The organism is Devosia sp. LC5, assembly GCF_000735585.1.
GTDB lineage: Bacteria > Pseudomonadota > Alphaproteobacteria > Rhizobiales > Devosiaceae > Devosia.
Genome location: NZ_JNNO01000017.1, coordinates 1 through 57,404, shown reverse-complemented (window position 1 = coordinate 57,404; position 57,404 = coordinate 1). Strand labels below are relative to the sequence as shown.

Annotated in this window: 53 protein-coding genes and 1 tRNA gene (1 of these 54 running past the window's edge); 34 read left to right on the top strand and 20 right to left on the bottom strand. The window is 62.7% G+C overall.

What is annotated here, in order from left to right; genetic code table 11:
- Together FF80_RS10890 and FF80_RS10885 are read right to left on the bottom strand one after the other, a co-directional pair.
- Positions 1-700: the 5' portion of a sugar ABC transporter permease gene (locus FF80_RS10890; protein WP_244445758.1), read on the bottom strand. The gene continues 260 nt to the left of window position 1, outside the view; the window shows 700 of its 960 coding nt (coding positions 1-700); it begins with the start codon at positions 698-700; the stop codon falls past the left edge of the window.
- 75 nt (positions 701-775) lie between these two features.
- Entirely contained in the window at positions 776-2,206 is a 1,431-nt protein-coding gene (locus tag FF80_RS10885) for an extracellular solute-binding protein (RefSeq protein WP_200877190.1), read from the bottom strand.
- Positions 2,207-2,555: 349 nt separating this feature from the next.
- On the opposite strand from FF80_RS10885, the gene FF80_RS10880 reads away from it, so the two are divergent.
- From FF80_RS10880 to FF80_RS10845, 8 genes are all read left to right on the top strand, one after another.
- Positions 2,556-3,251: a GntR family transcriptional regulator gene (locus FF80_RS10880; RefSeq protein ID WP_035100194.1), complete on the top strand. Its 696-nt coding sequence runs from the start codon at positions 2,556-2,558 to the stop codon at positions 3,249-3,251.
- 29 nt (positions 3,252-3,280) lie between these two features.
- Complete coding sequence (locus FF80_RS10875) at positions 3,281-4,642, top strand: mandelate racemase/muconate lactonizing enzyme family protein (protein WP_035100193.1); 1,362 nt, start codon at positions 3,281-3,283, stop codon at positions 4,640-4,642.
- Between the two features lie 273 nt (positions 4,643-4,915).
- On the top strand, positions 4,916-6,115 hold the full coding sequence (locus tag FF80_RS10870) for a mandelate racemase/muconate lactonizing enzyme family protein (RefSeq protein ID WP_035100191.1): 1,200 nt from the start codon (positions 4,916-4,918) through the stop codon (positions 6,113-6,115).
- Positions 6,116-6,468: 353 nt separating this feature from the next.
- Positions 6,469-7,806 carry an extracellular solute-binding protein gene (locus FF80_RS10865; RefSeq protein ID WP_035100189.1) on the top strand — a complete coding sequence of 446 codons (1,338 nt, stop codon included), beginning with the start codon at positions 6,469-6,471 and terminating at the stop codon, positions 7,804-7,806.
- A 68-nt stretch (positions 7,807-7,874) separates the two neighbouring features.
- Positions 7,875-8,759: an ABC transporter permease subunit gene (locus tag FF80_RS10860; RefSeq protein ID WP_035100188.1), complete on the top strand. Its 885-nt coding sequence runs from the start codon at positions 7,875-7,877 to the stop codon at positions 8,757-8,759.
- 10 nt (positions 8,760-8,769) lie between these two features.
- A complete protein-coding gene (locus FF80_RS10855) occupies positions 8,770-9,687 on the top strand; it encodes an ABC transporter permease subunit (RefSeq protein ID WP_035100187.1) in 918 nt (305 codons plus the stop codon).
- Positions 9,688-9,698: 11 nt separating this feature from the next.
- On the top strand, positions 9,699-10,814 hold the full coding sequence (gene ugpC, locus FF80_RS10850; RefSeq protein WP_035100186.1) for a sn-glycerol-3-phosphate ABC transporter ATP-binding protein UgpC: 1,116 nt from the start codon (positions 9,699-9,701) through the stop codon (positions 10,812-10,814).
- 16 nt (positions 10,815-10,830) lie between these two features.
- On the top strand, positions 10,831-11,742 hold the full coding sequence (locus tag FF80_RS10845) for a TIM barrel protein (protein ID WP_035100185.1): 912 nt from the start codon (positions 10,831-10,833) through the stop codon (positions 11,740-11,742).
- 307 nt (positions 11,743-12,049) lie between these two features.
- On the opposite strand, the gene FF80_RS10840 is transcribed toward FF80_RS10845, so the two are convergent.
- From FF80_RS10840 to phnG, 7 genes are all read right to left on the bottom strand, one after another.
- Positions 12,050-12,667, bottom strand: coding sequence for a DapH/DapD/GlmU-related protein (locus FF80_RS10840; protein WP_035100184.1), 618 nt, complete (start codon positions 12,665-12,667; stop codon positions 12,050-12,052).
- A complete protein-coding gene (phnL, locus tag FF80_RS10835) occupies positions 12,664-13,368 on the bottom strand; it encodes a phosphonate C-P lyase system protein PhnL (RefSeq protein ID WP_035100183.1) in 705 nt (234 codons plus the stop codon). The genes FF80_RS10840 and phnL overlap by 4 nt, the downstream gene beginning before the upstream one ends.
- Before the next feature lie 184 nt (positions 13,369-13,552).
- Complete coding sequence (phnK, locus tag FF80_RS10830) at positions 13,553-14,329, bottom strand: phosphonate C-P lyase system protein PhnK (protein WP_035100181.1); 777 nt, start codon at positions 14,327-14,329, stop codon at positions 13,553-13,555.
- Positions 14,326-15,207 (bottom strand): alpha-D-ribose 1-methylphosphonate 5-phosphate C-P-lyase PhnJ, encoded by an 882-nt coding sequence (locus FF80_RS10825; protein ID WP_035100180.1) that lies wholly within the window; start codon positions 15,205-15,207, stop codon positions 14,326-14,328. The genes phnK and FF80_RS10825 overlap by 4 nt, the downstream gene beginning before the upstream one ends.
- A complete protein-coding gene (locus FF80_RS10820) occupies positions 15,204-16,289 on the bottom strand; it encodes a carbon-phosphorus lyase complex subunit PhnI (protein ID WP_035100179.1) in 1,086 nt (361 codons plus the stop codon). The genes FF80_RS10825 and FF80_RS10820 overlap by 4 nt, the downstream gene beginning before the upstream one ends.
- Entirely contained in the window at positions 16,290-16,889 is a 600-nt protein-coding gene (gene phnH / locus FF80_RS10815) for a phosphonate C-P lyase system protein PhnH (protein ID WP_035100177.1), read from the bottom strand.
- The gene (gene phnG / locus FF80_RS10810) at positions 16,889-17,305 is read right to left on the bottom strand and encodes a phosphonate C-P lyase system protein PhnG (protein ID WP_244445756.1); all 417 of its coding nucleotides are present in this window, start codon (positions 17,303-17,305) and stop codon (positions 16,889-16,891) included. Before phnG ends, phnH begins: the two co-directional genes overlap by 1 nt.
- Positions 17,306-17,405: 100 nt before the next feature.
- On the opposite strand from phnG, the gene phnF reads away from it, so the two are divergent.
- On the top strand, positions 17,406-18,143 hold the full coding sequence (gene phnF, locus FF80_RS10805; RefSeq protein WP_035100174.1) for a phosphonate metabolism transcriptional regulator PhnF: 738 nt from the start codon (positions 17,406-17,408) through the stop codon (positions 18,141-18,143).
- Here phnF and phnN read toward each other — a convergent pair.
- The 6 genes from phnN to FF80_RS10775 form a co-directional block, all read right to left on the bottom strand.
- The gene (gene phnN / locus FF80_RS10800; protein ID WP_035100172.1) at positions 18,140-18,718 is read right to left on the bottom strand and encodes a phosphonate metabolism protein/1,5-bisphosphokinase (PRPP-forming) PhnN; all 579 of its coding nucleotides are present in this window, start codon (positions 18,716-18,718) and stop codon (positions 18,140-18,142) included. The two genes, phnF and phnN, sit on opposite strands and share 4 nt — an antisense overlap.
- Positions 18,715-19,863 carry an alpha-D-ribose 1-methylphosphonate 5-triphosphate diphosphatase gene (locus FF80_RS10795; RefSeq protein WP_035100170.1) on the bottom strand — a complete coding sequence of 383 codons (1,149 nt, stop codon included), beginning with the start codon at positions 19,861-19,863 and terminating at the stop codon, positions 18,715-18,717. The genes phnN and FF80_RS10795 overlap by 4 nt, the downstream gene beginning before the upstream one ends.
- Positions 19,864-19,866: 3 nt before the next feature.
- Positions 19,867-20,571: a DUF1045 domain-containing protein gene (locus FF80_RS10790; protein WP_052153416.1), complete on the bottom strand. Its 705-nt coding sequence runs from the start codon at positions 20,569-20,571 to the stop codon at positions 19,867-19,869.
- A 119-nt stretch (positions 20,572-20,690) separates the two neighbouring features.
- Positions 20,691-21,323, bottom strand: a complete 633-nt coding sequence (locus tag FF80_RS10785; RefSeq protein ID WP_035100169.1) for a nuclear transport factor 2 family protein — start codon at positions 21,321-21,323, stop codon at positions 20,691-20,693.
- Positions 21,324-21,574: 251 nt separating this feature from the next.
- On the bottom strand, positions 21,575-22,414 hold the full coding sequence (locus tag FF80_RS10780) for a bifunctional 5,10-methylenetetrahydrofolate dehydrogenase/5,10-methenyltetrahydrofolate cyclohydrolase (RefSeq protein WP_052153415.1): 840 nt from the start codon (positions 22,412-22,414) through the stop codon (positions 21,575-21,577).
- An 8-nt stretch (positions 22,415-22,422) separates the two neighbouring features.
- Entirely contained in the window at positions 22,423-23,199 is a 777-nt protein-coding gene (locus tag FF80_RS10775; protein ID WP_035100167.1) for an IclR family transcriptional regulator C-terminal domain-containing protein, read from the bottom strand.
- A gap of 278 nt (positions 23,200-23,477) precedes the next feature.
- On the opposite strand from FF80_RS10775, the gene FF80_RS10770 reads away from it, so the two are divergent.
- From FF80_RS10770 to FF80_RS10720, 11 genes are all read left to right on the top strand, one after another.
- Positions 23,478-24,059 (top strand): NAD(P)H-dependent oxidoreductase, encoded by a 582-nt coding sequence (locus FF80_RS10770; RefSeq protein ID WP_035100166.1) that lies wholly within the window; start codon positions 23,478-23,480, stop codon positions 24,057-24,059.
- A 2-nt stretch (positions 24,060-24,061) separates the two neighbouring features.
- Complete coding sequence (locus FF80_RS10765; protein ID WP_244445755.1) at positions 24,062-24,859, top strand: ABC transporter ATP-binding protein; 798 nt, start codon at positions 24,062-24,064, stop codon at positions 24,857-24,859.
- A gap of 4 nt (positions 24,860-24,863) precedes the next feature.
- Complete coding sequence (locus FF80_RS10760) at positions 24,864-25,718, top strand: ABC transporter permease subunit (RefSeq protein ID WP_035100165.1); 855 nt, start codon at positions 24,864-24,866, stop codon at positions 25,716-25,718.
- A 53-nt stretch (positions 25,719-25,771) separates the two neighbouring features.
- On the top strand, positions 25,772-26,932 hold the full coding sequence (locus FF80_RS10755; RefSeq protein WP_152558342.1) for a hypothetical protein: 1,161 nt from the start codon (positions 25,772-25,774) through the stop codon (positions 26,930-26,932).
- Positions 26,932-27,786, top strand: coding sequence for a bifunctional 5,10-methylenetetrahydrofolate dehydrogenase/5,10-methenyltetrahydrofolate cyclohydrolase (locus FF80_RS10750; protein ID WP_035100161.1), 855 nt, complete (start codon positions 26,932-26,934; stop codon positions 27,784-27,786). Before FF80_RS10755 ends, FF80_RS10750 begins: the two co-directional genes overlap by 1 nt.
- Before the next feature lie 113 nt (positions 27,787-27,899).
- Positions 27,900-29,189 carry an ABC transporter substrate-binding protein gene (locus tag FF80_RS10745; RefSeq protein WP_035100159.1) on the top strand — a complete coding sequence of 430 codons (1,290 nt, stop codon included), beginning with the start codon at positions 27,900-27,902 and terminating at the stop codon, positions 29,187-29,189.
- Positions 29,189-30,157, top strand: a complete 969-nt coding sequence (locus FF80_RS10740; RefSeq protein WP_035100157.1) for a sugar ABC transporter permease — start codon at positions 29,189-29,191, stop codon at positions 30,155-30,157. Before FF80_RS10745 ends, FF80_RS10740 begins: the two co-directional genes overlap by 1 nt.
- Positions 30,154-30,975, top strand: a complete 822-nt coding sequence (locus FF80_RS10735; protein ID WP_035100155.1) for a carbohydrate ABC transporter permease — start codon at positions 30,154-30,156, stop codon at positions 30,973-30,975. The genes FF80_RS10740 and FF80_RS10735 overlap by 4 nt, the downstream gene beginning before the upstream one ends.
- A gap of 2 nt (positions 30,976-30,977) precedes the next feature.
- A complete protein-coding gene (locus FF80_RS10730; RefSeq protein ID WP_035100153.1) occupies positions 30,978-32,996 on the top strand; it encodes an alpha-amylase family protein in 2,019 nt (672 codons plus the stop codon).
- A gap of 11 nt (positions 32,997-33,007) precedes the next feature.
- A complete protein-coding gene (locus FF80_RS10725; RefSeq protein ID WP_035100151.1) occupies positions 33,008-34,069 on the top strand; it encodes an ABC transporter ATP-binding protein in 1,062 nt (353 codons plus the stop codon).
- Between the two features lie 5 nt (positions 34,070-34,074).
- Complete coding sequence (locus FF80_RS10720; RefSeq protein ID WP_035100148.1) at positions 34,075-36,309, top strand: glycoside hydrolase family 95 protein; 2,235 nt, start codon at positions 34,075-34,077, stop codon at positions 36,307-36,309.
- A gap of 19 nt (positions 36,310-36,328) precedes the next feature.
- On the opposite strand, the gene FF80_RS10715 is transcribed toward FF80_RS10720, so the two are convergent.
- Entirely contained in the window at positions 36,329-37,369 is a 1,041-nt protein-coding gene (locus FF80_RS10715) for a LacI family DNA-binding transcriptional regulator (protein WP_052153414.1), read from the bottom strand.
- Positions 37,370-37,604: 235 nt separating this feature from the next.
- Here FF80_RS10715 and FF80_RS10710 point away from each other — a divergent pair, with 235 nt between their 5' ends.
- From FF80_RS10710 to FF80_RS10655, 11 genes are read left to right on the top strand one after another with little or no spacing between them, the layout of a single operon-like run.
- The gene (locus FF80_RS10710) at positions 37,605-38,555 is read left to right on the top strand and encodes an NAD-dependent epimerase/dehydratase family protein (protein WP_035100232.1); all 951 of its coding nucleotides are present in this window, start codon (positions 37,605-37,607) and stop codon (positions 38,553-38,555) included.
- A gap of 41 nt (positions 38,556-38,596) precedes the next feature.
- Complete coding sequence (locus tag FF80_RS10705; RefSeq protein WP_035100145.1) at positions 38,597-39,433, top strand: ABC transporter permease; 837 nt, start codon at positions 38,597-38,599, stop codon at positions 39,431-39,433.
- Positions 39,434-39,442: 9 nt separating this feature from the next.
- Positions 39,443-40,693, top strand: a complete 1,251-nt coding sequence (locus FF80_RS10700) for an ABC transporter ATP-binding protein (protein WP_035100144.1) — start codon at positions 39,443-39,445, stop codon at positions 40,691-40,693.
- Positions 40,690-42,249, top strand: coding sequence for a glycosyltransferase (locus FF80_RS20985; RefSeq protein WP_052153413.1), 1,560 nt, complete (start codon positions 40,690-40,692; stop codon positions 42,247-42,249). The genes FF80_RS10700 and FF80_RS20985 overlap by 4 nt, the downstream gene beginning before the upstream one ends.
- The gene (locus FF80_RS10685; protein WP_035100140.1) at positions 42,246-43,205 is read left to right on the top strand and encodes a polysaccharide deacetylase family protein; all 960 of its coding nucleotides are present in this window, start codon (positions 42,246-42,248) and stop codon (positions 43,203-43,205) included. Before FF80_RS20985 ends, FF80_RS10685 begins: the two co-directional genes overlap by 4 nt.
- Positions 43,198-44,067 (top strand): glycosyltransferase family A protein, encoded by an 870-nt coding sequence (locus FF80_RS10680; protein ID WP_052153412.1) that lies wholly within the window; start codon positions 43,198-43,200, stop codon positions 44,065-44,067. The genes FF80_RS10685 and FF80_RS10680 overlap by 8 nt, the downstream gene beginning before the upstream one ends.
- A complete protein-coding gene (locus FF80_RS10675) occupies positions 44,068-44,970 on the top strand; it encodes a glycosyltransferase (protein ID WP_052153411.1) in 903 nt (300 codons plus the stop codon). It begins immediately after the preceding gene.
- Positions 44,967-45,884, top strand: coding sequence for a glycosyltransferase (locus tag FF80_RS20980; RefSeq protein WP_052153410.1), 918 nt, complete (start codon positions 44,967-44,969; stop codon positions 45,882-45,884). Before FF80_RS10675 ends, FF80_RS20980 begins: the two co-directional genes overlap by 4 nt.
- A complete protein-coding gene (locus tag FF80_RS10665) occupies positions 45,881-46,879 on the top strand; it encodes a glycosyltransferase (RefSeq protein WP_052153409.1) in 999 nt (332 codons plus the stop codon). The genes FF80_RS20980 and FF80_RS10665 overlap by 4 nt, the downstream gene beginning before the upstream one ends.
- The gene (locus FF80_RS20975) at positions 46,876-47,910 is read left to right on the top strand and encodes a Gfo/Idh/MocA family oxidoreductase (protein ID WP_052153408.1); all 1,035 of its coding nucleotides are present in this window, start codon (positions 46,876-46,878) and stop codon (positions 47,908-47,910) included. Before FF80_RS10665 ends, FF80_RS20975 begins: the two co-directional genes overlap by 4 nt.
- Positions 47,907-48,977, top strand: a complete 1,071-nt coding sequence (locus FF80_RS10655; RefSeq protein WP_035100139.1) for an NAD(P)-dependent oxidoreductase — start codon at positions 47,907-47,909, stop codon at positions 48,975-48,977. Before FF80_RS20975 ends, FF80_RS10655 begins: the two co-directional genes overlap by 4 nt.
- Here the strand turns inward: FF80_RS10655 and FF80_RS20970 are convergent.
- Complete coding sequence (locus FF80_RS20970) at positions 48,959-50,026, bottom strand: glycosyltransferase family A protein (RefSeq protein ID WP_052153407.1); 1,068 nt, start codon at positions 50,024-50,026, stop codon at positions 48,959-48,961. The genes FF80_RS10655 and FF80_RS20970 overlap by 19 nt on opposite strands.
- 314 nt (positions 50,027-50,340) lie before the next feature.
- Positions 50,341-50,414, bottom strand: a tRNA-Gln gene (locus FF80_RS10645).
- A gap of 235 nt (positions 50,415-50,649) precedes the next feature.
- On the opposite strand from FF80_RS10645, the gene FF80_RS10640 reads away from it, so the two are divergent.
- Both FF80_RS10640 and FF80_RS10635 read left to right on the top strand, forming a co-directional pair.
- Complete coding sequence (locus FF80_RS10640; RefSeq protein ID WP_244445754.1) at positions 50,650-51,843, top strand: Ppx/GppA phosphatase family protein; 1,194 nt, start codon at positions 50,650-50,652, stop codon at positions 51,841-51,843.
- Positions 51,836-52,576 carry an RlmE family RNA methyltransferase gene (locus FF80_RS10635; RefSeq protein ID WP_035100138.1) on the top strand — a complete coding sequence of 247 codons (741 nt, stop codon included), beginning with the start codon at positions 51,836-51,838 and terminating at the stop codon, positions 52,574-52,576. Before FF80_RS10640 ends, FF80_RS10635 begins: the two co-directional genes overlap by 8 nt.
- 32 nt (positions 52,577-52,608) lie before the next feature.
- On the opposite strand, the gene FF80_RS10630 is transcribed toward FF80_RS10635, so the two are convergent.
- Together FF80_RS10630 and FF80_RS10625 are read right to left on the bottom strand one after the other, a co-directional pair.
- Positions 52,609-53,994: an MDR family MFS transporter gene (locus tag FF80_RS10630; RefSeq protein ID WP_052153405.1), complete on the bottom strand. Its 1,386-nt coding sequence runs from the start codon at positions 53,992-53,994 to the stop codon at positions 52,609-52,611.
- A gap of 27 nt (positions 53,995-54,021) precedes the next feature.
- Positions 54,022-55,422 (bottom strand): MFS transporter, encoded by a 1,401-nt coding sequence (locus FF80_RS10625; protein WP_035100137.1) that lies wholly within the window; start codon positions 55,420-55,422, stop codon positions 54,022-54,024.
- A gap of 274 nt (positions 55,423-55,696) precedes the next feature.
- Here FF80_RS10625 and guaB point away from each other — a divergent pair, with 274 nt between their 5' ends.
- Entirely contained in the window at positions 55,697-57,199 is a 1,503-nt protein-coding gene (gene guaB / locus FF80_RS10620) for an IMP dehydrogenase (protein WP_035100136.1), read from the top strand.
- Positions 57,200-57,404: the final 205 nt, after the last annotated feature.

The window sequence follows — 57,404 nt, the reverse complement described above, 5'->3', positions numbered from 1 at the left end:
TGAGATGCGGGACGGTCACATGCCAGAAGCGGTCCCAGGTATTGGCGCCATCGACCTGCGCGGCGCGGTGCAACTGATCCGGCACGGTCTGCAGGCCTGCCATCAACATGACCATGGCGAAGGAGAATTCCTTCCAGATATTGACCACGATCAGCGACGCCAGCACGGTCTGACGGTTATCGAGGAAATTGATCGGCTCGTCGGTAATGCCCAGCGCCACCGAGATCGCGCCGATAACCCCGAAATCGGAATGATAGAGCCATTTCCACACATAGGATGCGGCCACCGCGCTGATTACATAGGGGATCAGCAGCAGGGCGCGCAGCAGGCCGCGGCCGGCAAATTCGCGATGCAGCGCCAGCGCCGCCCCCAGCCCCAGCAGGAAAGCGAAGACGGTCGAAGCGATGGTCCAGATGATGGTCTGGATCGTTACCTCGTGGAATACCGAGGAATTGAGAACCGTCGAATAATTGCTGAGCCCGGTCCAGATCTTGTCCCGCATCTGCAGATTGGGCGGGGTGCGGAAGAAACTGAGTTCGATCGTGTAGTAGATGGGGAAGGCGATCACCACCAGCATGACGATCAGTGCCGGCAGGACATAGAGATAATCGGTCCGATGGGCGATGATACGGCTGAGGATTCCGGCGCGCTTGCGCGTGGTGCCGGCGGCCAATGGGGCCGTGGCCCGTCCCGTCGCGATGCTCACAGGGCTCGTCCTTTCGTGTGAAGGCAAGGTACCGGCGGCAGCGGGTGCCGCCGGCTTGAGCTTGAAGGGCTAGAGACCACCGCCGAGCAGGGATTCTACCTTGGCCGCCGCGTCGGCCGCCGCCTCCTCGACCGTCATGCGTTCGGTCAGTGCGTTTTGCAGCATGTCGGGAACGATGATGTTCATGATCTCGGTCGCTTCAGGAATGACCGGGAAGGGGATGCCGCTGGGCAGCATGGAGGTCGTCACGTCAAGGAACTTGATGCTGTCCAGGCGTTCCTTCATCCACTCGGTCTTGAAACCGGCCAGGTTGCCGGGATTGGAACCGGTCCAGGCCAGCTTGGTCGACCATTCCGGGCTGTTCCAGAAGCAGGCAAAGGCCTTGGCCGCCATCTCATCGAAGCCGCCCTCGACATATTCGGGGTTGATGAAATGCATGTTCGAGCCGCCGAACACCACGGCACGCCGTGCCGGGCCCTCGGGGATCAGCCCATAGCGCATGTTCTCGACCACCGTGTCGGCAATCTCCTTGTCCGCGCCGGTCGCCAGCCCCGCCAGATCCACCATCTTGGCGTATTCGGAGGGGTGGGCGATCATCATGGCCAATTGGCCGGCGATGAACGGAGCCTGGTTCTCGTTCTGCGTATTGGTCAGGGCTGATGTCGGCACAGATTTGTCGCGGACATACATGTCATAGGCCGCCTGCAACGCGGCTACCGCCCCCTCATTGTCGAGATAGGATTCGGCATAGGCAGGGGTGGCTTCGGCTTCGTCCAGTGCGCCGCCGCCAAAAGCCCAGAGCTGGGGCATGAAGCGGAATGGCGTGTTGCCGGCATTCTGGCGAGCCACCAGGCCATAGCCGGAAATGCCGAGTTCGTCGTGGATTTTCTTGGAATAGGTGACAACGTCATCCCAGGTTGCGGGCGGGGATTCCGGATCGAGACCTGCCCGCTCGAAGATATCGGCGTTCCAGATCAGGGCCATGGTTTCGTTGTTGGTGGGCACGCCATAGACAGCGCCGTCCCAGGTCACCGATTTCATGGCGCCCGGCCAGAAATCTGCGGTGGGGTAGCCGATATCCTCGGGCTTGAGCTCCTGGAAATAGCCCTTGGAGGCGAATTCCACCCCGCCCAGAATCTGCAGCCGGATCGCCATCGGCCCGGCATTGCCGAGCAGGGTAGTGCGCAGCCGGTCCAGCAATTGGTTATAGTCGATATTCTGCGCGTCAGTCTCGATATTGGGATAGGTCTCGGCCCAGGCCGCCCAGAATGCGTCGTTGATCTCGTGTTCGATCCGGGGCGAAGCCTCGGTCGGGCCGGTCCACCAATAGGTCAGGCGGCCGGTGTAATCGAGCGGTACGACGCTGGCGCAATGGCCGGCAGTGTCGAAGGTTTCCGTGCCCGCGATGGAGCGGATATATTCGGGTGACCATTGGCTGAGATCGACGCTCTGCGCATAAACGGTGCTCGACATCAGCGACGCGGTGGTCAGCGCCGCCATGGCATAGCCAAGCAGAAGCCGACGACCGGGCGAGCCAGACCGCATGGTGCGGCCTTGCGAATTCGTCATCAAAAAGTCCTCCTCATCGTCGGAAGACCGTCCAGCCCCCTCGGCCGAACCTGGGCTTCCTCGCAGCGTCAGCTGCGCCTCCTCGTAGTCAGAACTGGTGCGAAGGGCCTGCTTGCTCCGGCCTTCAGCGCCATGGGGCCGGCTTTTGCCATGTCTCCCAGGCTGGACAGTTCCAGACTGCAACTTGTCTGTCAATAATGTTTGGATCATACATTATTTTTGGGTTTTAATGTGCAAAACCCCTTGGCTTGTATGCTGACTGCCCATAAACAAGGCAATCATGGATAAGCAGCCCGCCGCCACGATTGACGTCGAACCCGTGCCAGCTTCGATCTACGAGCTGATCCGGGAAGATATCATTTCGGGCAAGATCGGGCCCAATGAGCGCCTCAAGATCGCCGATCTGGCCAAGCGCTATGGCACCTCGACCAACCCCATTCGCGAGGCGCTGCAGCAATTGCGCGGCGAGGATTTCGTCATCATGGAGCCCCATCGCGGGGCGAGGGTCCGCCCGATCGACGAGAATTTCGTGCGCGACATCATCGAAATCGCCGCGCTGATCGAGCCGGCGCTGACCCGCTGGTTCGTCGGCATCGCCACCGAGGCCGATATCGCCCAGCTGCTGGAGATCCAGGCCGAGATCGAGGCACTCAATTTTTCCGACCCCAATCGGCATGGCCAGCTCGATACCCGGTTCCACGAGGTCATCTATGACCGGCACTATAATCGCCATGCTGCGGACCTTTGGTGGCGCCATCGCGAAGTGCTGCGTGCCATCAGCCGGCGCTTTCCCACCTCGCTCAGCCGCCGCGCCGCTGTGCTGCGCGAGCATCACGAACTGATCGAGGCCATCCGCGCCCAGGATGCCGATCGGGCCGCCGCCGTCATTGCCGCCCATGTCGAGGGGTCGGGCCGGCACATTATCGAGCATATGCGCCTTGCCCGCGCCACAGGAGCCCGCAAGCCGCTGACATAAAAATCAAATTTTTCTGAGGAGGGGAATTGATGACGACCACTTTGGAGGCCGCCGATAGTATTGAGAACAATGTCCGCACCAGTTCGCGGCCAAGCGATTTACGCATTACCGATCTGCGCGTCGCCGAAATTGTCGGCGCGCCATTCACCTCGGCGCTGATCAAGATCTATACCAACCAGGGCATTGTCGGCCTGGGCGAAGTGCGCGACGGCGCCAGCGCCACCTATGCGCTGATGCTCAAAAGCCGGCTGCTGGGCGAAAATCCCTGCGATGTCGACCGCCTGTTCCGCCGCATCAAGCAATTTGGCGGCCATGGACGGCAGGGCGGGGGCGTCTCGGCGGTGGAAATTGCGCTCTGGGACCTCGCCGGCAAGGCCTATGGCGTGCCGGTCTACCAGATGCTGGGCGGCAAGTTCCGCGACAAGGTGCGGGTCTATTGCGATACGGACGCGGACAAGCCCAGCGGCACCGAAACCGGAAAACGGCTCAAGCAGCGCATGGATCTGGGGTTCACTTTCCTCAAGATGGATCTGGGCCTGATGCAGATCGCTGACGTGCCAGGCGCCGTCGTTTCGCCGGCCGGCACGCTTGAGGGCTACCGGATTCGTCCCAGCCGTGGCCGGGCCAAGACCATGGAAGACCGGCGCGCCCGCAACGCCGTCTATGACACGCACAATGTCCGCCATCCCTTCACGGGTCTGCATTTCACCGACAAGGGGATCGACCTGCTCGAGCAATATATTGCCGAGGTCCGCCAAGTCATCGGCTACGATATTCCGCTGGCTATCGACCATGTCGGCCACATCTCGCTGCAGAACGGCATCCGCCTGGCGCGGCGGATCGAGAAATATGTGCCGGCATGGCTGGAGGACGTGATCCCCTGGCAATATGCCGACCAATACCGCCAGCTCCAGGAGGCCACCACCGTGCCGATCTGCACGGGCGAAGACATCTACCTCAAGGAAGGCTTCGAGCCGCTGCTCAAATCGGGCATCTCGGTTATTCACCCGGACCTGCTGACGTCGGGCGGTATTCTCGAAACCAAGAAAATCGGCGATGCCGCCCAGGATCATGGCATCGCCATGGCCATCCATATGGCGGAAAGCCCGATCGCGGCGATGGCCGCCGCCCATGTCGCCATCGCGACTGAAAACTTCATGGCGCTCGAATATCACAGCGTGGAGGTGGACTGGTGGGACGATATCGTCACGGGCCTCCCCAAGCCGCTGGTCAAGAACGGCTTCATCACCGTGCCCGACAAACCGGGCCTGGGGATCGATGATGTCGTCGACGAGGTTATCGCCGGCCACCTGCAGGAGGGTGTCAAAGGCATCTGGCAGCCGACGGATCACTGGGATCACGAATATTCCTGGGACCGCACCTGGAGCTGAAGAGCTTTCAAAGACCTCATGGTGAGCTTGTCGAACCACGAGGTCGGGCGAGTGGAGGCTTGGTTGCCACGACCTCGTCCTTCGACGGGCTCAGGATGAGGTCTGCTGGGGCCGGAAATTCCAATACATCGCCACCACCCGGCTTATCCGGGTGGTCCAGCGCCGAATGGCGGTACCTCTTGGATTGCCCGGACAAGCCGGGCAATGACGGCGTGGCGGAATGAGGGACTGATCTGCGCATGAGCGCGAGGCCGTAAGGAGGGATGACCAAAAATGAAAATCACCGATCTGCGCTGCGCGGTAATTGGCCGCCACCCCATCGTCCGCATCGTCACCGATGAAGGGCTCTACGGCCTGGGAGAGGTGGAATATACCAAGCCCTACCTCAAGCCCTGGGTGCTGCATTTCCGCGAGGCGCTGATTGGCGAGGACCCGACCGATGTCGAGCGGGTCATGCTCAAAATCCGCCAGCGCGGCAGCTTCAAGCCCTATGGCGCCGCGGTCAGCGCCATCGAACATGCGCTGTGGGATATTGCCGGCAAGGCGGCCAACGTGCCCGCCTACAAGCTGCTCGGCGGCAAGGTGCGCGACAAGGTGCGCGTCTATAACGGCTCGATCCGCCAGAAGCGCACGGGTGACCGGCCACAGGACTATGCCGCCGACGTCAAATGGATGAAGGAGCGGCCCGAGAATTTCTTCATGGTCAAGCAGGGCATCGGCTTTCATTCCAATATGAAGCGCAATGTGGAGGACTTCCACTATGGCGTCACCCAGCCGCCCGGCTACCACGGCGCCATGGACCAGGGGCAGATCAGCGAACACGCCTTCCACCACATGCTCGATTGCGTCATCGCCATGAAGGAAGTGCTGGGCGATAAGGTGAGCCTGGCGCTCGATTGCGGCCCCGGCTGGTTCCTGCCCGACGCCATCCGCTTCGCCCAGGCGGTGGAGAAATACAATCTCATGTGGCTCGAGGATATGCTGACCGGCGACTACGTCCCCTGGGTCAACCCGCAGGCCTATCGCGAGCTGACGACGTCCACCTCAACGCCCATCCATACCGGCGAGCAGATTTATCTCAGGCACAATTTCAAGGAACTGATCGAGACGCAGGCGGTACGGGTTGTCGGGCCAGATCCGGCGGACATTGGGGGCATTGCCGAGCTCAAATGGGTGGCCGAGCACGCCTATATGCACTCGATCATGATGGCCCCGCACGGCACGGCCAATGGGCTGCTGGGGCTAGGTGCGCTGATCAATGTGTGTGCTACGCTGCCGGCCAATTATATCGCGTTTGAATATCCCAGTGCGTCCGATCCGTGGTGGGAGGATATCGTGACGGGGTTGCCGGCCGGCCGCATCGTCAACGATTCCATGGTCGATCTGCTGCCGGGGCCGGGGTTGGGGCTCGATATCGATGCCAAGGAGGCCAGGCGGTATCTGATGGACGAGGATATGGGATTTTTTGATTAGCCCATCTTCCTTCTCCCCTCGTGGGAGAAGGTGCCCGAAGGGCGGATGAGGGGGATTCTTAGCGGATACCCCCTCCTACCTCCCCCTGATAAGGGAGGGATCTCTCCACTCTTGGGACTGGATCGAGTCGCAACCACCGGACGGTCCCTCCCCCTGTCAGGGGGAGGCCAGGAGGGGGTACTCCGATCTATCCCACGCATGGGGCAGGGGCGTAACCCCACAATCTCCCCCGATCCATCGCACAGCTGTGCAATGTCATCGTCCCGTCACCGCAACGCAGTCATTCCGTCAACCGCCGGGTCTAGGAGTCGCGCCGCTTTCAACAGCGCAACCCCTTCCCGGAGACTTCCCAAATGACAAGCAAATGGCTGTTCGGTGCAGCTCTGGCTGCCAGCGCGCTGAGCGTTGCGGCGCCGGCTTCTGCCGCCACCAAGTTCGAATTCTGGTACGGCCTGTCCGGCGACCTCAGCGAACGCATCCAGGACATGTGCAAGACCTTCAACGAGTCGCAGGCCGATTACGAAATCGTCTGCGTCAGCCAGAATGACTACGAAGCCAATCTGCAGAACACGATTGCCGCTTTCCGCGCCAATAGGCAGCCCACCATCACCCAGATCAGCGACGGCGGCACGCTCGACCTGATGCTTTCGGGCGCCTATGTCCCCGTGCGCCAGCTGATGGAAGAGAATGGCTACCAGATCAACTGGGACGACTATTTCTCCGGCATTGCCTCGTATTATTCGACCTCGAAGGGCGAACTGCTCTCCATGCCGTTCAACTCCTCGACGGCCATGTTCTATTACAATACCGACGCGCTCGAGGCGGTCGGCTTTGAAGGCGCGCCCCAGACCTGGGAACAGGTCGAGCAGATCGCCCGTGATCTGAAGGCTGCCGGCTATGACTGCCCCGTCGCGTTCGATCCAACCGGCATCTGGCAGTGGTGGGAGCAGTTCTCGGCTGCCCATAATCAGCCCATCGCCTCCAAGGGCAATGGCTATGAAGGGCTCGATGCCACCGTGGAATTCAACCACGGCAAGTTTGTCGACCAGCTGACCTGGATCAAGAAGATGTACGACGAGGGTCTGTTCGTCGCCAAGTCCAAGGCCATCGGCGAAACCTCCAACGACGCCTTCGTCAATGCCAAGTGCCAGATGTCGTCGTCCTCGATTGCCGACCACGGCACCTTCGCCAAGCAAGCCGTTGAAGGCATGCATTGGGATGTCGCCATGCTTCCCGTCTGGGAAGGCACCGAACGCACCAATACGCTGGTGGGCGGTGCTTCGCTGTGGACCCTCAAGGGTTCCACCGAAGAGCAGTACAAGGGCGCGGCCGCGTTCTACGCTTTCCTCGCCACCCCCAAGCAGGCCGAATGGTGGTCGACGGTTACCGGTTACATCCCGGTTACCAATTCGGGCTTCAAGGCCATGACCGACAAGGGCTTTTACGCCGAAGCTCCCTACAAGGGCCGCGAACGGGCCGTCGAAAGCCTGACCTTCACGCCGCCCACCGAATATACCCGCGGCGTTCGCCTGGGCAATTTCGGCGCCGTGCGCCTCGAAGTGGCCAATGCCATACAGGAAGTGCTGTTCAACAACGTTCCGGTGCAGCAGGCCCTTGACGGTGCCGCCGAGCGCAGCAACGAAGTTCTGCGCCGCTTCGAGCAGACCTATGCCGGCGCTCAGCTCCCCTGATCTCATGACTTTCGCACGGGCGGTAAAAACCGCCCGTGCATTGCTATTTTCTGCGAGGCGGATGGTTCATGGAACGACGCGCATTCTATCGTAATGGCACCTTGCCCTGGTTGCTGCTGGCTCCCCAACTCCTGCTGGTGCTGGTATTTTTCTACTGGCCCACTTCACAGGCGCTGTATTGGGCATTCACGCTCGAACAGGCCTGGGGCGGCGGCAATACCTGGGTTGGCTTCGCCAATTTTCTCGCCATCTTCCGCGACGGCCAATATTGGGCCACTGTCGGCCGCAGCGCCTTCTACGCCATTTGCGCTACGGGCCTGTCCATGGCCATCGCCCTCACGCTCGCCATGTTCGTGGACCGCGCGCTCAAGGGCACCCGCATTTTCCAGTCGGTCTTCGTCTGGCCCTATGCCATTGCGGCGCCCGCTGCCGGCGTGGCCTTCCGCTTCATCTTCTCGCCCGAAGCGGGGCTGATCGGCTCGATCAACGATATCTGGCCCGGCATCTGGAGCCCCGCCACCAATGGCTGGCACGCTCTGGGCATGGTCATTGTCTGCCACGCCTGGCTGGGCATCGGCTACAATTTCATCTTCTTCCTCGCCGCCCTGCAGATGATCCCCAAATCCATCACCGAGGCCGGCGCCATGGACGGTGCGCGCCCGTTCCAGCGCATGCTCGACCTGCAATTGCCGCTGATCGCGCCCACCGTCTTCTTCCTGATGATCATGAACCTGATTTCCAGCTTCACCGATAGCTTCGGGCTCATCGACACCATGACCGAGGGCGGGCCGATCGGGGCCACCGAAGTGATGGTCTACAACATCTATATCGACGGCTTCAAAGGCCTCGATTATTCGGGCGCCGCCGCTCAGTCGATCGTGCTCATGGTCCTCGTCATTGCGCTGACTTTCGTCCAGTTCCGCTGGGTCGAAAAGCGCGTCCACTATAGCTAGGGAGAAGACCGTGATCGAACGTTCCCCCATTTTCGACTTCATCACCTATGCGGCCATGGTCCTCGGCATGTTCCTCGTGCTGGTGCCGTTCTGGATCACGCTGGTCGCCGGCAGCCAGTCGCTGCAGGAAGTCAGCCAGGTGCCGCTCAACCTGTGGCCATCCACCCACCTGCTCGAGAACATCCAGGCGGCCTGGACCCGTGCCGATCTCGGGCCCAAAATGGTCAACAGCTTCATCGTCGCCGTCGGCGTGACATTAGGCAAGATCGTGCTGGCAGCGCTAAGCGCCTTTGCCATCGTGTTCTTCAACTTCCGCGCCCGCATGCTCTGCTTCTGGGTGATTTTCATCACCCTGATGCTGCCGCTCGAAGTGCGCATCGTGCCCACCTATTCCATCGCCGCCAATGCGCTGCTGCCCTTCCAGGTCATCCTCGACACGTTCGGGATTACCGGTCTGGTCGAAACGCTTTCGGGCATTCGCATCGGGCTCGAATGGAACCTGCTCAATTCCTATACCGGCCTCATCCTGCCGCTTGTCGCCACTGCCACCGGCACGTTCCTCTATCGCCAGTTCTTCATGACCATCCCCGATGAGCTGGTCGAAGCCTCCAAAATGGATGGTTCCGGCCCGATGCGGTTCTTCTTCGAGGTGCTGCTTCCGTTGAGCCGCACCAATATGCTGGCGCTGGCCACCATCATGTTCGTGTCGAGCTGGAACCAGTATCTCTGGCCGCTGCTGATCACCACCGACCGGGCCAATTTCGGCACCGTGGTCATGCAGCTCAAGGCTCTCATCCCCGCCCAGAACGGCACCCCCGACTGGAACGTCACCATGGCGGGCGCCCTCATCATCATGCTGCCGCCGCTGCTGGTGGTTGCCCTCATGCAGCGCTGGTTCGTGCGCGGCCTCATTTCTCGCGACAAGTGATTGGATCGATCATGTCTGCCATCACCCTTAAATCCGTCAAGAAACGCTACCAGAAATCGCTCGTCGTCCACGGCGTCGATGCCGAGATCGAACAGGGCGAATTCGTCGTCATCCTGGGGCCATCGGGCTGCGGCAAGTCCACCCTGCTGCGCATGATCGCGGGGCTTGAAGACATCACCGAAGGCGAAATCCTGATTGGCGGCACCGTCGTCAACAAGCTCGAACCGCGCGAGCGCGGTTGTGCCATGGTGTTCCAGAATTACGCGCTCTATCCGCATATGAGTGTCGCCCAGAATATCGGCTATGCCCTCAAGGTCGCCGGCATGCCCCGCGCCGAGCGCGACGGCAAGGTCGCCAAGGTCGCCAAATCGGTGAGCCTTGAGGCCTATCTCGACCGCAAGCCGGGCGAACTCTCCGGCGGCCAGCGCCAGCGCGTCGCCATGGCCCGCGCCATGGTGCGCGAGCCAAAGGTGTTCCTGTTCGACGAACCCTTTTCCAACCTCGATGCCAAGCTGCGCGTGGCCATGCGGGCTGAGGTTCGCAATCTGCACCGCAGTCTGGGCGTCACCTCGGTTTTCGTGACGCACGACCAGACCGAAGCCATGACGCTGGCCGATCGGTTGATCATCATGAATTCGGGCATTGTCGAGCAGATCGGCAAGCCGTCCGAAGTCTATCACCGCCCGGCCAGCCTCTTCGTTGCCGATTTCATCGGCTCGCCCGCCATGAACCTGGTGCGGGGCCACTTCGCACAGGATGGCTATTTCCGCCACGGCAAGGGCGGCATGATCCATTTGCCCACCATCGCCCCGGCGCTGATCAGCCAGGAAGTTTCCATCGGCGTGCGCCCCGAACTCGTGCGCCGCGTCAGCGCGACGGCAAAAGGCGCGATCGCCGCCGTCGTCGACTACACCGAAGAACTCGGCGCCGCCCGCCTCATCTATGCCGACGCCGATGGCAGCCGCATCATCTCGGTCGACACCGCCACCGATGCGCTCGGCACCGGCATGCCGATCCACTTTGCAATCGACCCCGCCGATCTGCACGTCTTCAGCCACGATACCGGCCGCCGCATCGAGCTGGGCGAGGCCCAGCGTGCGGCCACCCAAACCCGCATCAACGCCTGACCCCCAGGAGACTGACATGAGCAACATCACCGCAACCGGCTTTAATTCCGGCTCCACCGACGGCGAACTCGATAGCCTCGAGGCCGATCTGCGCCGCCTGGCCGATATCGGCGTCGACACGGTCGAACTGGCCCTGACCAGCATCGACCTGATCAGCGGCGGCCGCATCATCGAAGAGCGCGCCGAACGCCTGCTGGCCCTCACCGACCAGTTCGATTTCCGCTACACCGTGCATGGCCTGGTCTCGTCCAATTTCATGGACCCCGACACCCAGCGCTACCAGCTCGATGCCGCCAAGGCGCTGGTCCAGCTCTGCGACCGCGTCGGCTCGGGAATTCTCGTGCAGCACGGCGGTGCGCTGCGCGCCGACCAGCTTGCCGAACGCGCCGGTGCCGACCAGCGTGAACGCGAGGCCCTGACCGAACTGGCCGAATTCGCCCGCCCTTATGGCGTGCGCATCGCGCTGGAAAACATCTTCACCACCGAACTGGGTCAGTACCGCCAGACCCCGGCCGAGGTCGCCGAAACGGTCAAGGCCGTCAACCACCCCAACCTGGTCGCGCTGATCGATTTCAGCCATGCCTATATCGAGAGCACCTATAAGGGCCTCAATTTCCGCGAACAGATCGCCGCCATGGCCCCGGTCACCGGACACCTGCATGTTCATGATAGCTTTGGCCGCCCCCAGGGCTTCTACAAACCCTTCTTCCCGCAGGAAAACACGGCCATGGGCATTGGCGACCTGCACATGCCGCTGGGCTGGGGCGATATCGAGTGGGACAGTATTTTTGCCGAACTCGATTTCCTGCCCGACACGGTGCTGATGATGGAAATTGGCCACCGTCACCGCAACGAGCAGGCGGCTTGCCTGGAGCGGGCGCGGAAATTGGCTGGGTTGACGGGCGCTGAGGCCATCGCCGCGCAGTAAGGGCAGGGGTTCCCATCCCCCTCCCAGCCTCCCCCATCAAGGGGAGGTGCTGGCGCGGTCGGTGTGGCAGCACCTCGCCAAAAACTCGATGTCACCCTCCCCTTGATGGGGAGGGCCAGGGAGGGGTGGAGGGAAGCCGCGATGGATCGGCTCTCACGGTCTCAGAGGCACAATCTTCCCACATCCACCGGCTCTCCCTCGGGCCTGACCCGAGGGCCTGTTGCAGCACTCACCAATGCTGTTGCATGTGGCTAGCGGCCCTCGGGTCAGGCCCGAGGGAGAGCCGGTGGGGGGAAGGCATTCGGGCCTAAGCCCCCTCATACTTCTCCAAAAAGCCTTCCACCCCCAGCGCGCGGAAATCCGGCAGGGCCTGGTGCAACCGTTCGTGGCTCCAATCCCACCACGCCAATTTATCCAGCCGTCCTGCCACATCATCGCTGAACCGCTGCTTGATGGTGCGCGCCGGCACGCCCACGGCGATGGCGAAATCTGCCACGTCCTTGGTCACCACCGCATTGGAGCCGATGATCGCGCCATTGCCTATTCTGGTGCCCGGCATGATCACTGCGCCGTGGCCGATCCAGGTGTCGTGACCGATGCTGATGCGGCTGGCTGCGCGCCAGTCGAAAAAGTCCTGGTCGTCAGCTTCGCCCTCGAAATACCAGGCCGAGCGATAGGTAAAGTGGTGCAGGGATGCCCGCTCCATCGGGTGCATGCTGGCATAGATACGCACGTGGCTGGCGATATTGGCGAATTTGCCGATATCGGCATAGGCGATCTGGGTGTTCTCGACGCAATAGGAATAGTCGCCCATGCTCGAGCGCGCGACGTGGCTGCCCGCGCCCACCTCGGTATAGCGGCCGAGCGTGGACTCGGTGACATGGGCGGTTGCGTGGATATACGGCTCGATGCCGAGTTTGGTCATGCGGCAATCCTCGGGGCAAAAGCGGTCACGTCGACAATCCGGTCGGCCACCTGATGCCGCACGTCCTCATCATGGAAAATGCCGAGCAGGGCCGTGCCCGCCGCTTTTTTCTGCGCGATCATCTCGACCACGACGGCGCGATTGGTCGCGTCCAGCGACGCTGTCGGCTCATCCAGCAGCAGCACTTTGTGATCGGTGATAAAACCGCGCGCAATATTGACGCGCTGCTGCTCGCCGCCCGAAAAGGTCGCCGGTGGCAGGGACCAGAGCCGCTCCGGCAGATTGAGCCGCGCCAGCAGCGCCTTGGCCCGTTCCTGCGCCTCACTTTTATCGACCCCACGGATCACCAGCGGCTCGGCCACCACATCGAGCGCCGAAACACGCGGTACGGTGCGCAGGAATTGGCTGACATAGGCAATGGTATCGCGCCGTAGCGTCAGCACTAGCCGCGGATCGGCCGTCGCCAGATCGATCTCGGCGCCGTCATGGACTAGCAGGATCGCACCGCCGTCGACGCCATAATTGCCATAGACCATTTTGAGAATGGAGCTTTTGCCGGCACCCGATGGTCCGCCAAGGACGACGCATTCCCCGGCATGCACGTCAAAATCGACATTCTCCACGACGGGGAGCACCACGCCATCGCGCAGGTGCATGGTGAAGGTCTTGGAGAGGTTGCGGATGGAGAGGGCGGCGGTCACAGCGTGGCTCCGTAAGTTTGGACAGTGCGTTGACCCCTCATCCGCCCCTTTGGGGCACCTTCTCCCTCAAGAGGAGAAGGGGGGCTCAGAGTTTGAACGGCCACCGGGCCTCCCCTCTCCCCTTGAGGGAGAGGGTGGATCGGCCAGAGGTCGAGACGGGTGAGGGGTTTCTTTCGCATCGCCCTCACACCTGCAAAATCGAAGACACAAGCAGCTGCGTATAAGGCTCGCGCGGATCGTCGAGCACGCGGTCGGTTAGGCCCGCTTCGATTACCCGCCCATCCTTCATCACCATCATGCGGTGGCTCAGCAGCCGGGCTACGGCCAGATCGTGGGTGACGATGATTGCCGCCAGCCCGAGCTCGCCCACCAGCCCGCGCAACAGATCGAGCAGGCGCGCCTGCACCGATACGTCTAGCCCGCCAGTCGGCTCGTCCATGAACACCAGCCTTGGCCCCGTCACGAGATTACGGGCAATCTGCAGGCGCTGGCGCATGCCGCCCGAGAAGGAGCGCGGTTGATCGTCGATCCGGTCGGCGGCGATTTCCACGCGGCCGAGCCAATCGATGGCCGTTTCCCGGATATGGCCATAATGCCGGTCGCCCACCGCCATCAGCCGCTCGCCCACATTGGCGCCGGCCGATACCGTCATGCGCAGCCCATCGGCCGGGTTCTGGTGCACAAAGCCCCAATCGGTGCGCATCAGAAAGCGCCGTTCGGCCTCGCTCAGCTCATAAAGATTGCGCCAGACCTCGTCGCGCATCCGATATTCCGTGCGGCCCGCACTGGGTTCGAGATGGGTGGAGAGGCAATTGAGCAGCGTCGTCTTGCCCGATCCGCTTTCGCCCACAATGGCCAGCACTTCGCCGGGCCATAGCTCGAACGACACATCTTTGCAGCCCAGGCGGTTGCCGTAATATTTGCTCAGGCCTTCGACCCGCAGCAGGGGTTGCTCGCTCATTCCGCCGCCTCCAGTTCTTCCCCGCTCAGGTGGCCACGATGGCCTTGGGCGCGGCGCTCTTCGCAATTGTCGGTGTCCGAGCACACGAACATGTGCCCGCCGTGATCATCCAGGATCACCTCGTCGAGATAGACGCCGGTAGCAGCGCATAGCGCGCAGGGCTGGGTAAAGTGCTGGATTTCGAAGGGGTGATCTTCAAAATCGAGGCTCACCACTTCGGTGAAGGGCGGCACGGCATAGATGCGCATTTCGCGCCCGGCGCCGAACAATTGCAGGGCCGGCGACATGTGCATTTTTGGATTGTCGAATTTGGGCGTGGGCGAGGGATCCATCACGTAGCGGCCCTCGACCTTGACCGGATAGGCATAGGTCGTGGCGATCTGGCCATGCTTGGCAATGTCCTCATAGAGTTTGACATGCATCAGCCCATATTCCTCGAGCGCATGCATTTTGCGTGTCTCGGTTTCGCGTGGCTCGAGGAAGCGCAGCGGCTCGGGGATCGGCACCTGATAGACCAGCACCTGGCCGGCCTGTAGCGGCCTTTCGGGAATGCGGTGGCGGGTCTGGATGATGGTTGCATCGGCCGTATGGGTGGTGGTCGCGACGTTGGCCACCTTGGCGAAGAAGGCGCGGATCGACACCGCATTGGTCGTGTCATCGGCGCCCTGGTCGATCACCTTGAGCACGTCGCTCGGCCCGATGATCGCCGCTGTCACCTGCACGCCCCCCGTGCCCCAGCCATAGGGCATGGGCATTTCGCGGCTGGCAAACGGCACCTGATAGCCGGGAATGGCAATGGCCTTGAGGATTGACCGTCGGATCATCCTTTTGGTCTGCTCATCGAGATAGGCAAAATTGTAGCTCGGGATCAGGCTCATTCCGCCGCTTCCTTCTGGGTTTCCTGCTCGGCCCGCATGCGCCGCACCACGTCGAGTTCGGCCTGGAAATCGACGTAATGGGGCAGCTTGAGGTGCTCGACGAAGCCGGTGGACTGCACATTGTCGAGGTGGCTGATGACGAATTCCTCGTCCTGCGCCGGGGCCACCACGTCCTCGCCGAATTCGCGGGCCCGCAGCGCCCGGTCGCATAGCGACATCGACATGGCCTTGCGTTCGGACTGGCCGAATACCAGCCCATAGCCGCGGGTGAATTGCGGGGGCACCTTGGCCGAGCCCTTGAACTGGTTGACCATCTGGCATTCGGTGACCCGCACACGGCCCAGGCTGACGGCAAAGCCCAGCTCGGCAATGTCGAGTTCCACCTCGACTTCCCCGATGCGGATTTCACCGACAAAGGGGTGCGTTCTGGCGTAACCGCGCTGTGTCGAATAGCCGAGCGCGAGCAGGAACCCTTCATCGCCCCGCGCCAATGCCTGCAGCCGCAAATCGCGGTCCAGCGGGTATTGCAAGGGCTCGCGCGTCAGATCGCCGATGTCCGGCTTGTCGTCGTGGGTGGTATCCGGCTCGATCAGCCCTTCATGAGCCAGCAGATCCGTTACGCGAGGCGCCTGTTCCGGATCGGCCGGCCGCCGGACTGGCGCCGCAACATCGCCGCCCTCGGCCACCACCGGGTCGAGCAGTCGGTGGGTATAGTCAAAGGTCGGTCCCAACATTTGCCCGCCCGGCAGGTCCTTGAACGTCGCCGAAACCCGGCGCTCGATCAGCATATTGGCGGTGTCGATCGGCACCGAATAGCCGAACCGGGGCAGGGTGGTGCGATAGGCGCGCACCAGGAAAATCGCCTCGATCAGATCGCCCCGAGACTGGATAATGGCGAGCGCCGCCAGTTCCCGGTCATAGAGCGAGCCTTCGGCCATGCAGCGATCGACGGCGAGGCCGAGCTGCTGGATGATCTGCTCGATGCCGAGCGCTGGCACCTGCCGATCACCCCGCCGCCGGTCGGCCAGCAGAGCATGGGCATTGGCAATGGCGGCTTCCCCGCCTTTTACGGCCACATACATTTAAGCGTCCTTCCCTGAAATTCGCGTGGTCCGCGGTAGCCCGATCACCGCTCCATCGGCCACCAGCAGCAGGTCGACCCCACGCGGGAACTGCGCACGGTTTTCCGCCCATTGCTCGAGGAAATCACCGGGCAGGCCGAGCGGGGATATCTCGACGCTATGTTCGATCCCCGGCCCCTTCAGCACGAGGGCATCGCCGCCGCTCAGCGCGGGAACGGCCACGATCACCGTGGTCGAGCGGTCGGGATAAATATCCGTGCCGAGCGAAAAGCCGTTCAACTGCAGGGTATTGCTGTCGCGTAACACCGCGAATTGCGCCTGGTCCCGTGCCACATTGAGGGGCGACCCGATATGGAACCGCAACCAGCCGGTTACCGCTTCTGTCGCCAGATCAGGCTCCAGCCATACGCCCGTATCGTGATCGCATAGTGTCAGCAGCACCGCTGCCAGTTCCGGCGTCAGCGGCGCTGGCGGGGTGAGGCCGAGCGCCAGTTGCTGAATTGTCCCCGGATTGGCCAGCGCATCCATCAGGGCGCGGAACCCCTGCTGGGCCTGCATGACCGGGTCGGCAAAGCCGCCATCGAGCATCAGATTGTCCATCAAACGTCCCCTCGCACCATGGTGAAGAAATCGACCTTGGTGGCGGCCGATTCCTCGCGCCGCTGCTGGTCGCCCTGGCTCACAACGGCCCGCAGCGGAGCCAGCACCTCGGCCTCCACCCGCTCCGGATCGCGCTGGAACAGCGCATCGAACACCGCAATCAGCCGCGCCTTTTCGAGGTCTCGGCCCAGGCAATAACCGTGCCCCACTTCGCCGCTGGCGAGCCGGACGCTTGCCCGGCTCACACTGGCCTCGCCCAGATTGAACGGCGCGCCACCACCGCCAGCGCGGCCGCGCACCATGACCAGCCCCGTTTCGGGACCACGCAGCGCGCGGAATTCGGGCTTTTCGGTCCAGTCGGTCCAATGCTGGGCGAGGGCCGCGCTCTCGGCCGCTGCCAGGGCATTTAGTGCCAACCGCCTCGGTTCTATCGTCATATCGCTTGCCTCTACTTGTCTAATAAACTAGACAACATAAATCCTGATTCTGGTCTTAGGCGCGCTGTGTGAATTTGCAATGACAAAAACCGAGTCCTCGTCCGAATCCCATCTCAGCGGCGTCGCGCTGTGGCGGCGCATTGCCGATGCCATCCGGCTCGACATCGTTGGCGGCAAGCGCCAGCCGGGCGATCGGCTGCCCGGGGAAACCGAGCTGGCGGAACGCTTTTCTGCCAATCGGCACACGGTGCGCCGGGCGCTGGCAGCGCTGCAGGCGGAGGGCGTCATCCGCACCGAGCAGGGCCGGGGTAGCTTTGTCGACCAGGCCCGCCGCGTCAGCTATCGCATTGGCAAGCGGACCCGGTTTTCGGAGAACCTGGCCGGGCAGGCTGCAACGATCTCGCGCGACATGCTGTCTTCGCGGCTGGAAAATGCGACGGGCAGCGTGGCCGCGGCGCTGGGACTGCGGGCGGGGACCAAGGTGACGCGGCTGGAAACCCTGTCATCGGCCGACAACCGCCCGATGTCGCGCGCCAGCATCTGGCTGAGCTATGCGGCCTTTCCAGATTTTGCGGTGCGCTTTGCGGAAAATCCGTCCATCACGGCAACGCTGGCGAGTTACGGCATTGCCGACTATGCCCGCGCCAGCACGCGTATATCCGCCCGCCACGCGGATGCCGACGAGACGGCAACGCTGAAACTCGCCCCCGGCGCCATTCTGCTGGTGTCGGAGGCGGTCGATACGGACCTCGGCGGCAAGCCCTTGCTCTATGCGTTGAGCCGCTTTCCGGCAGACCTCATGGAACTGGTGGTCTAGACTCGTTCCGCCTGGGCCTGTTGCAACAGGCCAAGAAAATGCTCGCCCGCTTCCTGTAAGGGACCGGAATTGTCGATCTCTACGCTTTCGCCGCCCGGCACGGCGACATCGAGCTGACGTGCCAGACGCTGGCGGATGGCCTCGGCGTCCTCGCGGCCCCGTGCCGCCAGGCGCTGGGCGATGATTTCGGGACGGGCCGAAATATTGGCCACGATGACCCGCCGGTAGCGGGCAGCGGCCTCCCCGATCACCTGCCGCGATACATTGGCGATGACCACGCGGCCAGCCTCGATATCGCTGTCAATGGAGCGCGGCAGGCCATAGCGCAGGCCATGCGCCTGCCAATGCAGTGCCAGCCCGTTGGATTGCGCCAGCGCCTCGAAATGGGCTTCGCTCAGGCTGTCATGATCTTCCGCCGCACGATCGGCCGGGCGGGTGACAATGCGGCGTACAAAGGTAAATTCAGCTCGTCCGGCCAGCCGCTGGCGGGCAAAGTCGATCAGCGAATCCTTGCCCGATCCACTGGGGCCGACCACGGCGACGAATGCACCGGAAGCCGAGGCGTCCGAACTCATATCACCCGGGTCCCTTCGCGCCAGACGGTGCGCACGATCGGAATGCCATCCTGCACCCGCACACGCACCAGATCGGCGCGCTTGCCCTGGGCGATTTCACCGCGATCATCCAGCCCCGCGGCCTGTGCCGGGTGCTTGGACACCAGCCGCACGGCGTGGGGCAGGGTGATGGCATCGACACTGTCGCCCAGCGAGAAAGCTGCCTGCAGCAGGCTGAAGGGGATGTAGTCGGACGAGAGGATGTCGAGCAAGCCATGCTCGGCCAGTTCGCGCGCCGAGACATTGCCCGAATGCGAGGAGCCGCGCACCACATTGGGTGCGCCCATCAGCACAGCCATGCCGGCCTGATGCGACGCGCGGGCGGCTTCCACGGTCGTGGGGAATTCAGCCACATCGATGCCCTGCGCAATCGCCTCATCGACATGGCCGAGCGTGGCATCGTCATGGCTGGCCAATACGATATCGTTGGCCTGGCAGAATTGCGAAATCGCCGCGCGATGCGGGCCGGCATGCTGCTCGGAGTCGCGAATGCGGCGCGTCGAGAAGTCGGCCAGCGCCTGATCGCTCATCTTGAGCTTGCCTTGATAATAGACGCGATAGGCATCCAGATTGGCGAACTGGCGCTGCCCCGGCGCGTGATCCATCAGCGAGGCCAGCCGCACCAGGGCATGGTCTTGCAGCTGTTCAAAACCGCGCAGGCAATCAGGCGCCGAAACTTCGCAGCGCAGATGAATGAAATGATCGGCCCGCAGGCGCCCCGATGCCTTGCCGGCAGCGATGGCGTCGGCCAGTACCAGCATTTCGGTGTCGCCCATATCCGCCTGCTCGTCCGTCCCCACGCGCAGCGCGTCGAACACGGTGGTAATGCCGGAAGCTGCGACCTGGGCATCATGCGCCTGAACGGCGGCAATGGCGTTCCAGCGTACTTTGGGGCGCGGCGCATAATGGTTTTCGAGGTGATCGGTATGCAACTCGACCAGACCCGGAATGACATAGTCGCCATCCATGTCCTCGCCATGCGCCGAAGCCGCCGAGATATCGGCAATCACGCCGTCGCGCAGCAGGATCGCCCCGGTAACGACTTCGTCGGCCAGGACGATGCTGGCATTGGTGAGAACGGTTTCGGCGGCATTCTTCTGCGTCATGGATCAAGCAATCTTGCGTCGGCGTTGAGTGGTAAACTGGTGACTGGAATGGACGAAGAACGGCGCATTGGGCTCCGGCTCCACGAACAGGGCAACTTGCCCGATATGCAATGGCGCCGTGGCAAGGTCGCCGAAATGGCGCCGCAATACCAGCGCGACGTGATCACGTTCCAGCTCATCGATGGGGCCGGTCAGCGTCATATGAAAGCGGAACTGGTCGAACACATTGGGATGACCCCAATTGCGCAGATTATCGAACTGCTGGCCGGTGAAGCGCCCGATATCGCCCCGCGCCAGATCGAGATCTGTGACCGGGCTGCGATAGATATCAAAGGCGGTGACGAAATCGGCCGCCAGGTCGTTGAGTTCGACCATAGGCACGGCCGGCACCAGCGCAAAGGCATTCTGGATCGGCGCAATGCGCATTTCGGGCACGGTGATAGAAGGCAAGCGGCGGCAGAAGCGGTCGAGCGCCGCTTGCAGGTCGCCGATTTCGTATTCAGGCGCCAGCCGGAACGGCGCCTTCAACGTGCCGTGAAAGCCGAAGCGGCGCGGAACGGCAGTGAGGAAGGCGTGGTCGGTTTCCACCAATCCCTCCACCGGCCAGCTCACCCGAGCGCCGGTATACGGGTCGCGCCGCAGCCATTGCGCCGCGGCAATCTGCAGCGGATCATCGGCCGGAGGAACAAAATAGATCGCGCAACGCATAGGGGGCCCACACTGGTTCCCATGCGTTACCTGAACTCTGTGACAGTTCGACAAATGTCTAGTTTAGTGCACAGGTTCTTTTCCGGGCTATGTGGCCCGAAAAGCGGTGGCGGCGAGCCCTATTTTGGTGCCGGGCAGCTATTGGTCGGCTCGACCTTGAGCACGGGGAAGCAATCCTTCCAGGCCTCGGTGCGCGGCGGCCACGGGGTGAGGAAGTCCGGGCTTTCCTCCAGCTCGAGAATGCCCTGCGCCTGCAAATTCTTCACCCGGCCATCGAGATATTCCTTGATAACGCTGATTTGGCCGTCCTTGACAGTGGCCACCCAGACATCGTTGACCACCTGGCGATTGCCGCGCTGGAAGGTGCGGAATTGCAATTCGGCGGCGACGCGGCCGGTTTCGGTGTCGATATAGAAGGCGTCGGCGGGCAGGAAAATACTCGTGTCGCTCGCCTGCTCGCAGAACAGTTTCAGGTCGGCGAGGATAGCGTCGACCCCGGTAATATGGCTGGTGGGGTAAGAGAAATCGACATCGGGCGCCACGGTCTTGGCCATCAGATCGCCATTGCACCTAGCCCAGGAACTGGCGAGATCGAAGATCAGATCCTGAAACTGTGCCCGAGGGCTGCCGGCTTCCTCGATCTTGCCGGAATATTCGACACCGGGCCGGACTTCGGCGGCGGATAGCGCAACGGGCAGGCAGGGCAATATGGTCAATATGGCGGCAAGCGTGCGAGCATTGCGCTTGAGCATCTCAACATCTCCTGATGATCGATTATCGAACTTGTGTTCGATTAATGATTATCAAGACAGCCCTTGCGGCCCACGCCCATCCGGTTTTTCCGAATGTCAGGAATGCGCAGATGACATAACTGTGACAGTGGCCGTCTGATGCTACCCTCCGAGTAGACCTCACCCTGAGCTTGTCGAAGGGCGAGGTCGTGGCAGAATTCTGGGGTACGACCTCGTGGTTCGACAAGCTCACCATGAGGTCTACTGCGAATCTAGGGTTTGTTGTGCCTGCTGATCGCCGCATCCACTATATTGCGGAACAGGCAGGCGGTGGTGATCGGCCCCACGCCATCGGGCGCATGGGTGACCGCGGCGGCCTTGCCCTCGACGCTGGCGAGGTCGACATCGCCCAGGATCTGTCGATTGCGGCGACTGATGCCGACGTCGATCAGGATAGCGCCTTGGGCGATGTGGTCGGCGGTGATCAGACCGGCTATGCCCGTGGCGCTCACGACGATTTCCGCCTGCCGCGTCAGTGCCGCCAGATCGCGCGTTGCCACGTGTCCTGCCGAGACACTGGCATTGCGATCGAGCAGCATCATGGTGAGTGGCCGGCCGACCACGGCGGAGGCGCCGACCACGGCGACATTCGCCCCGGCCAGATCGCCAAACAGGGTCTCGGCGCAGATTACACTGGCCTGTGCCGTCGCAGCACCCCGGCTTGGTGCGCCCAGCAGCAGGTTTCCGGCATTCAATGGGTGCAGGCCATCGACGTCTTTTTCCGCGCCAATCGCCAGCGCGGCCGCAATGGCGTCGACGCCTTGGGGCAGGGGGTAGAGCGTCATCACGGCATCCACGGCGGGGTCGTCGCGCAGCGCGGCCAATTGCCGGTAGATCGCGGGCGGGTCGCTCTCATAGGCCAGCAAGGTCAACGCAATGCCGGCCTGTTCCGCCATCTCCTGCTGCCGGGCGGCGTAGGCGCGCGCACCGGCATTGGTGGCGTCGAGCAGCACGGAGCAGGTGGGCCGAATGCCCGCAGATTGCGCGCGACGCAAGGTTTCGGCGTGCATGCCGCGGGCCAGGTCGAGGCCGGAGAATATGCGTGTCTGCACCGGACGCCCTAGAAGGTCAGGCCGATATCGGCCGCGCATTGGCGCAGTTTGGGGAACATCACCAGCTCGATATGCTCAGGCTGGTAACGGCTCTGCGGGAAGATGATCGAGATGGCGCCGATGACCTTGCCGCCTGCGCCAAATACGGGCACGGCGAGGGAATCCACGCCCTCGACATATTCGGCATCGGCGAAGCAATAGCCCTTGGCGCGGATCGCGCCGAGCTGGGCGATCAGCTTGTCCTTGCTGGTTTCGGTGTGCGCGGTGTGGGCGGTCAGCGGCGCATCGGCAATGATCGCGTCGCGGGTCTCTGCGTCGAGGAAGGCCAGCATGGCGCGGCCGGCGGCGGTGGGCAGCAGCGGAATGCGGCTGCCGGTGGTGACCATATTGAGGGTGAAGCGCGCCGGGCCATAGGAATGGGCGACGTAGACCGCCTCGGTATCGTCCAGCATGCTGAAGGACACGGCCTCGCCAACTTCGTCGGAGGCGAGCCGCAGGATGGGCTGGATGATCTGCGAAATGCCGCGACCTTCGACAAAACCCTGGGTCAGGCGCAGCACATGGGGGGTGAGCTCATAGCGGCCACGGTCGCTGGCGAGATAGCCGAGTTGTTCGAGCGTGCGCACCAACCGCCGCGCCACCGCCCGGCTGAGATTGGTTTTCTGGGCGACTTCGGCCATGGTCAGCACGCGGTTCTTGCCGTCGAACGCGCAGATGACCTCCAGGCCCTTGGCAAAGGTCAGCGAAACTTCCTTGTCGTCCGCGTCCAGCCTGCGCATGTCCATGCAACCCCCAAATCAAGATCATCTTAGGGATGTTCGATAATAGATCAATCGTTCGATTAGCGAGCGGCGCTCCATAAGTATGCCTATATATTGTGCAGATCAAGATTTGGCCTTCAAGTTAATCAATCGGCTTGACCGTGCCGCCAAACTGGCCTTAGACTCTACATAACGAACATTAATTCGATAATCGAACGCATTGGGAGCGAGGCTCTGTGGCTGCTGATTGGCAGGCGCGGAACCTGTTCGCATGCCTCGACGTCACGAGCCTAAGGATTGGAATGAAAGTCCACGTTATCTATGCCCACCCCCTGGCCGATAGTCTTGCTGCGCACCTGCATCGGGTGACGGTGGAGAGCCTCGTTCAGGCGGGGCATGAGGTGGACGATCTCGATCTCTACGCCGACAATTTCGACCCCGTCCTGTCGCAAGAGGACCGGCGCGACTATCACGACACGGCCATCAATCAGCGCAAAGTCGCGGGCTATGTCGCGCGGCTGCAACGCTGCGAGGGGCTGGTGCTGTGCCACCCGGTGTGGAATTTCGGCTGGCCGGCTATTCTGAAAGGTTATTTCGACCGCGTGTTCCTGCCCGATGTGTCGTTCAAGCTGGTGGACGGGCAGGTCTCGCCCGGCCTCAAGAACATCAGGAAGCTGGCGACCGTCACCACCTATGGCTCAAAGCGCTGGCGCGCCGTCGTGCTGGGCGATCCGCCACGCAAGAATGGCACGCGCTTTTTGCGCGTCGTCTGCCACCCAAGGGTCAAAGTGCGCTATCACGCGTTATACGACATCAACAATGCAACGCGGGAACGCACCGATGCCTACATCGCCAGGATCCGCGCCGAAATGCTGAAATTCTAGCCATGACCACTTCCCTGGCCCAGACAAAGACAGACAAAGCCCCGGCCAATGACCGGCTGCCGGGCAATGCCGCCCTGATGTTCGACGCCGTCTCGATGACCTTTCCCGATGGCACACAGGCGCTCGACACGGTGACGCTTGCCATTCAGCCGGGCGAATTCGTCTCCATTGTCGGCCCCTCCGGTTGCGGAAAATCCACCCTGCTCAAGCTGGCCTCGGGTCTTGAGAGCCATACCTCGGGCGATATTTGGGTCGATCGCGACAGCCTTGGCTATACCTTTCAGGATGCAACGCTTTTGCCGTGGCGCAAGGTGCTGGCTAATGTCGAATTGCTGATGGAACTGCGCGGCTTCGACCCCGCCGAACGCCGCCGCATTGCTCTGGAGCAGATCGAGCTGGTGGGCCTGACGGGGTTTGAAAACCACTATCCCCGGCGCCTCTCCGGCGGCATGAAAATGCGGGCTTCGCTGGCGCGCTCGCTCGCGCTCAATCCGGCAGTGTTTCTGTTCGACGAACCGTTCGGGGCGCTGGATGAAATCACCCGCGAGCGGCTCAATGACGAATTGATCGCGCTCTATACCAGGCAGAAATTCACCGGCCTCTTCATCACCCATTCCATCCCCGAGGCGGTTTATCTGTCCACCAAGGTCGTGGTTATGTCCAAGCGGCCCGGCCGGATCGTCGCCAGCTTCGACATTGCCTTCCCCGAGCCGCGCACGCCTGAATTGCGCTACACCAGCGGCTTTGCCGAAGTCTGCGGGGAAATCTCCCTGGCCCTGCGCAATGCGATGGAGGGCTAGGAGCATGGCAAGATCCCAACACAAGCTCGCCACCGAACGCTATCTCGCCAGGCCAGTGGTCGCGCGGCCCAGCGTATCCCAGCGCTCCGCCGCCGCTCTTCTGCCGCCGCTGCTCATGGGCGTGCTGGTCGTCATCGCCTATATCTGGACGCGCTCGGGGCTGGAGACCCACCGGCAATTCCTGATGCCGACGCTGGAAGGCCTGTGGACCCAGGCGTTCAGCCAGCCTGCAGTGCTCAGCCAATTGTTCAATGCCGCCGCCACCACGCTCTCGATCGCGCTGGCAGGGCTGGCGATCTCCATTCCCATCGGCATGTTGCTGGGCGTGGTGATGTTCCGCTTCCAGGTCATGGAAAAGGCCATCTTTCCCTACCTCGTCGCGCTGCAATCCATCCCGATCCTGGCGATCATCCCGCTGCTGCAATCGGCGCTCGGCTTCGGCTTTCTGCCCAAGGTGCTGATCGTGGCGCTGTTCACCTTCTTTTCCATTCCGACCACGTTGCTGCTGGGCCTCAAAAGCGTTGATCGCAGCATTATTGATCTGTTCCGCCTGCAAAAGGCCGGCTGGCCCACCATGCTGATCAAGGCCGGTTTTCCCTCGGCGGCGCCCACGCTGTTCGCCGGCCTGCGCATTTCGGCGGGGCTCGCGGTGATCGGGGCCATCGTGTCGGAACTGTTCTTCCTGTCCGGCCCCGGCGGGCTCGGGCAGATGCTGATCAACGCCAAGATCGATTTCAAATACGAACAGATGTATGCCGCATTGCTGGTGTCGTCGATGCTGTCGATATCGGTCTATCTGCTGTTCAGCTGGCTTGGAAACCGGCTGTTTTCAGAATGGCACGAGTCGGGGGGGAGGTAGCGCGAGGGATAAGCCAGACCCGCGCCCACCGAAATTCTTCACATGGGACAATAATGATGAACTTCAGGACCTTACTGCTCGCCGTCACCGCGCTCACCGGCGTCGGGCAAGCCGCCCACGCCGCCGAGCCGGGCGCTTTCGCCAAGGAACATTACACGACCCCATTGGCCGATATATGCCCCAATCCCTTCATCATCCAGAAGGATTGGCTGGCCCAGGCCGAACATGGCGGGCTCTATCAGATGATCGGGGCTGGAGGCGAAATGTCCTCCGGCAAATATCAGGGGCCGCTCGGCTCGACCGGCATTGATCTTGTGCTGCTCGAAGGCGGCGGCGGGGTCGGCCTGGGCGATGGCGAAACCGCCTATTCGGCGCTCTATATGGGCAATTCCAAAGCCGGCGTGACGCCGCATCTGGGCTTCCAGGAGCTGGACAACGCCTTCATCTTCTCCAAGCAATTCCCGGTCGTCGGCGTCGTCAGCCCGCTGGATAAATCGCCCACGGCTTTGTTCTGGGATAAGGCGACCTATCCCGAAGGCTTCAAGACCATCGACGATCTCAAGGCCTTCGCCGCTTCGGGCCAGGGCAAGATCTATGTCTCCACCATCAAGCGCACCTTCGGCAAATATCTGGTCGACCAGGGTGTGCCGGCCGATGTCTTCATCGAAGGCTATCGCGGCGATGGCGAGAATTTCGTCGCCAATAACGGCACCTGGCTCAATCAGGGCTTCGTCACCAGCGAGGTCTACAAGTTTACTAATGGCAATAATTGGGGCAAGCCGATCGATTATCTGCTGATGTCCGATGTCGGTTATTCGATCTATACCGGCATGCTCTCGGTCGCCACCAACCGGCTCGAAGAACTGGCGCCGTGCTTAGAAAAGCTGGTGCCTATCATCCAGCAGGCCGAGGTGGATTATGTCACCGATCCGGCCGAGGCCAATGGGGTCATCGTCGCCTTCAACGAAGGCGGCTTTGGCGCCGGTTATTGGAAGACCGATGCCGAACTGATGACCTATGCCGCCAAGGCACTGGTCGATTCCGGCGTCGTCTCCAACGGCAGCAATGCCACTTTGGGTGATTTCGATATGGTGCGGGTTTCGGCGCTGTTCGATCTGGTCAAGGGTGGGCTCGATGAACGCGCCGACCCGGCCGTCACGCCGGAAAGCGTTGTCACCAATCGCTTCATCGATCCCTCCATCGGGCTCAAATAATGCCGGAGCCGCAGGCCATTCTGCTCGACGGCGATAAGCTCGCCGGGCGCCTGCGGGGCGAGATGAAGGTGGATGCCGCGCGGCTCATCGCGCACGGCATCCAGCCGAAAATGGCGACTGTGCTGGTGGGAGACGATCCCGCCAGCGCCAGCTATGTGGCGCGCAAGCATGCCGATTGTGCCGAGATCGGCATTGCGGTCGAGGATATGCGGCTGCCTGCCACGATCTCCTCCGATGAACTGCTGGCGGCCATAGCTGCGCTGAACGCCGATCCGTCCGTCCACGGTTTCATGGTGCAATTGCCGCTGCCGGCCGGGCTCGATGAGGCCGCCATGCTCGAGGCCGTGCGGCCCGACAAGGACATTGATGGCCTGCACCCCATCAATCTGGGGCGCCTGCTGGCCGGTCAGCCCGGCTTTTTGCCCTGCACCCCCGCCGCCATCCTCACTCTGCTGCAGGCCTACGATATCCCTTTGGCCGGAGCGGAAGTGGCCATCATCGGCCGCGGCAACCTGGTTGGCCGGCCGTTGGCCATGCTGCTGTCGCAACGCGGTGTGGACGCGACCGTTACTCTGCTGCACAGCCAATCCCGCGATCTGGCGGCAGCCACACGCCGCGCCGATATCGTCATTTCGGCCGCGGGCATTCCCGATCTGGTCACAGCTGAAATGGTCAAACCCGGCGCCGCTGTTGTCGGTGTCGGCATCAGCTATGTCGCTGGCGTGATGACTTCGGATATCGCTGCGGGCGTTGCACAGGTGGCCGGTTGGATCACCCCACCGCACGGCTCCGTCGGAGCGCTGACGCGGGCCATGCTGCTCAGAAATCTGCTGCGCGCCGCAGCCGGACAATAATCTCGCACCCTCATCATCTCACCCGCTTCCACAGGGGATTGATAGATGATAACGTTTCAATATTGTTGATGATAGCCACGCAAAGAGGGCTGGATCAATGCGGAGGAGAAAGCATGAGCAAATTCAAAGGTGTCTGCGGACGACGTGCGCTTCTATCGGGTCTTGCCACGGCGGCGCTGCTGACCATGGGTGGCGCTGCCCTCGCCCAGGAGGTCAGCGGGGAGCTGGTCATCCTGCAGTGGCAGGGCGGTACCGATCTTGAGATGTGGCATGAAGTCGAAGCCAAATTCACGGAGCTCAACCCCGGCGTCACGGTGCGGGAATTCCAGCCGGCCGGCGGTCAGGGCGATCCCCGCGCGGGCATCCGCACGGTCCTGCTGGGCGGCGAGGTGGTCGATATCATCATCAACACCTGGCCGGCATTCCGTGTGGAACTCAACAATGCGGGCATTCTGCGCCCCGTCGAGGAGCAATGGGCCAGCTTTGGCTGGGACGACAAGCTCAGCCAATCCTGGAAGGATCTGGGCGCCATCGATGGCGTGCCTTATGGCGTGACCTATACTTATGGCGACCGCTCGGCCATCTGGTACAAGACCGCCCAGCTCGAAAAGGCCGGTGTCACCCCGCCCACGAGTTGGGGAGAATTCCTGGCCAGCTTCGATGCGCTCAAGGCCGCCGGCTATTCCTATCCCGTCGTCATCCCGGCCAAATATTGGGCGCATGGCGAGTGGTTTGAGACCCTGTTGCTGCGCACAGCGGGCGTCGAAACTGCAGCCCAGCTGGCGCGCCACGAAATCCCCTGGACCGATCCCAAGGTGCGGGGCGCCATGGTCAAGTTCAAGGAAATGCTGGACGCCGGCTGCTGCGCCAACCCGGCCACCATGCTCGCCACCGAGGACCCCTATCCATCCGTCTTCCGGGCCGAGGAGGGCAATTATCTGTTGATGGGCATGTGGAGCAATGCCGCGCTCAAGAAAGACTATGGGCTGGAGGAGGGCGTGGACTATTCCATCTTCCAGTTCCCGGCGCTTGGCATGGGGTTCGACGACACCACAAGCGTCGATACAAAGGAGCTGGTGGTTACCAGCAATGGCAACAATCCTGCTGCTGCCGATGCGTTCCTCGATTTTATCATCGGGCCGGACGCCGCCAATATCATGGGCAAATACGGCTATGCCTCGCCGAGCACCGCGTTCGACACTTCCCTGCTTGGGCCGGTGCAGCAGACCGCAGTTGCCGCCGTTGCGGAGGCAAAGGTACAGTTCGTGCTGGGCGATCTGCTGCCGGGCGACCTGGTCGATGAGTATCGCATTCAGCTGCAGCGCTTCCTGCAGGATCCGAGCGAAGACATGATCGACACGGTGCTGGCCGCTATCGAAGCCAAGGCGGCCACGGCCTATTGATGACCAGTTCCGGCGCAAAACCAACGGCGGACGCGTTCGCCGATATCTCCTCCCCCCTGACTGGCGGCCGGCGCGAGCCGGTCGTCAGGCGCGGGCAAAAAGGGCTAAGGGACGCGCCGGCGGCGTGGTTGCTGATCGCCCCCGTCATCGTGCTGTTCGGCATTTCGGTAATCTATCCGCTGATCGATACGATCCGGCTGTCGCTGTTCGACATCAAGGGACTGGCGCCGGCCAAATTCGTCGGCCTGGGCAATTATGCGGCCCTGTTTGCGGATGCCACGTTCCGCAATACGCTGCTGACCACCCTGATCTTTACGCTGGGCACCACGCTCATTTCGGTGTCGCTGGGCTGGACGCTGGCGATGCTGTGTTCATTTGCGCCGCGCCACACCCTGCCATTTCGCGGCATGTTCTTCGTCACCTTCGGGATTTCCGAAGCCGTGTCGGGCTATATGTGGATCAATATCCTGCGGCCGGACAAGGCCGGCCTGCTCAATTCGCTGATCGGCAGCGTGGTGCCGGGCTTCCAGCATTCCTGGCTGGGCGATCCGGTAACGGCGCTTTGGTCGCTGATCTTCGTAGCCTCCTGGAGCGGGGTCGGCCTGCCGCTGATGCTGTGCTTTGCGGCGGTACAGGGCATTCCCAAGACGGTGCTCGAAGCCGCCTATATGGATGGGGCCAAACCCATGTCCATCATGCGGCACATCATGGTGCCGCTCTCCATGCCTGGCGTACGCGTCGCCATCTTTATCAACCTTTTGGGCGCGCTGCGGGCCTTCGACATCATCTATGTGATGACCGGAGGCGGGCCGGTGCGCGCCACCGAAACGGTGGGCTATTTCATGTATCGGGAATCCATGACCCAGTTCAAACTCGGCTATGGCGCTGCCGCCACGGTGGTACTGCTCGTGGCGGTGCTGGTCGTGTCCATTCCGGCGATTATCCAGCGCACGGCAGGTGCGAAATGATCGGCCGCGTTCCGTGGTGGACAGTCATTGTCGTCGGCGTGCTGGCGGTGTGCTGGGTGGTCCCGGTACTGGGTATCGTGCTGACCTCCATCCGCCCACCCGCCGACGTGGCGCTGGGCTGGTGGCGGCTCGACAATATCCGCTTCACGCTCGATGCCTGGCAGCGCGTCTGGGTGGAATATCCGCTCGCCGAATCCTTCTTCTATACGGCGCTGCTGGCGGCCTTGGCGACGCTGGGAACCATGCTGCTGACGCCGGCCGCAGCCTATGCCTTCCACTTCCTCAAGTTCCGCTCACGCCGGCTGCTGCTGATCATCATCATCAATGCCTTCGTGCTGCCCCAGCAGGTCGTGGTCATACCGCTATTTACGCTGTGGCGGGACATGAAGCTGATCGACAATCCCCTGGCCGTACTCATTCCCTATGTCGGGATGAGCTTTGCCTGGTCCATTTTCCTCGTGAAGAACTTCCTCGAGGATTTTCCCAAGGAGCTGATCGAGGCCGCCAAGATAGACGGGTGCGGCCCGATCAAGACCCTGCAGCATGTCGTGCTGCCCAATGCCACCAGCCCGATCTTTGCTGTGGGCGTGCTGCAGTTCCTGTGGAGCTGGAATGCTCTGCTGCTGCCCATGCTCTATCTGCGCAGCATGGTGCCGCTGCCGGTTCTGCTCACCAAGGTGTCCGGCACCTATGAGATGAACTGGGACCTGCGCTCGGTCGCCGCCATCGTCACGACCATCGTGCCCCTCATCGTTTTCGTCGTCTTTCAACGCCAATTTGCTGCCGGCTCACAAACCCGCACCGGAGCCAAGGAATAATCATGCCCGTGACGAACAAGCCGATCCGCTATCGGCAGATCCACCTCGATTTCCACACCTCCGAGCATATCCTGGCCATCGGCGCGGCCTTTGATCCCGATGATTTTGTCGCCACCTTCAAGGCGGCCAATGTGGATAGCGTCACCATCTTCGCCAAGTGCCACCACGGCTGGTCGTACTACCCGAGCGAGGTCGGCGCGCCCCATCCCAATCTGGCCCGTCCAGACCTGATGGGCGACATGATCAAGGCGCTGGCCGCCGCCGATATCGAAGCGCCGATCTATATTTCGGTGCAATGGGATGAGCGCAATGCGCGCCTGCACCCGGAATGGCGCGTGCGATCCGCCACCAGGAACCGCTTCGATCCCGGTCAATTGCAGGCCGCCTGGCATACGCTCTGCCTCAACCACAAGGCCTATCGCGACGAACTGCTCGAGCACGCGCGCGAAGTCGTGCGCAATTACGACACGCCCGGCCTGTTCTTCGACATCGTTCTGGCTACCGATTGCGTGTGCCAGCAGTGCCTCGAAAGCATGGCCGCCCACGGGCTCGATCCGGCCAAGCCTGAGGATCGCCTGACCAATGACGAATGGGTCAACGAGGTGTTCCGCACGGAAATGACGGCCGCCCTGCATGCCGAATTTCCGGGTCTGCGCATCTTCTACAATTGCGGCCATATCCATAAGCAGGGCCGCAAGCGCTTTGCGCCCTACACCCATCTCGAGCTCGAAAGCCTGCCCACCGGCGGCTGGGGCTATGACCACTTCCCCGCCAGCGCCCGCTATGCGGCAACGCTGGGGCTCGATTTCCTCGCCCATACCGGCAAGTTCCACCTGTCCTGGGGCGAATTCGGCGGCTTCAAGCACCCCGACGCGCTGGAATATGAGGCGGCGCAGATGGCGGCCCTGGGCTCCAAATGCCTGGTCGGCGACCAGCTCCACCCCAATGGCGCCATCAACCCCGATACCTATGCCTCGATCGCGCCGGCCTATGCTCGCGTCGCCAAGCTCGAGCCCTATATCGAGGCCGCAAGGCAGGTGTCGCAGGTGGCTATCCTGTCCTCGGAATATTTCCACCACGCCGGCGATCGCAACAGCACGGCCGATGCCGGCGCCGCCCAGATGTTGCTCGAGCTGAAAATCCCCTTCGATGTCATCGACGGCACCTCGGATTTTTCGCCCTATGCAGTGATCATCTTGCCCGATGACATTCCGGTCGATGCAGCGCTTGCCGACCGGCTGAACGCCTTTGTGGGGCAGGGCGGTGGCCTGCTGCTGTCGGGCAGTTCGGCGCAGGGTGCGGATGGGCAATTCGCCATAGAGGCCGGTATCCGCAGTGAGGGGCCGGTGGCGTTCACACCTAGCTATATCGGCTCGGGCAATGAGCTCGACCCCGCGCTGACCAAGTCGCCCTTCGTCGTCTACGGCACGGCCCAGCAGATCGTGGCGCAGGGCGCCCAGGTGCTGGCCCAGGTCGTGCCGCCCTATTTCAACCGCAGCTACCGGCATTTCTCCTCGCACGCCCATGCGCCCGACAATACGGACGCGGCGCCCCTTGGCGCGGCGGTGACGCTGTCTGGCCGGGTGGGCTACATCGCCTATCCGATCTTCGGCATCTATCACAATGTCGGTCAGCCGCTGTACCGGCACGTGGTCAAGGCCCTGTTGTCGCGCCTGCTGCCCAAGCCTGCCTTGAGCACCGACCTGCCATCGGCCGGGCGTGCGACGCTGACCCATCAGGCCGAGCGCGGCCGGCATGTCCTGCATCTGCTCTATGGTCCGCCTCAGGTGCGCGGCAAGGCGGTGCCGCATGGGGAGGGCACCCGCGTCATGGAAATGATCGAGGATATTCCGGCCATCGGCCCGGTCAGCGCTGCGGTCCGCCTGCCCAGCCGCCCGACCCGTGCCTATGAAGCGGTGAGCGGCCAGGATCTCGATGTGCAGGACCTTGGCGGCGGCACCTATGGCGTCACCCTGGATCGGCTGCGCATCCACGCGGCCATCGTGTTCGAACAAGCCTAGGAGGACCGACAATGGCAAGCGTGACGCTGAGCAATGTCAGCAAATCCTATGGCGCTTTCGAGGTCATCGACAATCTCAACCTGACCGTGGATGACGGGGCATTCACCGTGTTCGTGGGCCCCTCGGGCTGCGGAAAATCCACGCTATTGCGCATGATCGCCGGGCTGGAGCCGATCACCAAGGGCGACCTGGTCATCGATGGGCGGCGCGTCAACGATGCCGACCCGATCGAGCGCGGCGTCGCCATGGTGTTCCAGAACTATGCGCTCTACCCGCATATGACAGTCGAGCAGAATATCGGCTTCTCGCTGCGCATGGCGGGCCTCGGCAAGCCCGATATCGAAGCCCGTGTGGTCGCTGCCGCGCAGACGCTGCAGATCGAGCCGTTGCTCAAGCGCAAGCCGGCCCAGCTCTCGGGCGGGCAGCGCCAGCGCGTTGCCATCGGCCGCGCCATTGTGCGCGATCCCGAGGTCTTCCTGTTCGATGAACCGCTCTCCAATCTCGATGCGGAATTGCGCGTTTCCATGCGCGTGGAAATCGCCAAGCTGCACAACAAGCTCGGCTCCACCATGATCTATGTGACCCACGACCAGACCGAGGCCATGACCCTGGCCGACAAGATCGTGGTGATGCGCGATGGCAAGATCGCCCAGTCCGGCACGCCCGACGAGCTTTATGACAATCCCGACAATCTGTTCGTCGCCGGCTTTATCGGCTCGCCGCGCATGAATTTCCTGCGCGCCGAACTGACCCAGGGCAGCCTCAAGCTGGCGGCGGGCCCCACGCTATCCGCTGCTGGCCTGCCTGATGCCGGTGAAGCGCTGGTCGGCCTGCGCCCCGAGAATTTCGTGCTCGATGGGGGTGATGCAAGCCTCGTGGTCAAGGTGGATGTCGTCGAAAATCTGGGGGGCACGCGCTACCTCTATGGCACCACCGGATCGGGCGAAGCCCTGGTGGTGGAAGTGCGCGACAGGGCGGGCATCAAGGCCGGCGACAATGTGCAGGTGGGCATCAACGCCGCCCGCAGCATGGTTTTTGCGGCCTCTGGCCAGCGTGTGCGTCCGGGACACTGAACTTTATGACATCACTTAATCTCTGGTATCGGTCCCCCGCGGTGGAATGGACCGAGGCGCTGCCGCTCGGCAATGGGCGGCTGGGCGCCATGGTGCATGGCGCCATTGGCCGCGAGGAAATCCAGCTCAATGAATCCACCCTGTGGTCCGGCGGTCCCTACCAGCCGGTCAATCCGCAGGCGCTGCCCAATCTGGCCGCGGTGCGGGAGCTGATCTTTGCCGGCCGCTATGCCGAGGCGCAGGCACTGGCCAACCAGCACCTGATGGCGCGCCCCTATCTGCAGATGAGCTACCAGCCGGCCGGCAATATCTTCCTCGAATTCCGCCACGAAGCCGCCCCCGGCAGCTATCGGCGCGAACTCGACCTGCAAACCGCCATCGCCACCACCAGCTATCATCTGGGGGGCACCACCACGCTGGTTCGGCGCGAGAGCTTCATCTCGGCGGCCGATGACGTGCTGGTCCTGCGGGTCGAGACCGCCCGCCCCGGCACGCTGGCGTTTGAAGCCTGGCTCGACAGTCCGCAAACCGGCGATTGGCTCACCGGTGACGCCACGCGCCTCGATTATCGCGGCACCAATTTTGGCAAGCATGGCGTTGAAGGCCAGCTTCGCTTCGGCATCGGCGTCGACATGCGCCTTGAGGGCGGAACAGCGGAGCGCCGGGGGCGGCGCCTCGTGGTGCGCGACGCCACGGCGGTGGTGTTTATCCTCGATATTGCCACCTCCTTCCGCCGCTTCGACGATGTATCCGGCGACCCCGACGCGCTACTGGCGGCGCGGCGCCAGGCCGTTTCTGGCAAGGATTATGTCACCCTGCGCGCCAGCCATATCGCGGCGCATCAGCGCTTGTTTAACCGCCTCGCCATCGACCTGGGTCCCGGCAAGCAGGACCTGCCGACCGACGAACGCATCGCCCGTTTTGCCGATGGCCAGGACCCGGCGCTCGCCGCGCTCTATGTGCAATATGGCCGCTATCTGATGCTGTCCTCCAGCCGGCCGGGTACGCAGCCCACGACCCTGCAGGGCCTCTGGAACAAGGAGACGCGCCCCCCCTGGGGCAGCAAATACACCACCAATATCAATGCCCAGATGAATTACTGGCTGCCCGATCCGGCCAATCTGGCCGAATGTTTCGAGCCACTGCTGGACATGGTGGAAGACCTGACTTTGACGGGCGCCGAGATGGCGCGCACCCATTACGGCGCCCGCGGCTGGGTACTACATCACAATACCGATTTGTGGCGCGCCACCGGCCCGGTCGATGGCGCCGAATGGGGTCTGTGGCCCACCGGGGGCGCCTGGTTCTGCGCGCAATTGTGGGATCATGCCAGCTTTGCCGGCCGCCCCGATGCGCTGGTCAAGCGCCTCTTGCCGGTGTTGGCGGGGGCGGTTCGCTTCGTCCTCGATACACTGCAGCCGCTGCCGGGCAGCGACCTGTTGGTCACCGTGCCCTCGCTCTCGCCAGAAAACCTGCACCCGCACGGCGCGGCCCTCTGTGCCGGCCCGACCATGGACAACCAGATTCTGCGCGACCTGTTTGACGCTTATCTCGCCGCCAGCATGCAATTGGGCCTGACCGACCCGATGCAGGAAGAGGCAAGCGCAGCGCGCGATCGGCTGCCGCCGCATCGCATCGGCCGGGCGGGGCAATTGCAGGAATGGCTGGAGGATTGGGACATGGAGGTGCCCGAAATGCACCATCGCCACGTCTCGCATCTCTATGGGCTTTATCCCAGCCAGCAGATTGCTGTCGACACCAGCCCCGAACTGGCCGCCGCCGCGCAACGATCGCTAGAAATTCGCGGCGACGACGCCACCGGCTGGGGCATTGGCTGGCGTATCAATCTGTGGGCGCGGCTGGGGCAGGGGGACCATGCCCATGATGTACTGGCGCTGCTGCTCTGCCCGCAGCGCAGTTATCCCAATCTGTTCGACGCTCACCCACCGTTTCAGATCGATGGCAATTTCGGCGGTGCCGCCGGCATTCTCGAAATGCTGGTGCAATCGCGCGAGGGTGTGCTCGACCTGTTGCCGGCACTGCCCTCGCATTGGCGCCAGGGCTCAGTCCATGGTCTGCGCGCCCGCGGCGGGCTGACGCTCGATCTGGAATGGCTCGATGGCCGCCCCAAAAGCCTGCGCGTCACGACAACCCGGACGCAGACCATAATTGTGCGCTGGGGCGAGTCTGCGTCGGAACTCATAGTGACCGGCAGCGGGGAGGCGTCGCTGTCCTTCTGACGGGTTGATCGGCGCGCCGCTATTTGAGGCGGCGCGTCGAATCCCGCAGGGTGATGCCGCAATCGATCCGTTGCTCGTGCCGCCCCATGGCCGAAGGATCGGCCAGCCTTGCATCCACAATGTGGGCGATGGCTTCGGCGACCTCGGCTATGGGCTGGCCGACAGCCGTGATGGCCGGATTGTGCAGGCGCAAGGCCGGCACATCGTCGAAACTCACCAACGACAGATCGCGCGGGATCTGGATTCCCGCTTCATGCAGATAGGCCAGCCCGCCCAGTGTCATGTTATAATTGGCGCAGAACACGGCCGTCGGTGGATTGGCCAGCGTGAGCAATTCGCGCATGCGCTCATAGCCGCGGATTTCGGCCCATTGTCCGTCCATCACCAAAATGGGGTCCGGGGTAAGCCCGCGGGCAGCGAAGGCATCGTGATAGCCCGCCAGGCGTTCGCGACCCGCCGAGTCGCGCTGGCTGCCGTGAATGGTGGCAATCCGCTCATGCCCCAGCTCGAGCAAATGGTTGACGGCGCGGGCGCTGGCCTTGCGGTTGTCCACGAACACCCGGTCCACCGGCAGGCCGGGAATGTCATTGTCGTACAGCACGACAACCAGCCCCTCGTCGATATGGCGCAGCACTTCGTGGCGGATGCTCTCCTCGCCGTCCATCACCAGAGCATCGACCCGGTGCGCAGCAAAAAACTCGAGCCCTTCGCGGATCGTGGCGGGTTGGGTATTGTGACAGAACGACAGCACGGCGCGCCCCGAAAGCCGCATCTGGCGCGACAATTGCTCAAGCATGGCCGCATGAAACTCGCCCAGCGCCGGCACCAGGAAGCCGACAATGCGGCTGGTATTGGTTTTCATGGCAACGGCAGTGGAATTGCGCCGGTAACCCAGCGCAGCAATGGCCCGCTCGATCTGATCGCGATTGCTCGCGCGCACGGGCTGTCCATTGAGATGCCGCGACACGGTCCCGATCGCCACCCCCGCCACCTCTGCCACATCCACAATGGTCGCCGGCCGCTTGCGGACCTGATTTTGGGCATTGGCTCGACTGGTCATGGCACGTTTGATCCTGCAGGGCACGAGTGACCTTGATAGCTGGTGCGAGCCAGCAAAGCCAATGTTGGGATGTGAGCGGCGTTGTTATCCCGCGACCTGCTTTGGGTGGAGAGGTCTCACTACGGCCGTTGCGGAGATTAAGGTAAACCCAAAAGCAAAGTTGCAGGCAAGTTGTTGGTAATATAACGTTGTTTTAGACTGCAATAGGTCGATGTGGGTCGGCAAGGAATGCAATATGAAGAAAGTACTTCTTGCTGGAGGTTGCGGGTTTATCGGCTCACATTTGGCAGATCGAATTTGCCGGCGCAACGATATCGAGCGGCTGGTCATAGTCGATAATCTATGGACCGGCCGGCTTGAAAATCTGGCTGCGATTTCCGATGCGCGCGTCGAATTTATACAATCGGACGTAGAAACTTTCACGTCCGGCACCAAGTTCGATGAAATCTATCATCTGGCGTCTCCGGCATCGCCGCCCTGGTACATGACACAGCCATTGCGCACCATTTCGGCCAATGTCGTCGGTGCGCTCAATTTGCTGAACCTGCTCAAGCCAGGCGGTGTGATCGGATATACTTCCACCTCCGAAGTCTATGGTGATCCGGTCATCACGCCGCAGCCGGAAACCTACCGTGGTTCTGTCGATTGCACCGGCCCCCGCTCGTCCTATGACGAAAGCAAGAGATGTGTCGAGGCGATGCTGTTCGAGGCTCACCGGGTACACGGTACGCGCGTCAAAGTCGCGCGCCTGTTCAACGTCTATGGCCCGCGCACCCGCCCCGATGATGGTCGCGCCGTCTCCAATTTCATCACCCAGGCACTGCAGGGCAAGCCGATCACCGTCTATGGGGACGGCTCCCAGACCCGCAGCTGGGGCCATGTCGATGACATCGTGGAAGCGCTCGAACGCTATTTCTGGCGCGACGGCACCGATTATCCCGGCCCGCTCAATATCGGCAATGATCGCGAGATTTCGGTGCTTGAAGTGGCTGAGTTTATCCAGAGCCATTTTCCCAAATCCCCGATCGTGTTTCTGCCCCCCGTGGTGCAGGACCCCACCAATCGCCGCCCCGACCTGGCATTGTGCAACCGGATCTTGCCGGGCTGGAAATGCGCCATCCCTTACGAAGAAGGGGTGCTGCTGAGCACGGAATGGTTCCGCAAGGACATGCTGATCCCGGCGTGATCGATTGAAATGGTCGCTGGCCAACATCTGCTGGAGCCCTGATGTCAGAACAGCCTGATCGGCACGCCACGCTCATCACGCCGGACCGGGGTTCGATTCTCGCCTATCTGGGCGAAGTATGGGCCAATCGCGATCTCGTGGCCTTCCTGGTCTGGCGCGACATCAAGGTACGCTATCGTCAGACCTTCTTCGGCGCGGCCTGGGCGCTGGTGCCGCCGTTTTTCACCATGGTCGTCTTCACCTTGATTTTCGGCACCCTGGTCAAGGTTGCCTCCGATGGGCAGCCCTATTGGGCGTTCAGCATCTGCGCGCTGACCGCCTGGAACTACTTTTCCCAGGCCCTTACCAACGCCGCCAACAGCGCCATCAACAATGCTTCGCTGATCGAGAAAGTCTATTTTCCGCGCCTGTCGCTGCCGCTGTCCGCGATCCTGTCGCCTCTGCTCGATCTGGCAATCGCCCTGGCATTCCTGGTTCCGGTCCTGGCCATGGCCGGCATCGTGCCCAGTGTCCGGCTACCATTATTGATCCCCTTGACGGCCATTGCCCTGGCATCGGCACTGGGGCTGGGTGCCATTCTGGCGGCGCTGAATGTGCGCTATCGCGACGTCCGCCATCTCGTGCCGCTGCTGCTGCAATTGGGCCTGTTTGCCACGCCCGTGGTCTATCCCGCCAGTCTGGTTCCGGAAGCGCTGCGCCCGCTGCTCGGGCTCAATCCGATGGCCGGCGTGGTCGAAGGCTTCCGCTGGGTGCTGCTCGGCTCATCCGCCGATCCCTGGCCGCTTGTCGCCGTCTCCGCCGTCACGGCTATGGTGCTGCTCGCCTGCGGTATTTTCGTTTTCATGCGGCTCGAACGCAGCTTTGCCGATCTCATCTAGGAACCGCTCATGCTGCCGGCAATCGAAGCTCGTGACATCGCCAAGCGCTATCGGTTAGGCCACAATGGGGGGGCCTCGACCATGGCGGAACTGCTTGGCGCCACCGCCGCCTCCATGCTGCCAGGCAAGCGGGGCAAGTCCGCGGGCAATGGCGCAGAGGACTTCTGGGCGCTCAAGGGCGTGTCATTCGAAATCGCCCCCGGCGAGGTCGTCGGCCTGGTGGGGGAGAACGGCGCCGGCAAGAGTACGCTGCTCAAAATCCTGTCTCGCATAACGCCACCGACGCGGGGGTCGGTGAATTATCGCGGCCGGATCGGCTCATTGCTGGAAGTCGGCACCGGCTTTCATCCCGAACTGAGCGGGCGGGACAATGTCTATCTCAGCGGCGCCATTCTGGGCATGCATCGGGCCGATGTGAAACGGCATTTTGACGAGATCATCGACTTCTCCGGGGTCGAGGCCTTCCTTGATACGCCGGTGAAACGCTATTCCAGCGGCATGTATATGCGGCTTGCTTTCGCAGTGGCCGCCCATCTCGACACCGATATCCTGCTGGTCGACGAGGTGCTCGCCGTGGGCGACTACAAGTTCCAGCAGAAATGCCTCAATCGCATGGACTCCATCGCCCATGACGGGCGCACGGTGATTTTCATCAGCCATAGCCTCATCGCCATCCAGGCCATCTGCCGGCGCGCCATATGGCTCGACCGCGGCACGATAGCGGCCGATGGGCCGACCGCCAGCGTCATCGCGCGTTATGCAGGAACTGAACACACTGCCGGCGGGATCGCGCGCGATTGGCCCGATGCGGACAAAGCGCCGGGCAATGCCTCGATCCGCCTGCGCAATGCCCGGGTCGAGGCGGTCGGCGCTGAGCCGGGCGCGCCGATAGATGTGCGGCAGAGCTTTGCCATGAGCTTTGAATACGACAATCTGCGCGAGGGCGCCCATCTCAATGCGGGCCTCGTGGTAACCAACGAGGACGGTGTCGTGATTTTCGACGCCGGCCCCAATGAGGAGCCGGTCGCAACGGCAGCCGGCCGCCGACGCGAGCGGTGCGTGGTGCCCGGTGATCTCATGAATGACGGCACCTATCGGGTGTCCGTGGAGCTGCGCGACCGGGGCGAAGTGCTGCTGTCCATCCCCGATCTGCTCACCTTCGAAATTCTCGACAATCCGTATGGACGCTTCGGCTGGTACGGCAAATGGGAGGGCGCCGTGCGGCCACGGCTGGACTGGACGAGCGAGAAACTCACATGAAGGTTTCCGTCATCGTCACCACCTATAACCACGCCAGATATCTGGGAGAGGCCCTTCAGAGTATCCGTGCGCAGACCCGTTCCGCCGGTGAAATCATCGTTGTCGACGATGGTTCCGGCGACCACCCCGAAACGGTCGTCTCCGAATTTGCCGGCGTGGAGATCATCCACCAGCCCAATCAGGGCCTGTCTGCGGCGCGCAACACCGGGCTCAGGGCCGCGCATGGCCGCTATATCCTGTTCCTCGATGCCGATGATCGTCTCACCGAAATTGCCCTCGAAACGCTGGTCCGCCGCATCGAAGCGCACCCCGATTGCGGCTTCGTCTATGGCGCCTACCGGCTATTCGGCACCGAGCCCGACTGGCGCAAGGAATGCGCGTTGCGTCCGATCGGAAGGGACCCTTACCAGACATTGCTGACGCAGAACTGCATCGGCATGCATGGAACCGTACTCTACCGGCGGGATCTGCTGGCCGCCATTGGCGGCTTCGACACCGCGCTGCCGGCCTGCGAAGACTATGACGTCTATCTGCGCATGGCGCGTGACCATGCCGTCAGTTGCGGCCCCGAAGTGCTGGCCGAATATCGCCAGCACGACAGCAACATGTCGTCCGACCTCGCCCGCATGAACAAGGCGGTCCGCCTTGTGCTGAACAAGCAGAAGGCAATTGCCGGCACCAACCCGCTCTGGAAAGCGGCCCGGCAGCGTGGCCTGCGCTATTGGTTCGACTATTATGGTTCAGCGCAACTAAACCGCCTCAAAGCCTCCGTCAGGTCAGGCCGGCGGGTGGGCAAATCACTCTCCCAGACCGCTTCGTTCATGCTGCCGTTTCCCGGCGCGGCAAGCCGGCTCATTGGCTCCGATCTCCGGCGCTTCATGCGGCGCCGGACCAAGCGCGATAGTCCGGCTGCGCGTGGCCCCTTTTCGGGGCTCGGCACCGAACGGGTCAGTACCGAATTTGGCTATGATCGCGGCAAGCCGCTCGATCGGCATTATGTCGAGGACTTTCTGGCGCGCCATGCGCAACTGATCCACGGGCATGTGCTGGAAATCGGCGATACCTCATACACCGTCCAGTTCGGCGGCGATCGTGTAGTGTCAGCACAGGCATTTCACCGCTTCGCCGGGCAGCCCGGGGTAACCTATGTCGGGGACATATCCGGCGTACATAACCTGCCAGACGACACCTTCGACTGCATCGTCCTCACCCAGACGCTGCACCTGATCTTCGACATGCCCGCAGCCATCGCGACGATCTGGAAGGCATTGAAGCCCGGCGGCTCCGTCCTCGTCACCGTTCCCTGGATCACCTCGATCGATAAGGGTGAGTGGAATACGATCTGGTATTGGGCCATCTCGCCGGCCGGGCTGCGCAAGCTGCTGGAAACGCGGTTCGCCGCTAGTGACATTGCCGTCAACGCCTATGGCAACGTCCTTGCGGCATCGGCCTTTCTCTATGGCTTTGCCGAGCACGAAATGCGCCCCCAGGACCTCGATGTGGATGACCCGCTCTGCCCGGTCATCGTCGCGGCCAGTGCCAGGAAGGCGCTATGAGCGCCCGCAGCACATTGGGCGGAATGGCGCGGACTGTCCGTCGCCTGCTGGGCGGCGAGCGCCCGCTGATCCTGATGTACCACCGCATTGCCGATCTCGACCACGACCCTTGGGAGCTGGCCGTATCGCCGGACCGGTTCGCGATGCAGCTCCAGATTCTGCGTGCCAGGCGCGACATCGTCCCCCTGTCCTGGCTGGTGGAGCGCCTCGAGCGGGGACAATCCGCGCCCCGCGCTGCCGCCATCACTTTCGACGATGGCTATGTCGACCTGCTGGACAATGCCAAGCCTTTGCTGGCGCGCTATACCTGTCCGGCCACCGTTTTCCTGCCGCCCGCTTTTGTCGGCCAGCCTGGCGGTTTCTGGTGGGACACCCTGACCCGGATTTTCCTGGCAACGCCGGACCTGCCGGCGCAATTGACGCTGGACCACGACGGCAAGAGTCTAGCCTGGGATGTACGAACCGACACACGCCGCAAGGTCCACGACGAAGTCTGGGCCGCTCTCAAATTCATGGGCGACACCGAGCGGGCAGGGCACCTTGCCACCCTGGTGGCATGGGCCGGCATTCCCGCTGATGCCCCCGCCAGCGATCGCTGCATGACCGAGGAACAGTTGCGGGCGTTTTCTCAGCCGGGCGTTCTCGACTTCGGCGCCCACACCATGAGTCATCCATCGCTGCCCCATCTAGCTGCGCCAGCACAGGCCGAGGAAATCAGCCGCAGCAGCAATTGGATCGTGGAAACACTCGGCATCGAACCCCAGGGGCTCGCTTTTCCGTTCGGCGATTACAACAAGGAGACACTGGCCGCAGCGCGATCAAGCGGCGTGCAGTTTGCCTGTACGACGGTTGCGGATGCCATAAGACGCCGCGCCGATCGCTTTGCCCTGCCGCGTGTCGCCATCGGCAATCTCGACACCGCCAGTTTCGAACGTCTGATCGCCAGTCATGGTTGAGCCCCGGGTCACCGCCATCATCATCGTCTATAATGGCGACCGCTATCTGGCCGAGGCGATCGACAGCGTGGTGGCGCAGAGCTTCCCCGATTGGGAATTGATCATCGCCGACGACGGCTCCAGCGACCGCGGCCTCGAAATCGCCCGCGATTACGCCGATCGCCACCCCACCCGCATCCGCAGTATTGCCCATCCCGATAGGGCCAATCACGGCATGAGCGCCACGCGCAATCTGGGCATCGCCGCTGCCCGGGCCCCGCTGATCGGGTTTCTCGATTGCGACGACATCTGGCTGCCGCACAAGCTGGCCGAACAGGTGGCGTTGCTAGACCGCCACCCCGACGCCCAGATGATCTATGGCCGCACCCTGATCTGGCATTCCTGGCGAACCGGCCAGGCGGCCGATGACTTCTTCTACGATCTCGGCACCGCGCCGGACCGCATCGTGGTGCCGCCCGGCCTGCTGACTATCCTGCTGGAAAACCGGAGCCAGACGCCCACGACCTGCAATGCGCTGATGCGCAGCACTTTCCTGCGTGATCTGGGGGGCTTTGAGAGCCGGTTTCGCGGCATGTTCGAGGATCAGGTATTTTTCGCCAAGGCCCTGCTGGAGGCGCCGGCCTACATTTCCTCGCGCAATTGGGCCCATTATCGCCAGCACAAGGAGAGTTTCTCGGCCAAATCTGCCGGCAGCGGCGGCGATGCCCGGGCGCATCTGGCATTCCTCCTCTGGTTCGCCGGATATGTTGTTCGCCGCGCACCGGCACAATTGAACGTGCTCGCTCAGATTGCTCGCCTGGGGGCCCAAACGTGCTGGGCCATGATCAAGCCTCGCCGCCCCTCCTGGCTGAGGGCCCGCTAGATGCCAAAGGTCTCCATCATCACCCCGGTCCTGAACGCCGAGCGCTTCCTGCTGGCGGCCATTGCGAGCGTCCTGGCCCAGACCGAGACCGACTGGGAGCTCCTGCTGATCGATGACGGCTCGACCGATGCCAGCCCGGCAATCGCCGCCGCCGCGGCCACCGGCGATGCCCGCATCCGCACGGTCTCGCGGCCCGCCAATGCGCGGCACGGCGCCGCCGCTGCACGCAATGCCGGCCTCGCACAGGCCAGGGGCGAGTTCGTCGCCTTTCTCGATGCCGACGATCTTTACGAGCCGCAAAAGCTCGCAACCGAACTTGCCCTGCTGGATGCCCATCCCGAAGCTGCGATGGTTTATGGTCCCACGCTATGGTGGCGCGACGGGGAGCGGCCCTGGCGCTGGGTCGAACCGATGCAGCGGCAGGCCAACCGCCTGCATAGGCCGCCGGCACTGGTCTCCAAAGTCATCCTGTCGCTCGATTGGCATGTGCCCTGCACCTGCGCCGTACTGATCCGCCGCTCCGCCATTGCCGAAACCGGAGGCTTCGAAGAGCAATTCACCCTCTACGAAGACCAGACGCTCTGGACCAAGCTGTTCCTGCGCTATCCGGTCTTCATTCACGACCGCTGCCTGTCGCGATATCGCCAGCACGAGCACTCCGTGTCCGCCGAGGCGAGCAAGTCCGGGCAATATCAGCGCCATGCCGAGCATCGCTCCCGCGCTGCTTTTCTCGATTGGGTCGCGCAATATCTGGGTGGCAAAACGGCCCTGAGGCGGGCCTTGCGGCTCGCGCGGGCGCCCTATGCCCCACCCGGCCTGCAGCGCAGCGCCGACCTTGCCTATCTGCGCGCCAAGCGGGCGACGCGCCGCGTTGAGCGCTCCATTCGCCGGTGGCGGCAATGACGCTCGTGACCGCGCTCATCGTCACCTACAATCACGCCGGCTTCATCGCTGCGGCCATCGATAGCGCACTTGCCCAGCAAACAAATTTCGACGTCGAGATCATCGTCAGCGAGGACGCCTCCACCGATGGCACAAGAGCAATCGTCGAGGACTATGCAGCCCGCTTCCCCGACCGCATCCGTCTGATCCTCTCGGACACCAATCTGCGCAGCAACGAAACCGTGGCCCGCGGCCTGCACGCTGCCCAAGGCGAGTTCGTCGCCCTGCTTGACGGCGACGATTGCTGGACGGCCACGGACAAACTGCAGCGGCAGGCCGATTTCCTGCTGAACAATCCCGACTGCGCCGGCCATTTCTTCAATGCCAGGATCATCCGGGACAGGGCGCCGACCGACACCCTCTGGACGGCCCAAACCCAAGCCCGCCGCGTCGATCTGGCGCAGATCTGGCATGGCAATCCCTATGCGACGGCTGCGGGAATGCTGCGCCTCGCCCCGATCCGCACGATACCGGCCTGGTATCACGGTTTCTTCCCACGCACCGATTGGCCGCTCTATATCCTCTGCGCCATTTCGGGCCCATTGGCGTTCGATCCAGAGCCGGTTGCGCTCTACCGGCTGCATGAAGGCGGCATGTTCAGCCCGCAATCGGAGTCCAGCAAACTCGACAGCACCTTCGCCTTCCTCACCAGCATGGATCGATGCCTTGGGGGCCAATATCACGACATGGCCCGCGCCGGATGCTCACGGTTGTTCTACGATTGGGCCGAGGATTATCTGGACAAGGGCCAGCCGCAGCTATCGCGGCGGGCCTTCGCCTATGCCCTTCGCGGCGGCGGCGTAGGTCGTGCCGTGCCATGGGGCGCATTCGGCCGGCTCGGCCTGCGGCTCGCCAAAGCCTCGGTGCTTCGATGAGCCGCGCTCCCATCCTCGATATGCGCCATCGTGATGCCGTGAGCCGGCCTCCGTCCGACCAGCCTGTTCCGTTCTGGTCGGTGATGATCCCCACTTTCAACAGCGGCGATTATCTCAGGCAAACCCTGACGAGCGTACTGGCGCAGGATCAGGGACCCGAGCGGATGCAGATCGAAGTCATCGACGACGCCTCCAGCCGGGACGACCCTGCCGCCATTGTTGCCGGGCTTGGCAATGGCCGGGTTCAATTCACCCGCCAGTTGCGCAATGTCGGTCACATCGCCAATTTCCACACTTGCCTTCAGCGGGCCCGCGGGCAGGTGGTGCATTTGCTGCATGGCGACGATCTGGTCGAACCGGGTTTCTACGAAGCGCTGGAGCATGGCTTCCACGCCGTGCCCGAAATTGGCGCGGCATTCTGCCGGACCCGCTTCATCGATGACGACGGCCGCGATCTCGGCATGACCGAGCAGGAAGAGGACCATGCCGGCCCGCTGCCCGACCAGCTGGCGCGGCTGGCGCGGGAGCAGCGCATCATGACGCCGTCCATCGTCGTGCGCCGCAGCGTGTATGTCGCGCTCGGGGGCTTTGATCAGCGTCTCGCCTGCAGCGAGGATTGGGAAATGTGGGTTCGCATCGCCGCCCGTTATCCCGTCTGGTACGAGCCCCGGCCGCTCGCAAAATACCGCATGCATCTGCAATCCAATACCGGCCGCCACATTCGCTCGGGCGACGACATGGCCTATACCCGCCAGGCCATCGAGATTTTTGCCGGCTATCTCCCGCCGGCAACACGGCAGGCCGTCATACCCTTGGCAAAGCGAACCTATGCCCGCGCCTCGCTTGGCATGGCAGATCGCATGCTGCGCCTGGGCGATATACCGGCTGCGCGCGCCCAGCTCTGGCAAGCCATCCGCCTCGACGCCTCGCCATCCATTGTCTGGCCCGCCATCAAAATCATGGCCCGAACCCTGGTGGGAGCGCCCCAACCATGATCACAACACCGGCAAACATCGCCATCGCCGGATGCGGCGCCGTCAGCACGCTCTATTACGCGCCCGCCCTCGCCATCCTGCAGCAAAAGGGCCGGATTGGCCGCATAACGGCCTTTGATCCCAACGCCGCACAGGCTCACGCCTTTGCCGGCCTGGTTGGTGGCACCGAGGTGTCCCAAACTTTCGACGACCTATTGGCCTTGCCCGCCGATCTGCTGATCGTGGCATCCCCTCCCATGGCCCATGCCGATCAGGTCATTGCCACCTTGAATGCCGGAAAGCACGTGCTGTGCGAAAAACCGCTCGCCATTGGCAGCGCCCAGGCGCGGCAGATGATCGAGGCTTCTGTTCGCAATAACCGGCTTCTGTTCGTCGGCCACGTCCGCCGGCAGTTCCCGGCGACCAATGCCATCCGCGATATCGTGCGGTCGGGGCTATTGGGCCAGATTTCCGCCGTCACCTGCTTTGAAGGCGGCCCGTTTTCCTGGCCCATTTCCGGTTCGGGATATTTCTCCCGCGCATCCTCCGGCGGCGGCGTGCTGCAGGATATCGGAACCCATTGCCTGGACCTGCTGATCTGGTGGCTCGGCGAGCCAGACACGATTGCCTATGAGGACGACGCGTTCGGCGGCGTCGAGGCAAATTGCCTCGTCACGTTGGATTACCCTGGCTTCCAGGCCAAGATCCGTCTCAGCCGCGATTGGGCTCAGCCTAATATTTACCGCATCGTGGGGGCCGGGGGCTGGCTGGAATGGCCGGTGAATGATGCACGCAATTTCCGCTTCGCTCTGTCGGGTGGCGACACCGCCGACACCCAGATGCGGGCGCCGCAAGGCGATGATTTCCACCAGGCCTTTGCCAGGCAGATCGAAGCCGCGCTGGATGGCAGCAGGAACGCCGTCAGCGCCGCCGATATATTGCCAGCCATCGCCCTGATCGAAACCTGCTACGCCAATCGCGCCGCGATGACCCTGCCATGGTTGGGCCCCGGCGAACGCGCCCGTGCCCGCGCGCTGTCGAGGCCATCATGACCGACCGCATCGCCATTCTGGGCGCCGGAGGCTTCATCGGCAATCGCGCCGTCGAAATGCTGACCCTTGGCGGGCAATATGAAGTCAGGCCCGTAGTGCGCAGCGCGCAATCGCTGGCCTTGGCCAGCCGGTTCGCGCTCGATGGCCGCATCGCGGACGGCCGCGATGAGGGGGCACTCCGAGCCGCCTTTGCCGGCTGCACCGCCGTCATCCATGCCATGGCCGGCGATCCGCAAACCATTGTCGCGGCAATCGAGCCGGTCTATCGGGCTGCCGGGGCCGCTGGCGTCAAACGCCTGATCTATCTCAGTTCCGCTTCAGTCCACGGGCAATCCCCCGCGCCTGGCACGACCGAACAAAGCCCGCTCTCGGACCGCCAGCCCATTGAATACAACAATGCCAAGGTGCGCGCCGAACGGCTGCTGATGAGCTTGCGGCAACAGGGAAATGTCGAAATCACCATCCTGCGCCCCGGCATCGTCTACGGGCCGCGCTCCTATTGGATCGGCGGTTTTGCCGACGAATTGCTGGCCGGCGACGCTTATCTCGTCGATGGCGGCGCGGGCATATGCAACGGCATCTATGTGGATAATCTCATCCACGCCATGACGCTTGCCCTCATATCCGGCTCGGCAGACGGCGAAGCCTACCTGCTTGGTGACGCGGAAACCTACTCCTGGGCGGAATTACTGCGACCGGTCGCTGACGCCTTGGGCTTCTCACTTGACGAGCTGCCCCAACCCGGCATGGAGCGGCCCCCCGGCCTCATTGCCCGCCTGCAAACCATGCACCAGCTGCGTCGCGCTGCGCGAGCCCTGCCGCGCCCACTCAAGGCAGCATTGCGGGCCGGTTTTCGTGAAATGGCGGGCGGCTCCGCAAAGCCGGGCTCCGGCCCCAAGCGGGCGGTCGCCAGCCTCGAACGAAGCCTGCTGCATCGCTGCGCCTGCAAACTGCCGCACGGCAAGGCCGCTATCGAACTGGGCTACGCACCCATCGTCAGCTTCCCCGAAGCACAGCGCAGAACGCTGGGCTGGCTGGAATTCGCTGGCTATCCTGTCACCCGCTGAAGCGCGCCTTGCAGGTGGGCATAAGCAATGTCGCGGGGCTCGACTTCATCCAGAATACGCCGCAAATGCGGGCTTAGACCGGTCGCGGCATTCTCATCTGCTGCGTAATCCGCGAAGGGCCGCCGCTCCTTGTCCACCTCGGTCGCACCCTTGCGCGTCTGCTGGCGATGCATCACGTAACCCAGGCCGTCCGCGAGCGAGGCCAGGTTCGCGTCCTTCGTCCAGTCGCCGAGCAATGCCGCTGCCTGGCGCCAATCGCCCTCTGCCAGCACTTTCAGCCCCAGAAAAAACTGGTGCTTCTTATAGGTGGCGCGGGCGGTGGTCGCCAGTTCCGGCAATTCCTGCTCCACAATGTCGAGCGCCAGCAGCCGCGAGCGCAGCATGACGCCGTCATCGTTGGACATGGCATCGGCCCGCTTGCGATAGCCGACGAGATAGCCGTCATCCAACGCGATCTCGCCAAGCATTGCCAGCCGGATTTGAAACAGGAAGTCCTCACAGCCCTGCGCGCCGCGCTCCTTGAGCCGCCGATCATAGCCGCCCACCTGCAGCGCGTCCGCCCTGCGGAACATGATGGCGCTGCCATTGCCCACCGCATTGAACGCGGTCAGGCGGTGACATGCCCAGCCGGCGAGCGTCGCCCGCGCAATCGTCTTGGTGACGGCACCGCCCTCGTCGATATTCCGCCGGCTGGAATAGACCAGCGAGACCTCCGGCCGTGCCTCCAGAATTGCCAATTGGCGCGATAGCTTGTCAGGATGCCACAGATCGTCGGCATCGATCGGGGCAATATAAACCGCCCCCGCCGCCTCAATCCCCACATTGCGGGCTGCTGCCACCCCGCCATTGCGCGTCGAGATCACGCGGATACGCTGGTCCTGCGCTGCCAGCTGCTGGGCAATGGAACGCGTACCATCAATCGAGCCGTCGTCGACGACAATGATCTCGATACTGGAAAGCGTTTGAGCGCGAACCGATTCGACAGTTTCCGGCAGAGTGGATTCTGCATTATACGCTGGTATGACTACGGAGATTGCTGGCCTGTGCAATTTGCAACCGCGATGCTGTCGTTCTGAACCATTGTCTGTACCAGCAATATTTCAAATCCGCTTGAGAATGTACTGATTTCACTGGGCCAAGCCGATCGGAAGACCTGCCACCGTTTTGGGTCACATGCCGCTCCCAGTATCAAGCAGGCCTTTCCTGCAGAGCCAAATCCGCGCTTAGCGCCAACTCCTCCGGGCACTAAAGCAGATCATATCGCCAGCACCGCCCGACCAAGCCCGGGGCAAGCACCCGAAGCGCCCGCCGAACCTCACTTCGAGGCGGCGTGCGGGACCCTGTACGACGTTTACAAGAAATTTGGCTGGGGAACCTGGATTCGAACCAAGATTGACGGAGTCAGAGTCCGCTGTTCTACCGTTGAACTATTCCCCAGCATGAGCCGGAAGGCCGGTAAGCGCGGGCGGTGGGCGAACCATCTCGTCGGCGCGGGGTCTGCATAGACAATGGTGGCAAAGATTGCAAGCGCCTGTGATGCGCCTTTGCCCTGCTATCGTTTGGATTGCGCTTCCGCCCCCCTTGCTCTACCGTCTTCTCGACACGCAATGACAGTGCGTTCGGGCGCGATCGGCTAGTCCGGTTCCGCGACCGCGCACGCTAGGAGACCATAGTGACCGATGCTGATCGGTCCGTTGCCGCGGTTTCGTCACTGGACGAAGAGGTGGCAGTCCGAGCCCCATCTGGCCTTGCACAGATGGGAAGGGCAGGGGAGGCGCCGCCTCCAGGGCCCGGAGCGGACCAGCGGACAAAGCCCGCCCCCAATCCGTCCCGCAAACACCGCGGCCCCATCTATGCGGCGCTTGATCTGGGCACCAATAATTGCCGCCTGCTGATTGCCCGCCCGCATGATCATGGTTTTCGCGTGCTTGATGGCTTCACCCGCATCGTGCGGCTGGGCGAGGGCGTTTCAGTCACCGGGCGCCTGTCGGATGCGGCCATGGAACGCACCATAGAAGCGCTGCGCCAGTGCCGCAACAAGCTGCGCGAGCATCAGCCCGCGCGCATGCGCCTGATTGCCACCGAAGCCTGCCGCGCCGCTGAAAATGGCCCGGCTTTCCTCGTCCGCGTCAAGGAAGAGCTGGGGCTCGATCTCGAGATCGTGGATCGTCGCACCGAGGCCGAATTGGCCGTGACCGGCTGCGCCGATCTGATCGAGGGCACGGCGCAGGGCGCTTTGATGTTCGACATTGGCGGTGGTTCGTCCGAACTCGCCTGGCTCGATTTCCGCGGTGGAAGGCCAAAGTCGCAGGGCCGCATGTCGGCCTCGATTCGCTCCTGGCAATCGCTGCCGGTGGGCGTGGTCTCCATTGCCGAAAAGTTCGGCGGCGTCGATGTTACGCCGCAGATTTTTGAGGCCATGGTCAGCCATGTCTCTGAGCATTTACGCCAGTTCCGCGGCCGCGAAAAGTTGCGCCACATGATCGGCACCCATCCGGTGCATCTGATTGGCACTTCGGGGACGGTAACGACTCTGGCCGGGCTGCATCTGGGGCTTGAACGCTATGAGCGGCAGAAGGTCGATGGGCTATGGATGAAACGCGGCGAGGTCGACCAGACCATGAAAGTGCTGCTCGGCATGCCATTCGAGCGGCGCGTCGCCCATCCCTGCATAGGCAAGGACCGGGCCGATCTGGTCCTGCCCGGCTGCGCAATTTTCGAGGCGATCCGCCGCGAATGGCCCACCGAACGTGTGCGTGTCGCCGATCGCGGCCTGCGTGAGGGCATTCTGATCTCGCTGATGGACGCCGACCGTACGCGCAATCGCGCATCCCGCTACCCGTCGCGAAGGACAGGCAATGGTTGATAAAGCTCTCGGCACGGGCGGCCGCAAGTCCGACAAGGACCTCAAGATCCGGGTGAAATCGGGCAAGGGGCGCACCGTTTCGTCCACCAAATGGCTGCAACGCCAGCTCAACGATCCCTATGTGGCGCGCGCCCGCGCCGAGGGTTATCGCTCGCGCGCCGCGTTCAAGATCAAGGAGATGGACGAAAAGCATAAGTTCTTCCGCAAGGGCATGCATGTCGTCGATCTGGGCGCGGCGCCTGGCGGCTGGTCGCAGGTGGCGGCCAAGGCCACCGGCTCCACCGACGCGCACCCGCTGGTCGTGGGCATCGATTATCTGGAAATGGACCCCATTCCCGGCGTCATCCTGCTCAAGAAGGATTTCACCGAGGAAGACGCGCCCGCCATGCTGATCGAGGCCATGGGCGGCCACAAGGCTGATGTCGTCATGTCCGACATGGCCTGGCCGACCACCGGCCATCGCGGCACCGACCATCTCCGTATCATCCACCTGATCGAGATCGCGGCGGCCTTCGCGCTCGACGTGCTGGCGCCCAATGGCGTATTCATCGCCAAAGTGTTCCAGGGCGGCACCGAGCATGAACTGCTGCACATGCTCAAGCGCCATTTCAAAACCACCATGCACGCCAAGCCCCCCTCCAGCCGTTCGGATTCGGCCGAGGCCTATCTGATTGCCAAGGGCTTCAAGGGCAGCAATGACACCGTGCCCGGCGACGAGGAATACGACCGCTAGGCTCAGCTGGCCATTCAACTTGCTCCCAAGGCTCAATGCAGGTGTGGACCGCCCAGCAATTGGTGGCCCGCATTCTTGGGCAGGCGCATGAACATCAGCGTCGAGACGCCGCACACAGCTGCCACCACGTAGAAGGCGATGTGGAAATCCGATAGCACCAGCTCGCCGCCACCGCGCAGCTTGTGCGCCAGTTCCAGCACGCCGCCACCCAGCGCCACGCCCATGGCGAACATCAGCTGGCCCCAGACCTGGCTGATCACATTGGCCTGGCCGGCATCCTTGTCCTCGATATCGGCAAAGACGAAAGCATTCGAGCCGGTCCAGAATGTGGATTGCCAGAAGCCCACAAACACCAGAATGGCCAGGATCAGCGGCATCCAGGTGTCGGGCTGGTAAAAGCCCATGGCCAAAATGCCAAGCGTGGAAATCGCTGTCGAAACGACCAGCGGATATTTGAAGCCGTAGCGGGCGAAAATCCAGTTGGCGACGAATTTGGCCAGCAGCGCCCCGATGGCCCCCGAAAAGGTCACCATGCCGGATTCGAACGGCGTCATGCCGAAATTGAGCTGCAGCATCAGCGGAAACAGAAACGGCGTCGCCCCCTGGCCGAGGCGGAAGAATGTGCCCGCCACCACCGCCACGCGGAAATTGGGAAAGGCCAGCAGCCGCAGGTCGAGCAGCGGGTATTCCGTGCGCAGCGCATGCCTTGCATAGACCACGCCCAGCCCGATCCCGATGGCCGCCGCGACGGCTCCATAGATCGGTGGCAGCGCCGGCAGGCTCACCACGGAACACCCGAAGGCGAACAGGGCAAAGGCCGACCCGGCCAGCACAAAGCCCTTGCCATCGATGCGCCGCGGCGCATTGCGCTGCTCATTGGGCAGCACCAGGCCGACCAGCAGCATGCCCATTATGCCGATCGGCACATTGATGAAGAAAATCCAGTGCCAGGAGAAATAGGTGGTGAGAAAGCCCCCGAATGGCGGCCCCACGATTGGCCCGATCAGCGCCGGTATGGTCAGCCAGGCCATGGCGTTGACCAATTGATGGCGCGGTGTCGCCCGCACCAGCACGAGCCTTGCCACCGGCCCCATCATGGCCCCGCCCATGCCCTGCACGAACCGCGCTCCAACGAAGGCGGCAAGCGAGTCCGAAAACGCACAAGCCACCGAGCCGATCATGAACACCAGCATAGCCACGCGGAACACGTTGCGCGCGCCGAACCGGTCGGCCATCCAGCTCGAGATCGGGATGAAAATGGCCAGCGCCACCAGATAGGCGGTCAGCGCCAGCTTGAGCGAAATCGGATCGGTGCCGATATCGGCAGCGATAGCCGCGAGCGAAGTGGCGATAACCGTTGAGTCCATGTTTTCCATGAACAGGGCGGTGGCAAGAACAAGCGGTGTGATGCGCGACAATTGCTGAACACCGGACGAAAAGCCCGGCTACTCCTTGCTGGCGGCGAGTGCCCCATGACCTGAAACATTGCTGCCCGCATCGGCCGGCAGCCTGAAATAAACAATGCTGGCAAACGCGCTGAGTACGCCCACCACGACAAAAGCGAGCTGAAAATCGACTAGAGAAAGCGCATTGCCATGCAGCCGCGTGCTCAATTCCAGCAGCCCGCCAGCCACCGCCACGCCAAAGGCGACGCTGAGTTGCTGCGCCACTGCGACAATGGCGGTTGCCTGGCTGGCCTCATCGTCGCTGATATCGGCATAGCCCAGTGCATTGCTGCCGGTGAAAAATACCGACCGCAACACGCCACCCAGCAGCAAGACGCCCATCATCACCGGCACCCAGGTGTCAGGCGTGAACAGGCTCTGCGCGGCGATCAGCAGCCCACCCAGCAGCGAGGCCCAGCCCAGGGCGCGGGGAAAACCGAACCGCCGATAGACGCGCTCGGCAATGAACTTGCTGGCAATGGCACCAATGGCCGAAACGAAGGTAATGGCGCCCGATTGGAACGGATTGAGCCCAAATCCCAATTGCAGCATCAGCGGCAACAGGAACGGTACGGCGCCGACGCCAATGCGGAACAGCGATCCGGCGGTGATCGAACTGCGGAACAGCTTGTGGCGCAACAAGGCCGGGTCGAGCAGCGGGAATTCGGTGCGCCTGGCATGCAGCAGATAGAGAATGCCCGCGGTTACCCCGACGGCCAGCGTCAGATAGCCATAAATCAGCGGCAGGGCCGGCAGGCTCACCACCGACAGCCCGAACACGGTGCCGGCAAAGGCAATGCTGGCGAGGATAAAGCCCACGAAATCGATCGGCCGCGGAATGCGTCCATCGGGCACTTTGAGGAAAATCCCGGCGAGGATGATACCGGCAATCCCGATCGGAATATTGACCCAGAAAATCCAGTGCCAGCTGAGATAGGTGGTCAAAAATCCGCCGATCAGCGGCCCCGTCACCGGCCCCAGCAGCGCCGGCACCGTGAGCCACGCCATGGCATTGACCAGTTCATTGCGCGGCGTCGATCGCACCAGCAGCAGGCGCCCCACCGGCGTCATCATCGATGAGCCAATGCCCTGGAAGAATCGCGAGATCACGAAGGTCTCGAGCGAATAGGAAAACGAACAGGCCAGCGAGCCCAGCATGAACACAAAGATGGCCAGCCGGAAGATGTTCTTGGCGCCGAATCGGTCGGCCATCCACCCGCTGATCGGAATGAAGATGGCGAGCGCCACGAAATAGGAGGTCAGCGCCAGTTTGAGCGAAATCGGTTCCGTGCCGATATCGGTGGCAATCGCGGGCAGCGATGTTGCGATGACGGTCGAGTCCATCTGTTCCATGAACAGGGCGACCGCCAGAATGAGCGGGGTAACGCGGATCGGAGACATTGCACCGGGGGAATCTTGTATGGCTGTGAACCAGCCTACAGACTATGAACGCCTCGGCGTCCCCTGCAAAGCCCAGCCGCGCATTTTTGTCGCGCTCAGAGGGCATTGGCCCGCCAATGGCATTCGAGCCATGCGCTGGTGGACACGCGCACCCCCTATGCAAGTCGGGCGCCCGGTGCTATTGACCCTCGCCAACCTGAACCCGGCGCCTGTCTCTCGCCCGGTTCACACTCCTTCATCTCTGTGCTCCACAGAAGTCCGGAAAGGTCTGGCCTTGGCGAAGATTATTACCACCATCACCGGCGACGCTGCGCTGACCTTCGACGACGTGCTGCTCCAGCCCGCGCGCTCGGACGTTCTCCCCACCGAGACCGATATTTCGACCTATGTCACCAAGGACATAGCGCTCAATCTGCCGATCATTTCCTCGGCCATGGACACCGTCACCGAAAGCGCCATGGCCATCGCCATGGCCCAGGCCGGGGGGCTCGGGGTCATTCACAAGAACCTCACCGCCGAGCAGCAGGCCGAACAGGTCCGCCAGGTCAAGAGCTTCGAATCCGGCATGGTGGTCAATCCCATCACTATCGGCCCCGATGCGACCCTGGCCGATGCGCTCTCGCTGATGCAGGCCAACCGCATTTCGGGCATTCCCGTGGTCGAAAACGGCGGCAAGGGTGGCCGCGCCATCGGTAAGCTCGTGGGCATTCTCACCAATCGCGACGTGCGCTTCGCCTCCAACCCGGCCCAGCGTATTGCCGAGCTGATGACGCATGAAAACCTCGTTACGGTGCGCGATGGCGTCTCCAAGAACGAAGCCAAGGTGCTGCTGCACAAGCACCGCATCGAAAAGCTGCTTGTCGTTGATGCCGATGGCCGCTGCACGGGCCTCATCACCGTCAAGGACATCGAAAAGGCTCAGCTTAATCCCAACGCCGTCAAGGACGCCCAGGGGCGCCTCCGCGTCGCTGCCGCGTCCACCGTGGGCGATCAGGGCTTCGAGCGTTCGCTGCAACTGATCGATGCGGGCGTCGACCTGCTCGTCATCGACACCGCCCATGGCCATTCCGTCCGCGTTGCCGAGGCCGTCGAGCGCGTCAAGCGCGAGAGCAATTCCACCCGCATCGTTGCCGGCAATGTTGCCACGGCCGAGGCCGTCAAAGCGCTGATCGACGCGGGCGCTGACTCGGTCAAGGTCGGCATCGGCCCCGGCTCGATCTGCACCACCCGCATCGTCGCGGGCGTCGGCGTGCCGCAATTGGCCGCCGTCATGGCCTGCGCCGAAGAGGGCGCCAAGCAGGGCGTTCCGGTCATCGCCGATGGCGGAATCAAATTCTCCGGCGACATGGCTAAGGCATTGGCCGGCGGCGCTTCTTGCGTGATGATCGGCTCGCTCTTGGCCGGCACCGACGAAAGCCCCGGCGAGGTCTATCTCTACCAGGGCCGCTCCTACAAATCCTACCGTGGCATGGGCTCCGTCGGCGCCATGGGCTCCGGCTCGGCCGACCGCTATTTCCAGCAGGACGTGCGCGACCAGATGAAACTGGTTCCCGAAGGCATTGAAGGCCAGGTGCCCTACAAGGGCGCTGCCGGCGCCGTGCTGCATCAACTCGCCGGTGGCCTGCGCGCCTCCATGGGCTATACCGGCGCCCACGATCTGCAGGAGTTCCGCGACAATTCCGTCTTCGTCAAAATCTCCGGCGCCGCCCTCAGCGAAAGCCACGTCCACGACGTGACCATCACCCGCGAAGCACCGAACTACCGCAGCGGGCGGTAAGGCCTCCCTGGCAGGGGCACTCCGGACTCCCCCACCGTGTCGATTGACACTTGAGGGCCGATCTCTCCTCCCCACCGTTCTCCCTCGGGCTCGACCCGAGGGCCACTGACCGCTTGCGCCGGACCAGATAGGCCCTCGGATCGAGCCCGAGGCAGACGCGGTGATATTGGGAACAGCGGCGGCCCCGATCTATCCACCTTATCCC

Excerpts from the sequence above, each read along its gene's own strand:
- FF80_RS10655 (WP_035100139.1), top strand. The coding sequence starts at position 47,907 with ATGACCGACCGCATCGCCATTCTGGGCGCCGGAGGCTTCATCGGCAAT.
- FF80_RS10735 (WP_035100155.1), top strand. The coding sequence starts at position 30,154 with ATGATCGGCCGCGTTCCGTGGTGGACAGTCATTGTCGTCGGCGTGCTG.
- ugpC (WP_035100186.1), top strand. The coding sequence starts at position 9,699 with ATGTCTGCCATCACCCTTAAATCCGTCAAGAAACGCTACCAGAAATCG.
- FF80_RS10725 (WP_035100151.1), top strand. The coding sequence starts at position 33,008 with ATGGCAAGCGTGACGCTGAGCAATGTCAGCAAATCCTATGGCGCTTTC.
- FF80_RS10785 (WP_035100169.1), bottom strand. The coding sequence starts at position 21,323 with ATGCTCAAGCGCAATGCTCGCACGCTTGCCGCCATATTGACCATATTG.
- FF80_RS10760 (WP_035100165.1), top strand. The coding sequence starts at position 24,864 with ATGGCAAGATCCCAACACAAGCTCGCCACCGAACGCTATCTCGCCAGG.
- FF80_RS10680 (WP_052153412.1), top strand. The coding sequence starts at position 43,198 with ATGGTTGAGCCCCGGGTCACCGCCATCATCATCGTCTATAATGGCGAC.
- FF80_RS10720 (WP_035100148.1), top strand. The coding sequence starts at position 34,075 with ATGACATCACTTAATCTCTGGTATCGGTCCCCCGCGGTGGAATGGACC.
- FF80_RS10765 (WP_244445755.1), top strand. The coding sequence starts at position 24,062 with ATGACCACTTCCCTGGCCCAGACAAAGACAGACAAAGCCCCGGCCAAT.
- FF80_RS10715 (WP_052153414.1), bottom strand. The coding sequence starts at position 37,369 with ATGACCAGTCGAGCCAATGCCCAAAATCAGGTCCGCAAGCGGCCGGCG.
- FF80_RS10795 (WP_035100170.1), bottom strand. The coding sequence starts at position 19,863 with ATGACGCAGAAGAATGCCGCCGAAACCGTTCTCACCAATGCCAGCATC.
- FF80_RS20975 (WP_052153408.1), top strand. The coding sequence starts at position 46,876 with ATGATCACAACACCGGCAAACATCGCCATCGCCGGATGCGGCGCCGTC.
- phnF (WP_035100174.1), top strand. The coding sequence starts at position 17,406 with ATGACAAAAACCGAGTCCTCGTCCGAATCCCATCTCAGCGGCGTCGCG.
- FF80_RS10745 (WP_035100159.1), top strand. The coding sequence starts at position 27,900 with ATGAGCAAATTCAAAGGTGTCTGCGGACGACGTGCGCTTCTATCGGGT.
- FF80_RS10875 (WP_035100193.1), top strand. The coding sequence starts at position 3,281 with ATGACGACCACTTTGGAGGCCGCCGATAGTATTGAGAACAATGTCCGC.
- FF80_RS10700 (WP_035100144.1), top strand. The coding sequence starts at position 39,443 with ATGCTGCCGGCAATCGAAGCTCGTGACATCGCCAAGCGCTATCGGTTA.
- FF80_RS10665 (WP_052153409.1), top strand. The coding sequence starts at position 45,881 with ATGAGCCGCGCTCCCATCCTCGATATGCGCCATCGTGATGCCGTGAGC.
- FF80_RS10675 (WP_052153411.1), top strand. The coding sequence starts at position 44,068 with ATGCCAAAGGTCTCCATCATCACCCCGGTCCTGAACGCCGAGCGCTTC.
- FF80_RS10880 (WP_035100194.1), top strand. The coding sequence starts at position 2,556 with ATGGATAAGCAGCCCGCCGCCACGATTGACGTCGAACCCGTGCCAGCT.
- FF80_RS10685 (WP_035100140.1), top strand. The coding sequence starts at position 42,246 with ATGAGCGCCCGCAGCACATTGGGCGGAATGGCGCGGACTGTCCGTCGC.
- FF80_RS10705 (WP_035100145.1), top strand. The coding sequence starts at position 38,597 with ATGTCAGAACAGCCTGATCGGCACGCCACGCTCATCACGCCGGACCGG.
- FF80_RS10870 (WP_035100191.1), top strand. The coding sequence starts at position 4,916 with ATGAAAATCACCGATCTGCGCTGCGCGGTAATTGGCCGCCACCCCATC.
- FF80_RS10625 (WP_035100137.1), bottom strand. The coding sequence starts at position 55,422 with ATGTCTCCGATCCGCGTTACCCCGCTCATTCTGGCGGTCGCCCTGTTC.
- phnH (WP_035100177.1), bottom strand. The coding sequence starts at position 16,889 with ATGGACAATCTGATGCTCGATGGCGGCTTTGCCGACCCGGTCATGCAG.
- FF80_RS10740 (WP_035100157.1), top strand. The coding sequence starts at position 29,189 with ATGACCAGTTCCGGCGCAAAACCAACGGCGGACGCGTTCGCCGATATC.
- FF80_RS10730 (WP_035100153.1), top strand. The coding sequence starts at position 30,978 with ATGCCCGTGACGAACAAGCCGATCCGCTATCGGCAGATCCACCTCGAT.
- FF80_RS10750 (WP_035100161.1), top strand. The coding sequence starts at position 26,932 with ATGCCGGAGCCGCAGGCCATTCTGCTCGACGGCGATAAGCTCGCCGGG.
- FF80_RS10845 (WP_035100185.1), top strand. The coding sequence starts at position 10,831 with ATGAGCAACATCACCGCAACCGGCTTTAATTCCGGCTCCACCGACGGC.
- FF80_RS10840 (WP_035100184.1), bottom strand. The coding sequence starts at position 12,667 with ATGACCAAACTCGGCATCGAGCCGTATATCCACGCAACCGCCCATGTC.
- FF80_RS10635 (WP_035100138.1), top strand. The coding sequence starts at position 51,836 with ATGGTTGATAAAGCTCTCGGCACGGGCGGCCGCAAGTCCGACAAGGAC.
- FF80_RS10775 (WP_035100167.1), bottom strand. The coding sequence starts at position 23,199 with ATGGACATGCGCAGGCTGGACGCGGACGACAAGGAAGTTTCGCTGACC.
- FF80_RS20985 (WP_052153413.1), top strand. The coding sequence starts at position 40,690 with ATGAAGGTTTCCGTCATCGTCACCACCTATAACCACGCCAGATATCTG.
- FF80_RS10710 (WP_035100232.1), top strand. The coding sequence starts at position 37,605 with ATGAAGAAAGTACTTCTTGCTGGAGGTTGCGGGTTTATCGGCTCACAT.
- FF80_RS10755 (WP_152558342.1), top strand. The coding sequence starts at position 25,772 with ATGATGAACTTCAGGACCTTACTGCTCGCCGTCACCGCGCTCACCGGC.
- FF80_RS10825 (WP_035100180.1), bottom strand. The coding sequence starts at position 15,207 with ATGAGCCTGATCCCGAGCTACAATTTTGCCTATCTCGATGAGCAGACC.
- FF80_RS10790 (WP_052153416.1), bottom strand. The coding sequence starts at position 20,571 with ATGCGTTGCGCGATCTATTTTGTTCCTCCGGCCGATGATCCGCTGCAG.
- FF80_RS10770 (WP_035100166.1), top strand. The coding sequence starts at position 23,478 with ATGAAAGTCCACGTTATCTATGCCCACCCCCTGGCCGATAGTCTTGCT.
- FF80_RS10860 (WP_035100188.1), top strand. The coding sequence starts at position 7,875 with ATGGAACGACGCGCATTCTATCGTAATGGCACCTTGCCCTGGTTGCTG.
- FF80_RS10885 (WP_200877190.1), bottom strand. The coding sequence starts at position 2,206 with ATGGCGGCGCTGACCACCGCGTCGCTGATGTCGAGCACCGTTTATGCG.
- FF80_RS10820 (WP_035100179.1), bottom strand. The coding sequence starts at position 16,289 with ATGTATGTGGCCGTAAAAGGCGGGGAAGCCGCCATTGCCAATGCCCAT.
- FF80_RS20980 (WP_052153410.1), top strand. The coding sequence starts at position 44,967 with ATGACGCTCGTGACCGCGCTCATCGTCACCTACAATCACGCCGGCTTC.
- phnK (WP_035100181.1), bottom strand. The coding sequence starts at position 14,329 with ATGAGCGAGCAACCCCTGCTGCGGGTCGAAGGCCTGAGCAAATATTAC.
- FF80_RS10865 (WP_035100189.1), top strand. The coding sequence starts at position 6,469 with ATGACAAGCAAATGGCTGTTCGGTGCAGCTCTGGCTGCCAGCGCGCTG.
- phnN (WP_035100172.1), bottom strand. The coding sequence starts at position 18,718 with ATGAGTTCGGACGCCTCGGCTTCCGGTGCATTCGTCGCCGTGGTCGGC.